The sequence below is a fragment of the Catenulispora rubra genome, assembly GCF_015356825.1.
GTDB lineage: Bacteria > Actinomycetota > Actinomycetes > Streptomycetales > Catenulisporaceae > Catenulispora > Catenulispora rubra.
The window spans coordinates 1-44920 of record NZ_JAACYW010000066.1 but is presented as its reverse complement, the minus strand read 5'-3'; the positions used below and the strand labels follow the sequence as shown (position 1 = coordinate 44920).

39 protein-coding genes and 2 pseudogenes are annotated in these 44920 nt (G+C 70.7%); 18 read left to right on the top strand and 23 right to left on the bottom strand.

The features are described 5' to 3' along the window. Nucleotides 1-1866 (top strand): thiol reductant ABC exporter subunit CydC (gene cydC / locus GWK61_RS20310; RefSeq protein WP_194910323.1); only part of this gene is annotated, 1866 nt, incomplete at its 5' end. After that, complete coding sequence (locus GWK61_RS20305; RefSeq protein ID WP_194910319.1) at nucleotides 1863-2264, top strand: thioesterase family protein; 402 nt, start codon at nucleotides 1863-1865, stop codon at nucleotides 2262-2264. The genes cydC and GWK61_RS20305, both read left to right, overlap by 4 nt. A gap of 49 nt (nucleotides 2265-2313) precedes the next feature. Here the strand turns inward: GWK61_RS20305 and GWK61_RS20300 are convergent, their stop codons facing one another. From GWK61_RS20300 to GWK61_RS20280, 5 genes are all read right to left on the bottom strand, one after another. Beyond that, nucleotides 2314-3153: a class I SAM-dependent methyltransferase gene (locus GWK61_RS20300; protein WP_194910318.1), complete on the bottom strand. Its 840-nt coding sequence runs from the start codon at nucleotides 3151-3153 to the stop codon at nucleotides 2314-2316. Nucleotides 3154-3204: 51 nt separating this feature from the next. After that, a complete protein-coding gene (locus tag GWK61_RS20295; RefSeq protein WP_194910317.1) occupies nucleotides 3205-3864 on the bottom strand; it encodes a hypothetical protein in 660 nt (219 codons plus the stop codon). Nucleotides 3865-3883: 19 nt separating this feature from the next. Continuing rightward, nucleotides 3884-5563 carry an acetolactate synthase gene (locus tag GWK61_RS20290; protein WP_194910316.1) on the bottom strand — a complete coding sequence of 560 codons (1680 nt, stop codon included), beginning with the start codon at nucleotides 5561-5563 and terminating at the stop codon, nucleotides 3884-3886. A 78-nt stretch (nucleotides 5564-5641) separates the two neighbouring features. After that, nucleotides 5642-6295, bottom strand: coding sequence for a GNAT family N-acetyltransferase (locus tag GWK61_RS20285; RefSeq protein ID WP_194910315.1), 654 nt, complete (start codon nucleotides 6293-6295; stop codon nucleotides 5642-5644). Between the two features lie 50 nt (nucleotides 6296-6345). Further along, complete coding sequence (locus GWK61_RS20280) at nucleotides 6346-7383, bottom strand: aldo/keto reductase (RefSeq protein ID WP_194910314.1); 1038 nt, start codon at nucleotides 7381-7383, stop codon at nucleotides 6346-6348. A 96-nt stretch (nucleotides 7384-7479) separates the two neighbouring features. Between GWK61_RS20280 and GWK61_RS20275 the strand changes: the two genes are divergently transcribed. Continuing rightward, entirely contained in the window at nucleotides 7480-8340 is an 861-nt protein-coding gene (locus tag GWK61_RS20275) for a helix-turn-helix transcriptional regulator (protein ID WP_194910312.1), read from the top strand. 58 nt (nucleotides 8341-8398) lie between these two features. Here GWK61_RS20275 and bioB read toward each other — a convergent pair whose 3' ends face one another. The 3 genes from bioB to GWK61_RS20260 all read right to left on the bottom strand — a co-directional run bounded on the left by bioB (nucleotide 8399) and on the right by GWK61_RS20260 (nucleotide 11058). Beyond that, nucleotides 8399-9412, bottom strand: coding sequence for a biotin synthase BioB (bioB, locus tag GWK61_RS20270; protein ID WP_194910310.1), 1014 nt, complete (start codon nucleotides 9410-9412; stop codon nucleotides 8399-8401). 3 nt (nucleotides 9413-9415) lie between these two features. Next, a complete protein-coding gene (bioD, locus tag GWK61_RS20265; protein WP_194910308.1) occupies nucleotides 9416-10144 on the bottom strand; it encodes a dethiobiotin synthase in 729 nt (242 codons plus the stop codon). 104 nt (nucleotides 10145-10248) lie between these two features. Next, nucleotides 10249-11058, bottom strand: a complete 810-nt coding sequence (locus tag GWK61_RS20260) for a GntR family transcriptional regulator (protein WP_228562622.1) — start codon at nucleotides 11056-11058, stop codon at nucleotides 10249-10251. Between the two features lie 430 nt (nucleotides 11059-11488). On the opposite strand from GWK61_RS20260, the gene GWK61_RS20255 reads away from it, so the two are divergent. The 6 genes from GWK61_RS20255 to GWK61_RS20230 all read left to right on the top strand — a co-directional run bounded on the left by GWK61_RS20255 (nucleotide 11489) and on the right by GWK61_RS20230 (nucleotide 18018). Beyond that, nucleotides 11489-12886: an extracellular solute-binding protein gene (locus tag GWK61_RS20255; protein ID WP_194910306.1), complete on the top strand. Its 1398-nt coding sequence runs from the start codon at nucleotides 11489-11491 to the stop codon at nucleotides 12884-12886. A 129-nt stretch (nucleotides 12887-13015) separates the two neighbouring features. Further along, nucleotides 13016-13984 carry a carbohydrate ABC transporter permease gene (locus GWK61_RS20250; protein ID WP_194910304.1) on the top strand — a complete coding sequence of 323 codons (969 nt, stop codon included), beginning with the start codon at nucleotides 13016-13018 and terminating at the stop codon, nucleotides 13982-13984. Continuing rightward, on the top strand, nucleotides 13984-14868 hold the full coding sequence (locus GWK61_RS20245; RefSeq protein WP_194910302.1) for a carbohydrate ABC transporter permease: 885 nt from the start codon (nucleotides 13984-13986) through the stop codon (nucleotides 14866-14868). Before GWK61_RS20250 ends, GWK61_RS20245 begins: the two co-directional genes overlap by 1 nt. A 14-nt stretch (nucleotides 14869-14882) precedes the next feature. Continuing rightward, nucleotides 14883-16628 (top strand): glycoside hydrolase family 3 protein, encoded by a 1746-nt coding sequence (locus GWK61_RS20240; protein ID WP_194910300.1) that lies wholly within the window; start codon nucleotides 14883-14885, stop codon nucleotides 16626-16628. Nucleotides 16629-16658: 30 nt separating this feature from the next. Beyond that, a complete protein-coding gene (locus GWK61_RS20235) occupies nucleotides 16659-17678 on the top strand; it encodes an SIS domain-containing protein (protein ID WP_194910328.1) in 1020 nt (339 codons plus the stop codon). A gap of 166 nt (nucleotides 17679-17844) precedes the next feature. Next, nucleotides 17845-18018, top strand: a complete 174-nt coding sequence (locus GWK61_RS20230; protein ID WP_194910298.1) for a hypothetical protein — start codon at nucleotides 17845-17847, stop codon at nucleotides 18016-18018. Nucleotides 18019-18336: 318 nt separating this feature from the next. On the opposite strand, the gene nagA is transcribed toward GWK61_RS20230, so the two are convergent. Together nagA and GWK61_RS20220 are read right to left on the bottom strand one after the other, a co-directional pair. After that, nucleotides 18337-19545 (bottom strand): N-acetylglucosamine-6-phosphate deacetylase, encoded by a 1209-nt coding sequence (gene nagA, locus GWK61_RS20225; RefSeq protein ID WP_194910296.1) that lies wholly within the window; start codon nucleotides 19543-19545, stop codon nucleotides 18337-18339. Nucleotides 19546-19580: 35 nt separating this feature from the next. Further along, nucleotides 19581-20753, bottom strand: coding sequence for an 8-amino-7-oxononanoate synthase (locus tag GWK61_RS20220; protein ID WP_323747658.1), 1173 nt, complete (start codon nucleotides 20751-20753; stop codon nucleotides 19581-19583). Between the two features lie 132 nt (nucleotides 20754-20885). Here GWK61_RS20220 and GWK61_RS20215 point away from each other — a divergent pair, with 132 nt between their 5' ends. Next, the gene (locus tag GWK61_RS20215) at nucleotides 20886-22412 is read left to right on the top strand and encodes a sensor histidine kinase (RefSeq protein ID WP_194910293.1); all 1527 of its coding nucleotides are present in this window, start codon (nucleotides 20886-20888) and stop codon (nucleotides 22410-22412) included. Nucleotides 22413-22715: 303 nt separating this feature from the next. Here the strand turns inward: GWK61_RS20215 and GWK61_RS20210 are convergent, their stop codons facing one another. Together GWK61_RS20210 and GWK61_RS20205 are read right to left on the bottom strand one after the other, a co-directional pair. Next, on the bottom strand, nucleotides 22716-22967 hold the full coding sequence (locus GWK61_RS20210; protein WP_015796260.1) for a WhiB family transcriptional regulator: 252 nt from the start codon (nucleotides 22965-22967) through the stop codon (nucleotides 22716-22718). A 663-nt stretch (nucleotides 22968-23630) separates the two neighbouring features. Beyond that, a complete protein-coding gene (locus GWK61_RS20205; RefSeq protein WP_194910291.1) occupies nucleotides 23631-24563 on the bottom strand; it encodes a diacylglycerol/lipid kinase family protein in 933 nt (310 codons plus the stop codon). A gap of 89 nt (nucleotides 24564-24652) precedes the next feature. On the opposite strand from GWK61_RS20205, the gene GWK61_RS20200 reads away from it, so the two are divergent. Then, on the top strand, nucleotides 24653-25108 hold the full coding sequence (locus tag GWK61_RS20200) for a hypothetical protein (RefSeq protein ID WP_194910290.1): 456 nt from the start codon (nucleotides 24653-24655) through the stop codon (nucleotides 25106-25108). A gap of 91 nt (nucleotides 25109-25199) precedes the next feature. Here the strand turns inward: GWK61_RS20200 and GWK61_RS59625 are convergent, their stop codons facing one another. From GWK61_RS59625 to sodN, 3 genes are all read right to left on the bottom strand, one after another. After that, nucleotides 25200-26309 (bottom strand): RNA polymerase sigma factor SigF, encoded by a 1110-nt coding sequence (locus GWK61_RS59625; RefSeq protein WP_438939773.1) that lies wholly within the window; start codon nucleotides 26307-26309, stop codon nucleotides 25200-25202. Nucleotides 26310-26329: 20 nt separating this feature from the next. After that, nucleotides 26330-26767, bottom strand: a complete 438-nt coding sequence (locus tag GWK61_RS20190) for an ATP-binding protein (protein ID WP_194910289.1) — start codon at nucleotides 26765-26767, stop codon at nucleotides 26330-26332. A 474-nt stretch (nucleotides 26768-27241) separates the two neighbouring features. Further along, nucleotides 27242-27643 (bottom strand): superoxide dismutase, Ni, encoded by a 402-nt coding sequence (sodN, locus tag GWK61_RS20185; RefSeq protein ID WP_194910288.1) that lies wholly within the window; start codon nucleotides 27641-27643, stop codon nucleotides 27242-27244. 95 nt (nucleotides 27644-27738) lie between these two features. On the opposite strand from sodN, the gene sodX reads away from it, so the two are divergent. Continuing rightward, complete coding sequence (sodX, locus tag GWK61_RS20180) at nucleotides 27739-28095, top strand: nickel-type superoxide dismutase maturation protease (RefSeq protein WP_323747656.1); 357 nt, start codon at nucleotides 27739-27741, stop codon at nucleotides 28093-28095. Nucleotides 28096-28223: 128 nt separating this feature from the next. Here the strand turns inward: sodX and GWK61_RS59620 are convergent, their stop codons facing one another. The 4 genes from GWK61_RS59620 to GWK61_RS20160 form a co-directional block, all read right to left on the bottom strand. Continuing rightward, nucleotides 28224-28853 carry a CGNR zinc finger domain-containing protein gene (locus tag GWK61_RS59620; protein WP_194910287.1) on the bottom strand — a complete coding sequence of 210 codons (630 nt, stop codon included), beginning with the start codon at nucleotides 28851-28853 and terminating at the stop codon, nucleotides 28224-28226. A 229-nt stretch (nucleotides 28854-29082) separates the two neighbouring features. Then, nucleotides 29083-29877, bottom strand: coding sequence for an amino acid ABC transporter ATP-binding protein (locus tag GWK61_RS20170; protein WP_194910286.1), 795 nt, complete (start codon nucleotides 29875-29877; stop codon nucleotides 29083-29085). Further along, a complete protein-coding gene (locus tag GWK61_RS20165) occupies nucleotides 29874-30866 on the bottom strand; it encodes an amino acid ABC transporter permease (RefSeq protein WP_323747655.1) in 993 nt (330 codons plus the stop codon). The genes GWK61_RS20170 and GWK61_RS20165 overlap by 4 nt, the downstream gene beginning before the upstream one ends. Before the next feature lie 7 nt (nucleotides 30867-30873). Beyond that, entirely contained in the window at nucleotides 30874-31842 is a 969-nt protein-coding gene (locus GWK61_RS20160; RefSeq protein WP_194910284.1) for an ABC transporter substrate-binding protein, read from the bottom strand. A 384-nt stretch (nucleotides 31843-32226) separates the two neighbouring features. Here GWK61_RS20160 and GWK61_RS20155 point away from each other — a divergent pair. From GWK61_RS20155 to GWK61_RS20145, 3 genes and pseudogenes are all read left to right on the top strand, one after another. Continuing rightward, nucleotides 32227-33369, top strand: a pseudogene (locus tag GWK61_RS20155) (NAD(P)-dependent malic enzyme); the annotation flags it as partial. Between the two features lie 242 nt (nucleotides 33370-33611). After that, nucleotides 33612-34373, top strand: coding sequence for an HAD-IIB family hydrolase (locus GWK61_RS20150; protein ID WP_194910279.1), 762 nt, complete (start codon nucleotides 33612-33614; stop codon nucleotides 34371-34373). Nucleotides 34374-34401: 28 nt separating this feature from the next. Continuing rightward, nucleotides 34402-34897, top strand: a pseudogene (locus GWK61_RS20145) (DinB family protein). Between the two features lie 165 nt (nucleotides 34898-35062). On the opposite strand, the gene GWK61_RS20140 reads toward GWK61_RS20145, so the two are convergent. From GWK61_RS20140 to GWK61_RS20130, 3 genes are all read right to left on the bottom strand, one after another. Next, nucleotides 35063-36352, bottom strand: a complete 1290-nt coding sequence (locus tag GWK61_RS20140) for a DUF4132 domain-containing protein (RefSeq protein ID WP_194910277.1) — start codon at nucleotides 36350-36352, stop codon at nucleotides 35063-35065. Between the two features lie 75 nt (nucleotides 36353-36427). Next, a complete protein-coding gene (locus GWK61_RS20135) occupies nucleotides 36428-37294 on the bottom strand; it encodes an arylamine N-acetyltransferase family protein (RefSeq protein ID WP_194910275.1) in 867 nt (288 codons plus the stop codon). Nucleotides 37295-37317: 23 nt separating this feature from the next. Continuing rightward, the gene (locus GWK61_RS20130; RefSeq protein ID WP_194910273.1) at nucleotides 37318-38229 is read right to left on the bottom strand and encodes an LLM class flavin-dependent oxidoreductase; all 912 of its coding nucleotides are present in this window, start codon (nucleotides 38227-38229) and stop codon (nucleotides 37318-37320) included. Nucleotides 38230-38316: 87 nt separating this feature from the next. On the opposite strand from GWK61_RS20130, the gene GWK61_RS20125 reads away from it, so the two are divergent. Beyond that, nucleotides 38317-39432: a hypothetical protein gene (locus GWK61_RS20125; protein WP_194910272.1), complete on the top strand. Its 1116-nt coding sequence runs from the start codon at nucleotides 38317-38319 to the stop codon at nucleotides 39430-39432. Between the two features lie 133 nt (nucleotides 39433-39565). Next, nucleotides 39566-39967, top strand: coding sequence for a DUF4389 domain-containing protein (locus GWK61_RS20120; RefSeq protein WP_194910270.1), 402 nt, complete (start codon nucleotides 39566-39568; stop codon nucleotides 39965-39967). Here GWK61_RS20120 and GWK61_RS20115 read toward each other — a convergent pair. Further along, entirely contained in the window at nucleotides 39955-41103 is a 1149-nt protein-coding gene (locus GWK61_RS20115; protein WP_194910268.1) for a phosphotransferase family protein, read from the bottom strand. The two genes, GWK61_RS20120 and GWK61_RS20115, sit on opposite strands and share 13 nt — an antisense overlap. A 115-nt stretch (nucleotides 41104-41218) precedes the next feature. On the opposite strand from GWK61_RS20115, the gene GWK61_RS20110 reads away from it, so the two are divergent. Further along, the coding region (locus GWK61_RS20110; protein ID WP_323747653.1) for a leucine-rich repeat domain-containing protein at nucleotides 41219-44920 on the top strand (3702 nt) is incomplete at its 3' end.

Sequence of the window (44920 nt, the reverse complement as noted above, 5' to 3'; positions counted from 1 at the left end):
CCGCCCACCCAGGGGGCGCACCGCCTCAATAACTACAATCTTCGCAATTCATCATGTCAAGACCCTGCCGACGAAATCCGCGCCCAGATTCGGCCAGTTGAGCGACCGGGCAGCGACCGCCACCCCACCGCGCGCCTGGCCCTCGCAGCAGCCCTCGGTGCCGCCGCGCTGGCGTCCGCGACGGGGCTGACCGCGACCTCCGCGTGGCTCATCTCGCGGGCGTCGCAGCAGCCGCCGATCTTCGACCTCATGATCGCCATCACCGCCGTGCGTGCCCTCGGCATCGGCCGCGCCGTGTTCCGCTACGCGGAGCGCCTGGTCGCGCACGACGCCGCGTACCGCATCCTCGGCAGCCTGCGCGTCCGCACTTACGAGCGCCTCACCCGGCAGGCGCCGGGGCGGCGGCGCGGGGAGTTGCTGGCGCGCTTTGTGGCCGATGTCGACGCGGTCCAGGATCGCTACCTGCGGTTCCTGCTCCCGGTGATCGCGGCGGCGACGGCCGGCACGCTCGCCGTGGCGGCGCTGGCGCAGGCGCTCCCGAGTGTCGCGGCGATCACGGCGCTCGGCCTGCTCGTCAGCGGCATCGCGATCCCCCTGGCGGCGGCCCGCGCCTCGGCCAAGGCGGACCGGCACGTGGCGCCCGCGAAGGGCCACCTCACCACCGAACTCCACGACCTCCTGCGCGGCGCTCCCGACCTGATCGCCGCTGACGCGGTCCCGCCGCGCCTCGCCCGCATCGAGGCCGCCGATCGGGATCTGGCATCGATGGAACGCCGCTCCGCCGGGGCCCGCGGCATGGGCACCGGGCTCGCCATCCTGGCTACCGGTGCGATGGTGTGGGGTGCTGCATACGCCGGGCTGGAGGCGATGCGCGGGAGAGCGGTGGCGGGCGGTGAGATCGCGACTGCTGCGGGGCAAGCGGTCGGGCAAGCCGCTTTGAGTGCAGGTCATGCCGCAGCCTTCCCCGTCACCCTCCTAGCCGTCCTCATCCTCACCCCACTAGCCCTCGCCGAAGCCACCGCCAGCCTCCCGCAAGCCCTCCAGCACCTCCGCCGCGCCCGAGCTGCCGAGCGGCGCGTTCGCGAAGTCCTGGCGGCTCCCGACGCTGTCCGCGAGCCCACAGACCCGCGTCCGCTGCCCTCCGACCACGCCATCCGCGTCCGCGACCTCAGCGTCGCCTGGCCCGGTCGTGATCAGCCCGCCCTCTGCGGCTTCGACCTCGACCTCGCGCCCGGCCGTAAGGTCGCCGTCGTCGGTCCCAGCGGCTCCGGCAAGTCCACCCTCATCAGTGCCCTGCTCCGCCTCGTCGACCCCGATACCGAGGCCTCGATCACCCTCGGCGGCATCCCCACCGCCGCCCTCCGCGCCGAAGACGTCCGCCGCGTCGTCGGCCTCTGCGCGCAGGATGCCCACGTCTTCGACAGCACCCTCCGCGAGAACCTCCGCCTCGCGCGCCCCGACGCCACGGCATCAGACCTCGAAGACGCCCTGATCCGCGCCCGTTTCGCCGACTGGGTCCGCACCCTCCCCGCCGGACTCGACACCTTCGTCGGCGAGCACGGCGCGCGCCTCTCCGGCGGCCAGCACCGGCGCCTGGTGCTGGCCCGGGCGCTGCTGGCCGACTTCCCCGTCCTGCTCCTCGACGAGCCGACCGAGCACCTGGACCCCGCCACCGCCGACGCGCTGCTGCGCGACCTGCTCGCGCTGCCGAAGACCACGCTGCTCGTCACGCACTGCCTCGCCGGGCTGGAGCACGTCGACGAGATCGTCGTCCTGGACGCCGGCCGCGTCGTCGAGCGCGGCACCTGGCCGGAGCTCATGAGCCGGCGGGGCGCCTTCCACAGTCTGTGTAGGGTCTACGCGTGACCGAAGCCCACGGAGCCCACGCCGCCGAAAGCGCCCCGCTCCAAGCGCAGACCGCCCTCCACGTCACCGACGCCGACACCGCACGCGCCGTCGGCTCCGGCGACCTCCCGGTCCTGGGCACGCCCCGCCTCATCGCCCTCGCCGAGCAGGCCACGGTCGCGGCGGCCGCAGCCCTCCTGGCCGAAGGCCAGACCACCGTCGGCACCCGCATCCGCTTCGACCACGTCTACCCCACCCCGGTCGGCGGCACCGTCACCGTCACCGCCGACCTCGCGCACCGCGACGACCGCCTCCTGCGCTTCACCGTGGCCGCCCACGACGCCGACGGCCGCCTGGTCGGCGAAGGCGAGATCACCCGCGTCATCGTCAACGCCGAACGGTTCATGGCGAAGCTGTAAGAGTCGAGGGCAGCCCAAACATCAGAGCTCTGATGTTTAGCCCAACCGCCTACCCCGCCTCAGGCTTCGAAGCCCGCAGCGAGAACATCAAAGGCACCCGAGGCCGCCCCTCCGGCAGTCGGAAAACCCCGTCCCGCCGCTCCAGCGACCGGAACCGCGCGAACAGCGTCACGTCGAACTCGTGCAGGAACTCCAGCCGCAGCCCGGCCCCGATCAGGGCACTGACGATCTCCCCGATCCCGTGGTTGAACTCCACGCTCACGTTCTGCAGCGTCTTCGCCTCGAAGTCCGCGTACGTCCCGGGCTCGTCCCACACCTGCGGCGACCGGTCGAAGTAGTCGTACGCGACCGTGCGCCCGTCCTCGTCGTCCAGCGTGTTCCCGAACGGATGGAACTCCGACACGTACAGGAACCCGCCCGGCCTCACCATCGAAGCCGCCACCCGGGCCCACCGCTCGATGTCCGGCAGCCAGCACAGCGCGCCCTTGCCCGTGTACACGACGTCGAACTGCTCCCCGCCGAGCGCCTCGGCCGCGTCGTAGAGGTTCGACGTGACCCACCGCGAGTCGGTGACGCCGATCCGCTCCGCCAGCCCCGCCGCGGCCTCCATCGCCGGCTGTGAGAAGTCCAGCCCCGTGACTACCGCGCCGTGCCGGGCCCAGCCCAGGGTCTCGATGCCGATGTGGCTCTGCAGGTGCAGCAGGCTCTTGCCGCGCACGTCGCCGACCTCGGTCAGCTCGAACGGCTCCAGCGTCTCCCGGCCCGCGGCGAACGAGTCCAGGTCGTAGAACTGGCCGTCCACGTGGATCGGCACCCGCTCGTCCCAGTTCGCGCGGTTGTACTCCAGCCACTTGTCCGGATCCGGCTGCGGCGCGGTCGTCTCAGTCATGACACCCGACGCTAGTCTGCTCACATCCCGTGATCAAAGGGATAACCCCCCTCACACAGACCAGACAGCCCGAGGATCCGGCCGGTCCAGATTCCAGTGCCGCCCGACCCCGGCGATCCAGTCCGCCAGGTTCCCGTCCTTGTCCCGGGGCCGCAGCACGAACCGGCAGATGCTGCTCTGCCCGCCCTCGTGGTCGCTGTACAGGATCTCGACGGTGAACATCCGCCGCTCCTTGATCGCCGCCTCCATCGCCGCGTACTGCGGATCGTCGGCGTCGCGGAGCGCGGCGTGCCAGTAGCCGATGTCGTGCGCCGGGATGAACAGGTCGCGGATCATCCGCCGGTAGTCCTGCGGCGCCGTGTGCCGGTCCTCGGGCCCCCGGCGCTCGTCGGAGACGGCCCAGCCCTGCAGCACCGCCAAGCCCGCGCCGGCGTTGCGCACGGAGATCGCGAAGTAGATCACCCCGTCCACGATCTCCGCGTAGCCCCGTCCGCCGCTCACCACGGCCCAGTGGTCGTCGGCCCAGAAGATCTTCTCGTCCCGGTCGGTCAGCCGCGAGTTCAACAGCACCGGCCGCAGCCCCACCAGCACCGCCCGCTCGGCGGCGGCCGCGGCGCGCGAGGCCGAGCGCACCGACTTCAGCGTGGCCGCCGCCAGGACCACCGTGGTCCCGGCGGTCGCCAGCGAGGATATGGTCACCCAGTCAGTCACGCGCTGGAGACTACAAAACTCACAGCCCCGTGGTCGATCGCGGATAGGCGATCGCCTGGTCGGTGGCGATGTTGACCAGGTATGGAACGCCCGAAGCGAACGCCCGGTCCAGGGCCGGCCCGATCTGCGCCGGGTCGGTGACGAACTCCCCGCCCCCGCCGAGCGCCTGCACCACCTTGTCGTAGCGCGCGTCCGGGTTCAGGTCGGCGGCGACGTCGTACCCGTACAACGCCTGCATCGGGTGCTTCTCCAAGCCCCAGCACGCGTTGTTGCCCATCACCATCACCACCGGCAGCCCGTGCCGCACCAGAGTGTCCACGTCCATCAGCGAGAAGCCGGCCGCGCCGTCGCCGAGCATCAGGACCACCTGCGACGCCGGCCGCGCCAGCCGCGCGGCGATCGCGTACCCGAGGCCGGTGCCCAGGCAGCCGTAGGGGCCCGGGTCCAGCCAGCAGCCCGCGCGCCCCGGCTCCACGAACCGGCCGGCGAAGGAGACGAAGTCGCCGCCGTCGCCGATCACCACCGCGTCGTCGGCCAGCCGCGGCAGCAGCTCGCCGTAGATGCGGGCCGGGTGGATGGGGTCCGACGCCGCGGTCAGCAGCTCTTGGTCGGCGGAGATGGCCGCGGATGCCTTGTCCTGCAAAGCGTTCAGCCAGTCCGCGTACCCGCCCGACTTGGCCGACCTGCGCCAGGACTCTGCGATGCCCTCGAACGTCGCGGCCAGGTCCCCGGCGGCACTCGCCGCCAGCCCGATGTGGCCGCTGACCTGCTCCGGGGAATCGACCAGGTGCACCACCGGCGCGAGCGGGTTGCCGTCCCGGCCGCCGAACAACCCGTAGCCCAGCCGGAAGTCCAGCGGAGTGCCGACGACGATCACCAGGTCCGCGCCGCCGAACGCGGCCGAGCGGGCCCGCGTCACCAGCTGGCGGTGGCCGCGCGGCAGGATGCCCCGGCCCATGCCGTTGGTGATGACCGGGACCCCGGTCTCCTCGGCGAACGCCAGCGCGGCCGTCTCGGCGCCGTCCATCCAGACGTCGGAGCCCAGCACCAGCACCGGTTTGGCGGCGCGGGCCAGCAGATCCCCGATCGCGGCCAGCGCGTCGGGGTCCGGGGCGACGGCCTCGCGGGCCCCGACCGTCGGCAGCGGCTTGGCGTCGACGTCGAACGCGGCCTCCAGCGACAGGTCGAGGAAGACCGGGCCGCGGTGCGGCGCGTCGGCGAGGGTGAAGGCGTCGTCGAGGTCCGCGGTCAGGGTCGCGGTGGTGTGCACGGTCGCCGAGCGCTTGGTCACCGGGGCCAGCAGCGGCGGGTGGTCCAGCTCCTGCAGCGCGCCCTTGCCCCAGTTGGAGTCTGCGGCCCGGCCGCCGAGCACGACCACCGGCGAGCCGTTGAAGTGCGCGGTGGTGACCGCCGAGACGCCGTTGGTGATGCCCGGGCCGGCGGTGAGGACGGCCAGGCCCGGCCTGCGCGTCAGCTTGGCGGTGGCCTCGGCGGCGAAGACGGCGGTCTGCTCGTGCCGGACGTCCAGGATCGGCATCGGGGGCTGGGCCTTCACTGCGCCGTCGTAGAGCGAGAAGACGTGTCCGCCGGAGAGCGTGAACATGGTCTCGACGCCGTGGGCTCGGGCCACCTCGACGGAGATCTGGCCGCCGTGCAGCGGTTGCGGGGTTTCGGGCTGTGCTTCGGTCACGACGGTCACCTGCGGGGCTCGGGCGGACTGGGGCGAAGTTACGAGTCAGTAGCTTTCCGCCCGCACCTGGCTTCCGCAAGGGTCACCTCACCGCTCGAAGCTGATCCGCACCGTTGAAGTCGATCCGCACCGCTTGAAGTCGATCCGCATCACCCGGCGCCGGGGCGTGGGAGCACTGACTTCCTGGAAGCCACAGGTCTCGTAGGTGCTCTTCGCCCCGACGAACAGTTCGCCCCAGACGATCTCCTTGCCGGGCTCGGTGATCAGCGCGTAGCCCTCGATGGCGGTGGCGCCGTGGTCGCGCGCGTGATCCACGGCGGCCTCGGTCAGGGCCCGGCTGATTCCGCGCCGGCGGTATCCGGTGCGGACCACGAAGCAGGTCACCGTCCAGACGCCGGGGTCGTCGCGGTCCTCGTCGCGGCCGGTCCACGGGATTCGCATCGTCCGGAGCCGCGGGTACTCCGTTCGGGGCTCGACGGCGCACCAGCCGACGGGCTTGCCGCCGAGGTAGGCGACCAGGCCGGTGGTCTCCTCGGAGTCGGGCCGGCCGCAGCGGGTCTGGTCCCGCAGCTCGGATTCACGCTCCTCCTGCGGCATGGACCGCCATTCCTTGGAGGAGAACTTGAACCACTGGCACTGGCAGCCGTGCGGCACTCCACGTTCGCCGAAGACCGTGCGCAGGTCCTCCCACGTGGCCTGGTTGGCGGGAACAACGGTGATGGTCGTCGTCGAGTCCGTCATACGCGCACGATAGACCCGGCCGGGGACACCGGCCGGGATCATCGCTCGGGTCACAGACCGATCGCCGTGGCGACTTCGGCCAGGTCCTGCGCGGTCAGCCTCACCGCGCCAGCATTCACCCAGCCGTCCACCTGCGTGCGGGTCCGGGCGCCGACGATCGCGCCGCTGACGCCGGGCCAGGCCAGCGTCCAGGCGATCGCGACCTCGGCGACGCTCACGCCGTGCCGTGCCGCGATCGGCTTGAGGGCGTCGGCGATGCGCAGGTTCGCGGCCAGGCCGGAGGTGTAGTCCGGGCTCGCGCGGCGCCAGTCGTCGGCCGGCAGGCTCGCGACCCGCTCGGCGGAGAAGGTCCCGGTGAGCAGGCCGGACTGGAGCGGCGAGTAGACGATGACGCCGGTGTCGTGCTCCTTCGCCCAGGCGATGTCCGGCGCGGCCGACCGGTTGATCGCGGAGAACGGCGGCTGGATCGCGTCGACGTGCGCGATGGACTCGGCCACGGTCAGCTGCGCGGCGTCGTGGTTGGACAGCGCGATCGCCCGGATCTTGCCCTCGGCCTTGAGGTCGGCCATGAGCTGCCAGTACTCCTCCAGCGGGGTGTGGTTCGGGGAGGCCGCGCCGTCCTCCTCGGCACCGAAGACGAAGGCTTCGCCGGTGTCCGGCCAGTGCACCTGGTAGAGGTCGACGCGCTCGACGCCGAGGCGGCGCAGCGAATCCTCGAGCTCGCGGCGGACGCTGGCGGGCTTCATGGTGCGGATCGGCGCGCCTTGCGGGTCCTCCGGGTTCCAGACCAGACCGACTTTGGTGAAGATGTAGGGGCGGTCGGCCTCGGAGTAGGCCGAGACCGCCTTGCCGACCAGTTCCTCGGAGTGGCCGAGGCCGTAGACCGCGGCGGTGTCGATCCAGTTGACGCCGGAGTCGACCGCGTGGCGGATGGCGGCGACCGACTCGGCGTCGTCGGTGGCGCCCCAGCTGTAGGTCCAGCCGCTGCCGGAGACGGCCCAGGAGCCGAAACCGACGCGGGTGATGGTCATGTCGGTGGTGCCGAGGCGGGTCGTGTCCAGTGTCGTGTTCGCGGTCTCGTTCGTCATGGCTATGACGATCCGCTCCGCGCGGCGGCTTACCCAGGACCGCGCGATGCCTAGGCACGGGATGACCAGGATGCGCCGCACGTGTTAGGCAGGAGCATGACCCTGGACAGACGTGCGGAGTTGGGCGAGTTCCTGCGATCACGGCGAGCGCGGCTGAACCCCGCCGACATCGGCCTGCGCGACTACGGCGGCCGCCGAAGGGTCCCGGGGCTGCGCCGCGAGGAGCTGGCTCTGGTGGCAGGGGTCAGCGTGGACCACTATGTGCGGCTGGAACAGGGACGCACGCTCCAGTTCTCTGAGGACGTCCTCGACGCCGTCGCCAGGGCGCTCCAGCTGGACCCGATCGAGCGCGAGCACCTGTACCGGCTCGCGCGGCCGGACCAGTCGCAGGTGTATCAGGGGACCGGCAAGCGGGAGCCGCAGGAGGTGCGGCCGGGCCTGCGGCGGCTGCTGGAGTCCACGACCGACGTGCCCGCGTACGTCGTGGGCCTGGGCACCGACGTGCTGGCCTGGAACCGGCTGGCGGCCGCGCTGCTGACCGACTTCGGGACGCTGGCGCCGCACGAGCGCAACCTCGCCTGGCTGGTCTGCCACGACGAGGCCTTCCGCGCGGTGTTCGCGGACCCGGCCAAGAAGATGGCGGACGTCGCGGCCTACGTGCGCTTCGACATCGGCCGGCACCCGGCCGACCCGGCGCTCGGCGCGCTGGTCGCCGAGCTGTGCCCGAACCCGGAGTTCGCGCAGATCTGGGCGCGGTACGACGTCCGCGACAAAACACACGGCAGCTACACGTACCGCAACGCGGTCGTCGGCGAGATCACGCTCGACTACGAGACCTTCCGCGCCCCCGACGACCCGGACCAGGCGCTGATCATGCAGACCGTGCCGGAGGGCTCGCCGGCCGAGGCGGCCCTCCAGCTGCTGGCGGCTTGGGCGCAGACGGTGCGGATCGGCTGACCGAACCGGAAAACAAACAGTCCGGGTCAGTATCCCGACCCGGACCGCGAAAGCCGCCCTACAGCGTCTTCGACAGCTCCTTGATCGGCATCTCCAGCTTCGTCAGCAGCGCCAGGTCCTCCTCGGGCGAGCGCCCCAGCGTGGTCAGGTAGTTGCCGACGATCACCGCGTTGATCCCGCCCATCAGCCCCTGCTCGGTGCCCAGGTCGCCGAGCGTGATCTCGCGGCCGCCCGCGTAGCGCAGGATGGTGCGCGGCAGTGCCAGGCGGAAGGCCGCGATCGTCCTCAGCGCCTCCTTCGAGCCCAGCGGCTCCATGTCGCCGAAGGGCGTGCCCGGGCGCGGGTTGAGGAAGTTCAGCGGGACCTCGTCCGGGGTCAGCGCGGCCAGCTGCGTCGCGAACTCGGCGCGCTGCTCCAGCGTCTCGCCCATGCCGACGATGCCGCCGCAGCAGACCTCCATGCCGGCCTCGCGGACCATCGTCAGCGTGTCCCAGCGCTCCTCCCAAGTGTGGGTGGTGACCACGTTGGGGAAGTGGGAGCGGGCGGTCTCCAGGTTGTGGTTGTAGCGGTGCACGCCCATGTCGGCCAGGTCGTCGACCTGCTCCTGGGTCAGCATGCCCAGGGACGCCGCGACCTGGATGTCGACCGCGTCCTGGATCGCCTTCACACCCTCGCGCATCTGCTTCATCAGGCGCGCGTCGGGGCCGCGGACGGCCGCCACGATGCAGAACTCCGTGGCGCCGGTGGCCGCGGTCTGCTTGGCCGCCTCGACCAGTTCGGGGATGTTGAGCCAGGCCGCGCGGACCGGGGAGGGGAACAGGCCGGACTGGGAGCAGAAGTGGCAGTCCTCGGGGCAGCCGCCGGTCTTGAGGGAGACGATGCCCTCGACCTCGACCTCCGGGCCGCACCACTTCTCGCGGACCTCGTGCGCCAGCTGCAACAGCTCCGGCAGGGCCTCGTCGGGCAGCCGCAGCACCCGCAGCACCTGCTCCTCGGTCAGCCCCACGCCCTCGTCGAGGACCTGGCGCCGGGCCTCGGCGAGGATGTCGAGGTCTTGTTCGGTGGTTGTCATGGTTCAGGCCGCCTTCCGAGGGTCCCAGGTCTGCCGAAATTCTGCCGGATCGAAGGTGCCGCCGAACGCCGGGGCCAGGGCGGCCCGGGCGGCGAGGAGGAACTCGGCCGGGTCCAGCGCGCCGGCGCCCTCCGGTAGCGCGCCGGCCAGCGGGCGGGCGCCGATCGTCTCCAGGTCGCGGATGTTGCTGCGCATCGCCAGGTCGGGGTCGGCGGGCCAGGAACCCAGCACGATGCCCGCCAGGTCCAGGCCGCGGGCGGCCATCGCCTCCAGGGTGAGCGCGGCGATGTTCAGGGTGCCCAGGTTCGGGTGTGCGACCAGCAGCACCGGCGCCTTGAGCGCGTGCGCCAGGTCGGCCAGGGTGCTGCCGTCCTCGTCGTTGCGGACCAGCAGGCCGCCGGCGCCCTCCACGAGCACCAGCCGGCGACTCTCGGCCAGCTCCCGGACGCGGCGGACGGTCTCGTCGAAGTCCAGCGGCGGCAGGCCCGAGCGGCGGGCCGCGGCGGCGGGGGAGAGCGGGTCCGGGTAGCGGGCGTACTCGTGCAGATCGGTCACGCCGGCCAGCCGCTGGACGGTCGCCAGGTCGCCCGGCCCGTCGGGCGTGACCCCGGTCTGGGCCGGCTTCACGACGGCCACGGAGGTGCCGCGGGTCGCGGCCAGGGTGGCCACGGCGGCGGTGACGACGGTCTTGCCGACGTCGGTGTTGGTTCCGGTTACTACGACGATGGACACGACGCGACTTTACGGGAGGCCGGGGCCCCGACCGTGCGATCGCGGGGTGAGTCGGGTCACGCCCCGGCCCGCGCTGCTCTACTCGTCTCTCCTCGTCGTGCCGGCTACTCGCCGTCCGGCCGCTTCAACCGCGCCACGAACTTGTACCGGTCGCCCCGGTACACCGACCGCACCCACTCCACCGGCTCCCCCTCGGTGTCGATGGAGTGCCGCGACAGCAGCAGCATCGGCAGCCCGGTGTCGGTGCCCAGCAATCCGGCCTCGGTCGGGGTGGCCAGCGCGGTCTCGATCGTCTCCTCGGCCTCGCCGAGGTGCACGCCGTACTCCTCGGCCAGCGCCGTGTACAGCGACGAGTACCGCCCGAGCAGCTTGCGCAGGTTGGGGAAGCGTTGCTGCGACAGGTGCGTGGTCTCGATCGCCATCGGCTCGCCGTTGGCCAGGCGCAGACGGCTGATGCGCAGCACCTTCGCGGAGGCCCGGATGCCCAGGCGCTCGCCGAGCTCCACGCCGGCGGAGACGTACTCCATCTCCAGCAGCCGCGAGGTCGGCTCCAGGCCCTGGGCCCGCATGTCCTCGGTGTAGGAGGTCAGCTGCAGCGACTGCGCCACCTTCGGCTTGGCCACGAAGGTGCCCTTGCCCTGGATCCGCTCCAGGCGGCCCTCCACGACCAGCTCGGCCAGCGCCTGCCGGACCGTGGTGCGCGAGGTGTCGAACTCGGTCGCGAGCAGGCGTTCCGGGGGGACCGGGGTGCCCGGGGGCATCGTCTGGGTGAGGTCCAGCAAGTGTTGCTTCAGGCGGTAGTACTTGGGAACGCGCACCGTTTCCAGTGCCGATTCCAGCCCTGATTCGAGTGCTGGTGCCGGGCCTTGCGGGCCCTGCGTCTCGAGAGCGATGTTCGCGGGTTCTGCGGTCATGAACGGCCCCTCCTCGTGGCCCAAAGTGCCATGGACCCGCGTGTGTGTCCAGCCGGGTTGATCTCGGCGCCGACTTTGTTCGGAAACCGGTGTTTACCTGGGGCGGGATTGTGTATGTCAGTGCTGGTTGCGTCTTGGTAACGGGTTGGACAACCGGGGTCGCGCTCTCTTGACGACCCCAGTGGTCTATGCCAGTCTCCGGACTGGTCTAAACCAATCGGGAAAGCCGGAGAGGCGCTTCAGGAGGCGCCCTTTCTTCGCAGGAACTCGCTCTGTAATTCCCGACAGCTCGACACCACAACCAGATCCACGAGACCGGGTACACCGATTCAACGCACACGGGACGGCATCGCTCAGGGTTGCCGTGTCGCGCGGTCGGTTTATCTCCGTTGGTCGCAGTGGGTCGTCCACACCCACCAAGGAGTACGGCATGAGGCGCAAGCTCATAGCCCTGACGTCGGCCGCTGCGGCCGTGGCGCTCATGGCCTCCGCGTGCAGCTCTTCGAAGTCCAACACCGCCAACGGCGCGCCCTCGCAGGGCGGCTCGGTCACCGCGACCAACGCCCCGGCGCTGTCCGGGCCGACGACCGGCGCCACCGGCGTGAAGCTGAACGTCTGGCTGGTCTCGGACCCCAAGGACAACCCCAAGTGGATGGCGATCATCAACACCGCGACGGCCGCCTTCAAGGCCAAGACCGGTGCTGACATCAACATCATCTGGCAGACCTGGAGCAACCACCTGACGAACCTGGACGCGACGCTCGGCGGCAACGGCGACGTCCCGGACATCGTCGAGCTGGGCAACACCGAGGCCCCCAAGTACGCGTTCAACGGCGCGCTGGCCGACGTCTCGTCGACGAAGTCGACCTTCGACAACAACGCCACCTGGCTCAACGGCCTGTCCGCGCCCTGCACCCAGGGCGGGCACCTGTACTGCATCCCGTACTACGCGGGCACCCGCACCCTGATCTACCGCACCGACCTGCTGACCGCGGCCGGGGTGACCACCCCGCCGACCACCTGGGCCGACTTCACCGCGGCCCTGGACAAGGTCAAGGCCGCCAACGCCTCCAACGCGAACTTCGTCACGTACAACGCCCCGGGCAAGGACTGGTACCAGGTCGGCTCCTTCGTCTACGGCCAGGGCGGCTCGTTCGCGGTCAAGGGCTCGGACGGCAAGTGGAAGGGCAACCTGGAGGACCCCAAGTCCATCTCCGGCCTGCAGCAGTGGTCCGACCTGGTCTCCAAGTACTCCACCGCGGCCAGCCACACCAAGGACGAGTCGGACCAGGACACCCTGTTCGAGACCAGCAACGTCTTCGCCGAGTACGACGCGGCCTGGCACCTGGGCGCCGTGCAGCAGGTGAACCAGAACCCCAACGACCCGAAGTCGCCGCTGCAGGACACCAAGGTCAAGGGCAAGGTCGCCACCATGCCGCTGCCCGGCGCCACCGCTGACAAGCCGTCGCCGGCCTTCCTCGGCGGCTCGGTCCTGGGCATCGCGCAGAAGTCGAAGTACCAGGCGCTGGCCGCGGAGTGGATCCAGGACTACACGAACTCCGCCTCCAACGCCGCCGAGGGCGCGCTGGGCAACCTGCCGAACAACCAGACCGACCTGGCCAAGGCGGTGGGCCCGGCGATCAGCCAGCAGGTGGCCGACCAGGCCGCGTCCAGCTGGTTCACCCCGGTCGCCCCGAACTGGGCCGACGTGGAGTCCAGCAACGTGCTGCAGAACATGGCGGAGAGTATCGCGACCGGCAAGTCCTCGGTCGCCGACGCGGCCAAGGCCGCGGACGACCAGATCACCTCGATCCTGAACAAGAGCTGATCCAGCGCTTCTTCAGGGGTACGGACACCGCCCTCGGCAGGGCGGTGTCCGCGACACCCGGGTGAGTTTCCGGTGGGGGCCGTGCCGCGCACTCGCGGCACGGCCTCTTCAACGAGGTGAGGTGTGCACATGACCGCGGTAGTGGGGAAGGCCGTAGGCCCCCTCGAACCGCCCCCGACGCTGGGGGACGAGCGCCCGCCAAAGCGCCGACGGTTCGAATCGACTCCGTACTTCCTGGTGATCCCGACGCTCCTGGTGATCGTCGTGACGCTGGGGATCCCGCTCTACAAGATCGTGGTGCTGGCCTTCCAGCACCAGACCAAGCGTGAGCTCTACACGAACAAGCCCGGCGACTGGGTCGGGTTCCAGAACTTCTCCGACGTCCTGGGCAGCTCGGACTTCTGGTCCGTGGTCGAGCGGACCTTCGTGGTCTGCGCGGTCCTGGTGGTCCTGTCCATGGCCATCGCGCTGCTGCTCTCGCTGATGATGAACCAGCTGTCCCGCTGGGTCCGCACGCCGCTGATGGCGCTGCTGCTGTTCGTCTGGGCGATCCCGCAGATCGTCGCGGTCGAGCTGTTCGTGTGGTTCACCGACCCGAACTTCGGCGTCATCAACTACATGCTGGACAAACTGGGCTTCCACGGGTTCAAGACGCACGACTGGTTCGTGGACCCGGTGCAGGGCTGGATCGTCATCATCGCGCTGGTGGTCTGGCAGGCGCTGCCGTTCCTGACGGTGACGCTGACGGCCGGCATGTCGATGGTGCCCAAGGAGCTCGGCGAGGCCGCGCGCATGGACGGGGCCAACCCGCTCCAGGTGTTCCGCACGGTCACCTACCCGACCATCAAGCCCCTGCTGATCATCGCCACCTCGCTGTCGGTGATCTGGGACTTCCAGCTGTTCAACCAGGTGTTCGTGATCCGGCAGACCAAGCCGGAGCCGGACTACCAGGTGCTCAGCGTCTTCTCCTACACCCAGGCGTTCGGGCACAGCGACTACGGCCTGGGAGCCGCGATCTCGATCCTGACCATCCTGGCGATGCTCGGGATGATGATCTTCTACGTGCGGCAGATGCTGCGGATCGGAGACGCTGACTGATGAGCGTCGAGACTGGCGGCCGTCGCCGCGCCGTCGCCCCGCGCCCCGGCGCGGGCCGCAAGAAGGCCAAGAAGGCCGCCTGGAACACCCTGGGCATCCTGGTCTTCGTGGTCATGGGCTTCCCGGTGTACTGGATGCTCAACACCTCGTTGAAGCGGCTCAACGAATGGCAGAACTACACGCCGCACTTCATCCCCGAGCACCCCACGCTGAAGAACTTCAGCGGGGCCTTCCAGGCCTCGAACTTCGGCATCGACCTGTGGAACAGCGTCGTGATCACGCTCGGCGCGGTGGTGGTCTCGCTGATCGTCGGGTTCTTCGGCGCGCTGGCCATCGCCCGCTTCCACTTCGCCGGCAAGAAGGTGATCATCTTCACCGTCCTGCTGGTGCAGATGGTCCCGCTGATCGTGCTGGTCATCCCGGTGACGCAGACCCTGCAGAACCTGAACATGACCGACACGCTCTACGGCATCATCCTCACCTACCTGGTGTTCTCGGTGCCCTACACGGTGTGGACGCTGCGCGGCTTCATCACCAACATCCCGCGCGAGCTGGACGAGGCGGCGATGGTCGACGGCTGCAGCCGCTGGCAGACCTTCTTCCGCGTCATCCTGCCGCTGACCGGCCCCGGCCTGGTCGCGACCTCGGTCTACGGCTTCATCCAGGCCTGGAACGAGTTCATCCTGATCACCACCATCAACCACGACCCCCGCAAGCAGAACATGATGGCCTGGCTGGTCCAGACCGCCACCGGCTCGCGCGGCACCGACTGGGGCGTGCTGATGGCCGGCGCCACGATCACCTCGATCCCCGTGGTCATCCTGTTCCTGGCCATCCAGAAGAACATCGCGACCGGTCTGACCGCCGGCGCGGTGAAGGGGTAGGGGGAACGGCGCGCGTGGGAGAACAACTGCTGCGCGACGCCGCCGCCGTCCTCCAGCCGGGGTTCGTCAACGACGACTCCGGCCGGGTTCCCGACTGGGTGCGTCGCGCCCTGACGGAGGACGGCCTGGGCGGGGTCGCCTACTACGGACGGAACATAGCCGCGACGCCGGAACGCACCGGCGAGCTGTCGGCGGCGCTGCGGGCCGAGAACCCGCACGTGCTGGTCGCGGTGGACGAGGAAGGGGGCGACGTCACCCGGCTGGACGTCGCCACCGGGTCGGCGTTCCCGGGCAACTACGCCCTGGGGTACGTGGACGACCCGGAGCTGACCGAGACGGTCGCCCGGCAGATCGGGCGCTCGCTGTGGCGCGCCGGCATCAACCTGAACTACGCGCCGGACGCGGACCTGAACACGAACCCCGACAACCCGGTCATCGGGACCCGGTCCTTCGGGTCCGACCCGGGCGTGGCGGCGCGGAACGTCGCGGCGTATGTCAGGGGCCTGCAGGGGGCCGGCGTGGCCGGGTGCGCCAAGCACTTCCCCGGCCACGGCGACACCGCCGTGGACTCGCACCACGGGCTGCCGCTGGTGCAGCACTCCGAACAGGAGTGGGCCAAGCACCTGGCGCCGTTCCGGGCCGCGATCGAGGCCGGGGTGAAGTCGGTGATGACCGCACACATCCTGGCGCCGCGCTACGACCCGGAGTTCCCGTCGACCATGAGCCGCAAGGTCCTGGTGGACCTGCTGCGCGGCGAGCTCGGCTTCACCGGGCTGGTGGTCACCGACGGCATCGAGATGGCCGCCATCGCCGACACCTTCGGGATCGCCGAGGGGACGGTCCTGGCGCTGGCCGCGGGCGTCGACGCGGTCTGCGTCGGCGGCGGGCTGCGCGACGAGTGCGACTACCTGATGCTGCGGGACGCGCTGGTCGACGCGGTGCGCGAGGGCCGGCTGCCCGCCGAGCGGCTGCACGAGGCCGCGACGCGGGTGCGGGAACTGGGGGCGTGGGCCGCCGCGCAGCGTGCGACCGTGGAGGGGACGCACGCTGCCGGGGGTGACGCCGGCGCCGGCGGCTCCTCGGTGTCGGCGTCGGCATCGGTGTCAGGATCGGTGTCGGGATCAGCGTCGGCATCGGTGTCGTCGAACGGCGTGCCGGCTTCGGTGGCGGCGGCTTCGTCGGCTGCGTCGGCATCGGCCGACTCCGACGACGCCGAGCAGATCGGCCTGAACGCCGCTCTGCGCGCGGTCACGGTCTCCGGTGCGCCGCTCGTCCCGCTGACCGGTCCGGTCTCGATCCTGGAGTTCGTGCCGCTGGCCAACAACGCGGCCGGCAACGCGGTGCCCTGGGGCCTGAGCCCGGTGCTGTCCGAACTCCCGGCCGGCTCGGTGGCCGCGCGGTTCGTGGAGCCCGGCTCCGCGACCAGCTTCGCCGGCGACGACGACACCGCCGCGGCGCTGGCCGCGGTGCGTCCCCGGCTCGCCGCCCTCCCGTACACCCCGGCCGGGGTGTCGGAGGCCGTGGCCGCCGCCGCGGGCCGTCCGCTGGTGCTGGTGGTGCGCGACGCGCACCGGCACGCCTGGATGGCTTCCGCCGTGGCCGCCGTGACCACCGTCCGGCCCGACGCGATCGTGGTCGAGATGGGGATCGCGTACGGTCGGGGCGAGAAGTCCGGCGGGGCGACGCTGATCGCCACGCACGGCGCGGCGCTGGTGTCCGGGCTCGCCGTCGCCCGGCTCCTGACGGAGGGAACGGTCTAGGTGAGTGACGACGCCAAGCCCGGCGAAATTATGGCAAGGGAGATCGCCGAGCAGCCGGCGGTCCTCGAACGGATCCTCACCGAGGGACTGCCGCACATCCGCGAGGCGGCCGAGGCCGTGTTGGCGGCCCGGCCGCGCTTCGCGCTGCTCACCGCCCGCGGTACCAGCGACAACGCGGCGTACTACGCCAAGTACCTCATGGAGATCGCGCTCGGGCTGCCGGTCGGGCTGACGTCGATGTCGACCACGACGGCCTACCGGGCCGAGCCGGACCTGCGGGACGTGCTGTGCGTGACGGTCTCGCAGTCCGGCGGCTCGCCGGACCTGGTGGCGTACACCGAGATGGCCGAGGCGCGCGGCGGGCTGACGCTGGCCGTCACCAACGTCGCCGGCTCCCCGGTGAACCAGGCCTCTGAGCTGTCTCTGGACGTCCTGGCGGGTCCGGAGCTGGCTCTTCCGGCGACCAAGACGTACACCGCGGAGCTGCTGACGCTGTGGCTCCTGGTGGACGCGCTGCGCGGCGGCGACGGTTCGGCGGCCCGAGGGCTGCCGGAGCTGGCCGCCGCGGTACTGGACCGGGAGTCCGAGGTGGTCGATCTGGCGCAGCGCTACCGCTTCGCCTCCCGGCTGGTGCTGACCGCGCGCGGGTACTCGTACCCGACCGTGCGTGAGGCGGCGTTGAAGATCATGGAAACCAGCTACCTGCCGGCCCACGCCTTCTCCGGCGCGGACCTGCTGCACGGCCCGCTGGCCATGGTCGACAACGTCAGCCCGGTGGTCGCGGTGGCGGCCGAGGGCGCCGGCGGCACGGCGCTGGAACCGGTGCTGGAGCGGCTGCGCGAGCGCGGCGCCGACCTGGTCGTGGTCGGCTCGGCCGAGCACGTCGCCGGGGCTACGGCAGGCTTCGTGCTCCCCTCGGGAGTCCCGGAGGAGCTGGCGCCGATCCTGGAGATCCTGCCGTTGCAGCAGCTGGCCTACCACGTGACGATGAGCCGGGGCCTGAACCCGGACGCGCCGCGGGCGTTGGCGAAGGTGACGCAGACGCACTGAGCTGCGTCTGCATTCAGTGGCCCCGGGTTTTTCTCCGGCCCACTGAGGCTTTCTGAAGTTTCTTCGCTCCGGAGGGAACCCGCGACGGCGCCGGGGCGTGTCCGATCGGTGGCGCCGATCGCCACCCTCGGCGACTTGGGGCGGGATCTGATGAGTGTCGTGGGAGGTGAACCAGCAGGACGGCGGCGTGGACCATCTGCCGGCTGTGGCCCACCAGTACCTGGTGCAGTCCGGTGACCGGGTCGCGCTGCTGCGGGTGTCGCAGTTCGGCTCCGACTTCAAGTCCACCGCGGGTGACGCGAAGGTGTTCGCGGACCTGCAGCAGGCTCTGGAGAAGTAGCGCCGGCACGATGACACCGACACGATGACACCAGCACGACGAAGGCCCGCCGACGTGATCGGCGGGCCTTCGCCATGGGGGCGTCTCATGGGGCGCGAGACGCCCCGGCCGCACTTTCCCATGGCTCGCGACGGGTTCGGTGGCCTTCCGGCCCCGGGCCCGCGGCGGTTTCGGCCCCTCAACCTCCACCGCCGCGCTAGCCCGCGGCCTTCTTGGTTCGCCGCCGTCCCGGCCGTCCGGCGAGGCGTGCGGAGCCTCGTCGTGCGTTGCCGCCGGGTGGCGGCCTGGTCGGAAACACCCGTCCCGCGCCTGTCAGGGCTAGGCGGGCTGGCGTTCCCTCGCCAGTCTGTGGGGCCCGTCCGACGCCTGGGCGTCGGAACCGGCCTCGAATACGCTACGCCCTGCGACCCAGGTGTGCAGCGGGTGGTACCCGTCGTCGAACCACACCAGGTCGGCGCGGGCGCCGGGGGCGATGCGGCCCAGATCGGTCCGGCCCAGCGCGTCGGCGGGCACCCGGGTGGCCGCCACCAGCACGGACGCCTCGTCCAGGCCGATGCCGACCAGGTTGCGGACCGCGCGGTCCAGGGTCAGCGCCGAGCCGCCGATGACGCCGGCCGCGTCGCGCGGCACGCCGTCCTCGCCGAGGTGGACCTTGATCCCGGACAACTCGTACTCGCCGGGCGGCATTCCGGCCGCCGCTATGGCGTCCGTCACCAGCGCCACCCGGCCGCCGGCCGCGCGCCAGACCAGCGTGCAGATCTCCGGGGCCACGTGGTGCAGGTCGGCGATCAGCCCGCAGGTGAACCGGGAGTCGTACAGCGCGGCGCCGGGGACCCCGGGCTCGCGGTGGTTCAGCGGGCGCTGGGCGTTGAAGATGTGCGTGACCAGGGTCGCGCCGGCGTCCGCCGCGGCGAGCACCTGCGCGGCCAGCGCGTCGGTGTGCCCCAGCGAGACCCGCACCCCGGCCTCGGACAGCCGGCGCACCGCCTCCGGGGCGCCGTCGAGCTCCGGGGCCAGGGTCACCATCGTGACCACGCCGCGGGTGCCCTCGGCGGCCCGGGCCGCCAGGATCGAGCCGACGCGTTCCGGCGTCGGCTCGACCAGGTACCGGGGGTCGTGCACCCCCGGGCGCAGCGGCGACAGGAACGGTCCCTCCAGGTGGACCCCCATCGCCTGCGCGCCCCGCAGGGAGCCGAAGACCGCACCGGCCCGCTCCACCCCCGTGAGCAGGGTGTCCAGCGGCGCGGTGATGTACGTGGGCTGGAACGCCGTCACTCCGGTGCCCGGCAGCCGGTCGGAGACCAGCCGCCAGTCGTCGTCGGAGGCGCTGATGAAGTCCACGCCGAAGCAGCCGTTGGTCTGGATGTCCACCAGACCCGGCGCGAGGATGCCTGAATCCAGGACTATGTCAGCGTCGGCCGAAGCGCCGTCCAGCACCTCGGCCACGACGCCGTCGTCGACGACGACGGTGGCGGGTCCCGCCAGGCGTCCGTCCAGGAGGACGCGCGGAGCAGAGATGCTGGTCACGAGAAAAGATTGTGGACTAGACCATTTGTGGATGTCTAGACCTGTGCGGGATTCTCCGCGAGTTCGCTCAAGACCGAACGAATGCGGTCCGCCTCAAGGTCGGACAAATCTGCACGTGCCGTCACTCGCAGGCGTGACTTCCCGTCCGGTACGGACGGTGGCCGAAAACAGCCGACGTGCAGACCGCGCTCCAGGCAGAAGTCCCGCGCGGCCACCGCCGCCTCGGACGCGCCCATGATGATCGAGGTCACCGCGCCGCTCGGGGGAGTGGCCTCCAGCCCGAGGGCCAGCGCCAGCTCGTAGATCTCCCACGACCGCTTCCGCACCAGCTCCGGCAGTCCCGGATCGCGCCGGATCACCCGCAGCGCGGCCAGCGCCGCCCCGGCCGCGGCCGGGGCCAGCCCGGTGTCGAAGATCATCGACCGGGCCGCGTCCACCAGGTGCGCGACCAGCTCCGCCGAGCCCAGGATCGCCCCGCCCTGCGAGGCCAGCGCCTTGGACAGGGTGGCGGCCACGATCACGTCAGGCGCTCCGGCGAGCCCCGCGTCGAAAACGGCTCCACGGCCCTCAGGACCGGCCACACCGAACCCGTGCGCCTCATCCACCACAAGGACCGCGCCGTGCGCTCTACAGGCCTCGTGGAGCTCGCTGAGGGGTGCTGTGTCCCCGTCCACCGAGAACAAGGATTCGACGACGACCAGAGCCCGCTCCTCGGACCGGTCCGCCAGCACCCGGGAGACGGCCTCCACATCGCTGTGCGGCGTGACCGCGACCCGGGCCCGCGACAGCCGCGCGGCGTCGATGATCGAGGCGTGGTTGAGGCTGTCCGAGACGATCAGGTCGCCGCGCCCGGCCAGCGCCGTGATGACGCCCAGGTTCGCCAGGTAGCCGGAGGAGAACACCAGGCCGGCCTCCATGCCGGCGTGCGCGGCCAGCTCGGCCTCCAGCTCCGCGTGCAGCTCCGTGGTCCCGGTCACCAGCCGCGAGCCGGTGGAGCCGGTGCCCCAGCGCCGCACCGCCTCGACCGCGCCCTCGACGACCTCCGGATGGCGCGTCAGGCCGAGGTAGTCGTTGCCCGCGAGGTCGATCAGCGGGGAGTCGGCGCCGCGCGGGACCAGGGTCCGGCGCAGTCCGGCGGCGCGGCGCTCGTCCGCGCGGCCGGCGAGCCAGGACAGCGGGTGCTGGGAAGGCTGGTCGAAGGTGCTCACGAAGCCAAGAGGCTACCCGCCCGCCCGAGGCTCCGGACCTGCCGGAACTTCCAAAACGATCGTGGGGGGCCCTGGCCGGACCGGCAATCAGTTCGCGGGCGCCGGCTTGTGATACCAAGAAGCATGCCGTCCATGAACGACCTGATCCACACGCGGACCGACCTCGACGCGGCCGATCTGGACTGGCTGCACCTGCTGATCGCGGACTGGCAGCTGCTCGCCGACCTGTCGTTCGCCGACCTGGTGCTGTGGGCCCCGCTCAAGGCCGAGGGCGGCACCGACGCCGAGGCCGCCCCGCTGGGCGGTCCCGGCTACGTCGCGGTGGCCCAGATGCGCCCGAACACCGGCCCCACCTGCTACACCGCCGACCTGGTCGGCTCCACGCTGCGGCGCGGCGAGCGGCCGATGCTGGACCTGGCCATCGACTCCGGGCGGATCCGGCGCGAGGGCGACCCGGAGTGGCGCGCGGACGTGCCGGTCCGGGTCGAGGCGATCCCGGTGCGGCGCGGGGACCGGATCATCGCGGTGATCTCCCGCAACACCAACCTGCTCGCCGCCCGCACCCCGAGCCGGCTGGAGCTGACCTATCTGCAGACCGCGGCGGACCTCTCGCGGATGATCTCCGAGGGGATATTCCCCTACCCGGAGTCCCGCGACCAGCAGGACAACTCCCCGCGGGTCGGCGACGGCGTGATCCGGCTGGACGCCGAGGGGGCCGTCGTCTACGCCAGCCCGAACGCGCTGTCCGCCTACCACCGGCTCGGCTACGCCGCCGACATGGTCGGGGAGCACCTCGGCGACCTGACCGCGACCCTGGCCCCGGTCCAGGGCGCGATGGAGGAGGCGCTGCAGGTCGTGGCCTCCGGCCGCAAACCGCGCGAGGCCGAGGTCGAGGGCAACGGCACCGTGGTCCAGCTCCGGGCCATCCCGCTGCGGCCGCAGGGGGAGCGCACCGGCGCGCTGGTCCTGGTGCACGACGTCACCGAGCTGCGCCGCCGCGAGCGCGAGCTGATCAGCAAGGACGCCACGATCCGGGAGATCCACCACCGGGTGAAGAACAACCTCCAGACCGTGGCCGCGCTGCTGCGCCTGCAGGCCCGCCGCATCGACGACGGCACCGGCCGCGCCGCGCTGGAGGAGGCGGTCCGCCGGGTCGGCTCGATCGCGCTGGTCCACGAGACGCTGTCGCAGACCCTGGACGAGCAGGTCGACTTCGACGAGATCGCCGACCGGGTGCTGGAGATGGTGGTGGACGTCGGCGCCGGCGGTCCTGGCGGCCCCGGCGGGGTGAGCGTGCGCTCGCGCCGCGTCGGCCGCTTCGGCATCCTGCCCGCGCAGATAGCCACCCCGCTGTCCATGGTGCTGACCGAGGTCCTGCAGAACTCGCTGGAGCACGGCCTGGCCGACCGCGGGGGATCGCTCGAAGTTGAGGCGCAGCGCTCGGGGCCCCGGCTGAGCGTGATCGTCACCGACGACGGAAACGGGCTGCCGGCGGGTTTCGACGCCGCCACGGCCGGGAACCTCGGACTTCAGATCGTCAGAACACTTGTCCACGGCGATCTGAAGGGGACCTTCGATCTCCGTCCGGCCCCCGGCGGCCGAGGCGCGGTGGCGGTGCTGGACCTGGAGGTCGGCGAGGTCCCTCAGACGAAGAGCTGAGGGGCGTCTCAACCGAAGAGCTGAGATTGGGCGAGAGGGGCTACCCGGGGGCGCAACAGAGTGGTAACAGGATTCCGCTACGCTATGAGCGGAAGCCCCGGAGAAAGACCCCGGGAAAACCAACAGAGCGGCCCTTTGGGACCGCTCAGTCTCGGCGTCCGTACTGCGGTCCAAGACCGCCGCAGTACGGAGATACGTAAGTACGTAGATGCTGTGTTGAATTAGGTGCTGTGTCGCGCGGTCGTGCGAGAGCTTGCCGGGGGCAGGAAGCGCCGGGCTTGACTGAAGGCTTGAAGGGCCTGGTCAGGCCATCCGGCTGCGGGCCCGCGCGGCGCGACGCTTCAGCGCGCGACGCTCGTCCTCGCTCATCCCACCCCAGACGCCGGCGTCCTGGCCGCTCTCCAGAGCCCACTGCAGGCACTGGTCGACCACGTCGCAACGGCGGCATACGGCCTTGGCATCTTCGATCTGCAGCAACGCGGGCCCGGTGTTCCCGATGGGGAAGAAGAGCTCTGGGTCCTCGTCACGGCAGGCAGCGCGGTGGCGCCAGTCCATGGGGTCCACTCCTTCGGTTCAGTCGTGTACGTGTGTTCGGTTCCGCCGGCACGGAAGCGGTGACTCGACCAGGTCCCCCACGGCCCTGGCGGGTCCGGTCGCGTCCGGTGTGCCGGTTACTACAGCCACAACGCCGGACGCGGGTGTCCGGTCACTGTGGGTCCTGCTGTTGTACGTCTTCTGTACGGCTCTACCTGTGTGGCGGCGGGCCCGCCACTGGACGACCGCCGCGCGGGTTCCCCGGTCCGACGTCCACCTTGTGAATGTGAACGCTTTCACTAGTAACCCCGGCGACCGGCGACCACTCGAACTACTGGGCAGTTGGCCTTGGTGGAGATCGCTGGCGCGCTCCACAGACGAAGGCATGACGCAAAGGGAGAACCGCGACCCGGACAAGATCCGTGCCGCTTTTCCCTCGCGCCCAACCGCACCGGGCCGGGTGATCCTCCGACAGGTGCCTTCACAAAGGGTGTCAGGGGATCCGGCCGGTGCACAAGAGGTTGGTCTGATGTTTTTGGATTCCAGGGTGTCTCCTCGCTCACACCTTGCCTTCCAAGGGGGTAACGAGGTGCCGATGACTAGTCCAAAGGCACTAGAGCGAGCTAGTACCTGAGAATCCTCGGCTACGTCAGGGTCCCGGCAACCGGCTGTGACTCCATGTCATCACATCGCGACGCGCAGCGCGTCGCGAATCGCGCGGAACGTCACACTTTCGCGTAGCCCCAAGTGGTCCCCGTCGACCTGGAAGTCGGTCGGGACCTCGGCGGTGAGCGTGAATTCCGTCAGGTCGTGCTGCAGGCTGACATTCTTCCCGCGGACCAGCTTGTCAGTGGACGTGAACATCTGCCGCACTATCCTCAACGCCGACCGGCCGGACATCCTGGTGACGCCGAACAAGTCCAGGCCGTCCTCGAACGAGGATTCCGGCGTGATCACGATCGGCTTGTTCCCGAGATAGGTCCAGGGCGAGGTGTTCGTGACGATCGCCATGAACAGTCGCGGTATCTCGGTGCCGTCGGCCATCTTCATGCCGATCGGCGGATTCCGGCGGTCCAGGCCGTGCCAGTAATGGCGCAGGGCCGAACGGATGTACAGCGAGCCGGTCGACTTGTGCCCGGCGCTGCGGCGCTCCTCCACTATCCCGACCACCGCGGCGTCGAAGCCGTACCCGGCGGTGAAGGTGAAGTAGCGGTCGTCGGCCAGGCCCATGGAGACCGGCCGGCGCCGGTTCTCGTGGATCGCGTCCAGCAGGACGCCGGTGGCCTCGACCGGATCGTTCGGCAGCCCGAGCGCGCGGGCGAAGACGTTCGTCGACCCGCCGGGGACCACGCCGAGGTCGGGCAGCCGGCCGCCCTGCGGGATCCGCGCGGTCAGTATGCCGTTCACGACCTCGTTGACGGTGCCGTCGCCGCCGAGCGCGACGATCAGGTCGACCCCGTCCTCGGCGGCGGTCCGCGCCAGCTCCACGGCGTGCCCGCGGTAGGCGGTCTCGCCGATCTCGGTGTCGAGTTCCCCGGCCAGGGCGTGGGCCAGTACTTCGCGCGTGCGTGCGGAGGTACTGGTCGCCTTGGGGTTCATGACCAGGAGCGCGCGCATGGGCACACGTTACTGGTTCGTATTACGACTGCGGTATGCGACCCGCCCGCACGCGGCCGGTGCGGCGCCGGGAGGTACCCTCGGTGTCTATGCCGAGCAATCCGACCCCGCAGGCCGCGCCAGCCGTTCCCGGTGTCCGGGAGCAGATCCCGCGCCCGCTCCTCGGCGCCGCCGCGGTGACGGCGGTGGAGAGTCTGGTCGCCCTGGTGTACGTGCTCTGGCTGCTGGTCGAGGCCTTCGTCGGCACGCCCCGGGAGCGGGGGCAGGCGATCGCGGTCGCCGTCACGTTCCTGATCTTCGCCGTCCCGCTGCCGCTGGTGCCGCGCGGCCTGGCGCGGGCGAGCATGCGGGCCCGGACCCCGGCCGTGATGATGCAGCTGCTGGCGCTGTGGGTCGCCTACTTCATGGTCCAGGCGCACTTCTGGATCGGCGCGGTGCCGACGGTGGCCGCCGCGGTCGTCGGACTGGTGTGCATCTTCGCTCCGGCCTCCACGGCGGCACTGACCCGGCACTGGCGCGAGGACGAGACCCCCGAGGGGACCTGAGACGGCGGTCCCGAGCGGACACGAGAAGAGCGGCGGCCCGGTCGGGCCGCCGCTCTTTGTGGTTCTGGCGTCTAACCGATCAATCGAGAGTTCACTCGTCGACCAGCAGTTGGGCCCGGAGCTGCTCCAGGGTCCGCGCGAGCAGGCGGGAGACGTGCATCTGCGAGATCCCGATCTCCTCGGCGATCTGGGACTGCGTCATGTTGCCGAAGAACCGCAGCAGCAGGATCTTCTTCTCGCGCGGCGGCAGCTGCTCCAGCAGCGGCTTGAGCGACTCGCGGTACTCCACGCCCTCCAGCGCCTCGTCCTCGCTGCCGAGCGAGTCCGCGACGGCCGGCGAGTCCTCGTCGCCGCCCTCGGAGACGTCCAGGGACAGGGTCGAGTAGGCGTTCGCCGACTCCAGCCCCTCCAGGACCTCCTCCTCGGAGATCTTGAGGTACTCGGCGAGCTCGGCCACCGTGGGGGAGCGCCGGTTGCGCTGCGAGAGCTCGGAGGTGGCGCTGGTCAGCGACAGCCGGAGCTCCTGCAGGCGGCGCGGGACCCGGACCGCCCAGCCCTTGTCCCGGAAGTGGCGCTTGATCTCGCCGATCACGGTCGGCGTGGCGTAGGTCGAGAACTCCACGCCGCGCTCGGTGTCGAAGCGGTCCACCGACTTGATCAGGCCGATGGTCGCCACCTGGGTCAGGTCGTCCAGCGGCTCGCCGCGGTTGCGGAAGCGCCGGGCCAGGTGCTCCACCAGCGGCAGGTGCATCTGGACCAGCTCGTCGCGGATCTGCTTGCGCTCGGTGGAGCCCTCGGGGAGCTCGTTGAGCCGGGCGAACAGCTCGCGGGCGCGGGCGTGCGCCTCGGCGTGCGGGCCGCCCTGCCGCGGCGTCCGGCGCAGCGGGAAGGAGGCGACGACCGGGGCGACGGTCTCGGCTTCGGCGTCGGGGTCCTCGGGCTCCACCAGGTCGCCGCCGAGGTCGTCCAGCTCCAGGACCGGCTCGTCGAAGTCGGCGTCCTCGGTGTCGGTGTCCGGCTCGTCGGGCTCGTGCGGCTCGTGCTGCTCCTGCTGCTCGTGCGGGGTGTCCGGGGTGTCCGGGGTGTCCGGGGCGTCGTCGTCCCCGGCCGCGCCGACGGCGGCCGCGGGCGTGCCCCGCTGCCCCTCGCCGTACCCGGCCCGGCGGGCGGCCGGGATCTCGTCGGGCTCGAAGGCGCGCACTGGGATCTCCTCGGCGGCGCTCACGGAGCTCCCACGCCGCGCTGCTTGAGCATGCTGATGGTGACGATCTGCCCGATGCCGTTCCCGGCCTGGCCGTCGGGCCCCTCCGCGTCCGAGACCTTCGCGTCGACCTGGCCGGCCAGGGCCGCCAGCACGGTCCAGGCGAAGGTGTCCCGGGCCGGCGGCCGGCCGTCCAGCGTGGGCACCGAGACGTCCACCGCGAGCGCGCCGTCGCGCAGCTCGAAGCGGCACGTCAGCCCGGAGCCGGGCACCGCCTTGGTGAGCAGGATCGCGCACGCCTCGTCCACGGCGATGCGCAGGTCCTCGATCTCGTCCAAGGTGAAGTCCAGCCGGGCCGCCAGGCCCGCCGTCGCTGTGCGCAGCACCGACAGGTACGCTCCCTCGGCCGGGATGCGAACCTCGACGAAGTCCTGCGGGGCACCGTTTTGTTGTCCCATTCCGCTTCCTGCGCTCGTTGAGGCGATTGTGGGGACGGCTGTCCGCTGGGCAGAGTGCTGATGCACGACACCTCCGCTGCTGGAGTGAATCATTCTGCTGCGGATCGTACGCCGAACGCGTGCCCGGGCGTGGCCCGGACGCACCCTCAGTGCTCGTCCCTCACACTCAACGTACCCCGAACGGGGGACAGACGAGCCGTCCCGCGCCGGGGAAAATCCGGCGCGGGACGGCTCGCGGGAGGCGCACTGATCGCTTAAGGGCCGATCAAAGCCGATCAAGAGGTGATCAGAGGGCGGGTTGTGACGATTCGCGGGATGCGGAGCCGCAGCTGGCCTCGAAAACTAGCGAAACGGTCTAGGAGCAAGCATGGCTAGACAGACGGCCCGCCGCATCCTGGTTGGCTGCAAGGGCCGTCTGGCGACGCCAGGCGCCGCTCATAGAGCGTTTCGCCCCGCTAACCGGCGCAACCCGCCCTAAGCCTGCTTGGTCTCCCAGAAGATCTTCGAGATCTCCTCGATCTTCGCCAGCAGCTGCTCGGCCACGGCCGGGTCCATGCTGCCCTTGGTGCCGCCCGCGCCGGCCAGCTTGGTGGCCTCGTTGAACAGGGTGTTCAGCTGCGGGTACTTCTCGAAGTGCGGAGCCTTGAAGTAGTCGGTCCACAGCACCCACAGGTGGTGCTTGACCAGCTCGGAGCGCTGCTCCTTGATGACGATGGCACGGGTCCGGAAGGCCTCGTCGGAGCTGTCGGCGTACTTCTTGGTGATGGCCAGGACCGATTCGGCCTCGATCCGGGCCTGCGCCGGGTCGTAGACGCCGCACGGCAGGTCGCAGTGCGCGTGGACAGCGGTGGTGCGGGAGAAGATCCGCGAGAACATGTCAGGTTCCCCTATCTTGTTTGCCGGATTGCCGGACAACGTGATGCCACGACCCTACTGCCCCCCTGGGGGCGGCGCGTGACAAGGTGGCGTCCGTGAGATCGTCGTCCGGCCCCGGCACCGCGCGGTGGTCCGTGCTGCGGGTGAGCGGCCCCTCGATGGCCCCGGCGCTGCGCGGCGGCGACTTCGTCCTGGTGCGCAGAACGCGTCCGGGACGGATCCGAACCGGTGACGTGGTGGTCGCGCGGCATCCGGCGCGGCAGGACGGACTGCTCGTCGTCAAGCGCGTGGCCCGGCGCGAGGGCGCGGGCTGGTGGCTCTTGAGCGACAACGAGTTCGTGACGTCGGACTCCCGCGAGTTCGGCGCGGTGCCGGACGCCTCGGTACTGGCCCGCGCCGTGCTGCGGCTCCGGGATCCGTGCCGGATCGCGCGGATCCCGAAGAAGCGCTGACAGCGCCGAAAACACTGCCCGCGCTTGTGGATGGAGCCTGCGAATCGGCCCGTGCGGCCGGTGAGGGCCGCTGAGCCGATCGCAGGCGCCCGGTGCGCCGGCGAGCTCCCAGTGGGGCTGGGAACTCGTCAGCGGCCGGTTGCGGCGCTTCCGGCGGCGGCCATCACCTTGCCGGTGGCGCCTCCGGCGGCTTCGGCCTCGCCGGCCGCCGCGGCGGCCCGCGCCTGCTCCTTGCGCCGGGCCCGGTAGGCGGCCACGTTCGCGCGGGTGGCGCAGCGGTCCGAGCAGTAGCGGCGCGAGCGGTTCGTCGAGGTGTCGATGAACACCTCGCGGCACGGCGCGGCCTGGCAGACGCCGAGCCGGTCGAAGCCGAGCTCGGTGGCCTGCACGGCCAGCCCCATCGCGGCCTTGGCGCCGTACACCGCCGCGATGGTCGGCGCGCCCTCGGCCAGGTGCAGGTGCCACGAGGCGCCGTCGTGGTCGGTGACCACGGGGCGGATCGGGTACTGCTTCATCAGGGAGTTGAGGACCTGGACGGCGCGCGGCACCCGGCCGGACTCGGCGGCGTCGAAGACCTCGCGGAGCCGGTCGCGGATCGCGCGCAGCTCCGCCACGTCGGCATTGGTGACGCGGCACCTGCCCTCCGGCGCCAGCAGCTCCTTGGCCTGCTCACACGTGGTGAGGGTGTCCCGGTGCCGGTAGGGGTCGGCGGTGTTCACCAGCGACACCGCCCGATCTGCGTAGGATGCGAGTTCCACGGCCTTCGTCCTTGTTCGCCTTTAGTTAGCGCCAGGCGTCCGATGCCCGACGTTCTGCTCGTTTAGTAGCCCTGACGGTACGCCGTTCGGGGTCGCAACGCGAGGGTCAAATCATCGTCGTTTCAACAACCGAGTCGTCCGACCTTTGTGGAGAACATCCAAAGGGACGGCCGCGGAACGTTCTTGGAAACAGTCCGCGGCCGACTCGATGCAGCAGCTCGGCCGGGTGTCAGCGCACCTTCGCCAGGAACGCCTGCGTCCGCGCGTGCTGTGGCTCGGCGATGACCTGCCGGGCGTCGCCGTGCTCCACGATCACGCCGCCGTCCATGAACGCCACGGTGTCGCCGACGTCCCGGGCGAAGCCCATCTCGTGGGTCACGACGATCATCGTCATCCCGGACTCGGCCAGCTGGCGCATCACCGCCAGCACGTCTCCGACCAGCTCCGGGTCCAGCGCCGAGGTGGGCTCGTCGAACAGCATGAGCGCGGGCTGCATGGCCAGCGCCCGGGCGATCGCCACCCGCTGCTGCTGGCCGCCGGACAGCTGGGTCGGGTAGTTGTCCGCCTTGTCGGACAAGCCGACCTTCTCCAGGTGCTCGCGGGCCTCGGCGACGGCCGTGGCCCGGTTCTTGCCGAGCACCTGGATCGGGGCCTCGATGATGTTCTCGATGGCGGTCTTGTGCGGGAACAGGTTGAACCGCTGGAACACCATGCCGATCGTGCGCCGCTGCTTGGCGACGTCCCGGTCGTGCATCTCGTGCAGCCGCTGGTTCTTCTCGTGGTAGCCGACGAGCTGGCCGTGCACGCTGATCCGTCCGGCGTCGATCTTCTCCAGATGGTTCACGCAGCGCAGCAGCGTCGACTTGCCCGAACCGGAGGGGCCGATGAGACAGGCCACCTCGCCCTCGCGGACCGTCATGGAGACGCCCTGGAGGACCGGCACGCGGCCGAAGGCCTTGTACACCGTGTCGATCTCGACGGCCACCTGGGTGCGGGAGGCCTCGGGAACGCTGTCGGCGGTCATCGCAGCGCCTCCCTGACTTCCGTGAAGGGGCTTTTCCGCCGGCGGAACGACAGGTTGGCCCGCATCAGCTTCTGGAACGGCGTCGGCGGCAGGTTCCGGCTGGAACCGCGCGCGTAGTACCGCTCGACGTAGTACTGGCCGATGGACAGCACCGTGGTGAAGAACAGGTACCACAGCGAGGCCACGACGTAGAACGGGATCGCCTTGAAGTACAGGTGGATCGCCGACTCGCTGGCGTCCGTCAGCTCCACCACGCCGATCACCGAGGCCAGCGACGAGGTCTTCAGCATGCTGATGGTCTCGTTGCCGGTCGGCGGGATGATCACCCGCATCGCCTGCGGCAGCACGATCCGGCTCATGATCTTCGCGCGCCGCATGCCCAGCGACGCCGCGGCCTCGGTCTGCCCCTCGTCCACCGACAGGATGCCGGCCCGGACGATCTCGGACATGTAGGCCGCCTCGTTCAGGCCCAGGGCCAGGACTGCCGCGGTGAACGCGGTGATCGTGGAGTTGGTGTTCAGGTGGAAGTACTGCGGCCCGAACGGGATGCCGAAGCCGACCTGCTGGCCGACCAGGGCCGCGATGTTGTTCCAGAACAGCAGCTGGACCAGGACCGGGGTGCCGCGGAAGAACCATGTGTAGGCCCACGCGGCGCTGGAGGACACCGGATTGCTCGACAGCCGCATCACCGCCAGCAGCACGCCGCCGACGATCCCGATGACCATCGCGTAGACGGTCAGCTCCAGGGTGACCACCACGGCCTGGACGATGGTGTGCCAGAACAGCCACTGCCGGACCAGGTCCCAGCCGAAGTTCTTGTTGAACACCAGCATGTGGAAGAACATCAGCACGAACACCAGCAGGATGGCCGCGCTGATCCACCGCCCCGGTCGCCTCACCGGCACCGCACGGATCGCGGCGGGCACGAAGAGCGAACTTGGCGCGGCGGGCACGTCGTCCGTACCCGCCGCCGGATTGGTTTCAGTCACGCGCAGCTCAGCTCGTCGCCTGGTTCAAGCCCGGGGTCGTGTAGTCGCCGGCCTGGATCCCGTACTTGGTGGTGAGCTGGTGGTAGGTGCCGTCGGCCACCAGGTCCTTCAGAGCGGCCAGGAACGCCTGCGACAGCCCGCTGTTGCCCTTGGCGATCGCGATGCCGTAGGGCGCGCCGGAGTAGATGTCGCCGACCGACTGGAAGTTGCCGCTCTTGGCGTAGTAGTCGACGACCGGGGAGTCGGCGAGCACCGCGTCGCAGCGGCCGGACTGGAGCGACTCGTTGATCTGGTCCTGGGTGTCCTGGGACAGCGCCTTGACGGCCGGCTTGCCGGCGGCCTGGCAGGCCTTGCTGCGGTTCGGGATGTCCGGGCTCTCCTGGATCGTCCCCTTCTCCACGCCGATCGTCAGACCGCACAGCGACAGGTCGGTGGGGGAGGTGTCCGTGAGGTTCTTCGGGTTGCCCTTGACGACCATCAGCTTGGTGCCGGCGTTGAAGTAGGTGACGAAGTCGTCGACGCCCTCGCGGGTCTTGTTGTCCGTGATGGAGGACATGCCGGCGTCGTACTTGCCGGTCTGGATGCCGGTGACGATGTTGTCGAAGGTCACTTCCTGGAAGTTGGCCTTCAGGCCCAGCTTCGCCGCGATGGCGTTGCCCATGTCCACGTCCCAGCCGATGATCTTGCCGTTCTGGTCCTTGGACTCGTTCGGCGGGTAGCTGGGGTCGGTCGCGATGCTGATCTCGCCCTTGCCCTTGATCGTCGCCGGCACCAGGGCCGCGGCCGCGGCGTCGACCGAGCCCGACCCCGAGGAGGCGGTGGAAGACGACCCGGAGCCCGTCGATGCGGTGGTCGAGCCGCCGGTCGAGGACGAGCTCCCCGGCTTGCTGCCGCTTCCGCAACCCGCGGCGGTGAGGACCAGCGCGATCCCCGCGGCCCCGACTATGACAGCCCTGGAAGTTCTCCCGGCTCGCATCTGTTCTCCTCCTGGTGGGTGATCCATTACCCGCTCAAGCAACGTTCATGGGGTACGGTGCTGGAATCCTTGCACCGGTAATTGGCCGTTGAACATAGGCAGCCATGTAAAAATCGCATCACGGGCGAACCCCGCGTCGTCGATGCGACAGCGTCGAACGGACCGAACGGTGCTCGTGGAACGCGGTACGGACCACCATCCGACGGCAGCGAAGCGGGCTCGGCGAACCTCCCCCTCATCCCTCAACAGGTTCACGGTCCGCCCCTTTTCCGTTCCCTCAACACGCCGCTCGCGGCAGCTAAGGGGTAAGCCATGTCAGGGCAGCTCATCCCGACCCAGTCCATCGACAGTGACACCGCCGGAGGTCCCGCCGTGGGCGAGTCGCCGGTCTTCGACCTGCACCGCGGCGGCAAGATGGAGGTGCGCGCCACCGTCCCGCTGCGGGACCGCGCGGACCTCTCGCTGGCCTACACGCCGGGTGTCGCAGAGGTCTGCACCGCCATCGCCGAGCGCCCGGAGCTCGCGATGGACTACACCTGGAAGGCCAACACGGTCGCGGTGGTCACCGACGGCACCGCCGTGCTCGGGCTCGGCGACATCGGGCCGCTGGCCGCGCTGCCGGTGATGGAGGGCAAGGCGGTCCTGTTCAAGCAGTTCGGCGGCGTGGACGCGGTCCCGGTGTGCCTGGACTGCACCGACGTGGACGAGCTGGTCGAGACCGTGGTCCGGCTGGCCCCGGCCTTCGGCGGCATCAACCTGGAGGACATCTCGGCCCCGCGCTGCTTCGAGGTGGAGCGCCGGCTCCAGGAGCGGCTGGACATCCCGGTCTTCCACGACGACCAGCACGGCACCGCGATCGTGCTGCTGGCCGCGCTGCGCAACGCCGCCAAGGTCGTGGACCGGCCGCTGGCGGACCTGCGCGCGGTGATCTCCGGCGCCGGCGCGGCGGGCGTCGCGATCGCCAAGATCCTGGTGGACGCCGGCATCGGCGACCTGACCGTGGTGGACTCCCGGGGGATCGTCTCCGCCGACCGGGCCGACCTGACCTCGGTGAAGACCGAACTGGCGGCGATCACCAACCGCGCGGGCCTGTCCGGCGGGCTGGCCGAGGCGATGCGCGGCGCCGACGTCTTCATCGGCGTCTCCAGCGGCCGCGTCCCGGAGGAGTACGTCGCCACGATGGCCCCGAACGCGATCATCGCCGCGATGGCCAACCCCAACCCGGAGATCCACCCCGACGTCGCGCACAAGTACGCCGCCGTGGTGGCCACCGGCCGCTCCGACTTCCCCAACCAGATCAACAACGTCCTGGCCTTCCCGGGCGTCTTCGCCGGGGCGCTGTCGGTCCGCGCCTCGCGGATCACCGAGGGTATGAAGCTGGCCGCCGCCGAGGCCCTGGCGGCCGTGGTCGCCGGCGAGCTCTCGGCCGACAAGGTGATCCCCAGCCCCTTCGACGAGCGGGTCGCCCCGGCGGTCACCGCGGCCGTGGCGGACGCCGCCCGCCGTGACGGGGTCGCGCGACTGTAGTCGAGGGGAGTATTAATGCTCACGGGACACCGGATTTCCGGCAGCTGCTCAGGAGCTGCCGGGGGCCGGTGTCCCGTGTCTTTTCCGCCGCGTCTTTTCTTTTGTCTTGCGTTCTGATGTCCCCCTATCTTCTGTCTCGTTCGCGCCGGAACGCCCGGTCGGCGGGGCGTTTTCCGCCAAAGCTCAGTTCGCGGGCCCCGGACCGCATGGCGCCCTCGCCGTCCATGCGGTGAAGTGGAGCCATGAGCTCTCACGATCCTGATGCCTCCGTCATGGCCTTCGACCTGGACGGGACCCTCGCCGAGTCCAAGTCCGCCATCACCGCGCGCATGGCCGGACTCCTGGTCCGGCTGCTGGACGAGGTCCAGGTCTGCATCATCTCCGGCGGCGCCTTCCCTCAGTTCCAGACACAGGTCCTGGACCACCTGGACGCCACCCCGCAGCAGCTCGCCAAACTGAACCTGATGCCCACCAACGGGACCCGCTACTACCTCTTCCGCGACGGCACCTGGCGCGAGATCTACTCCGAGGACCTGCCCGACGCCGCCAAGCGCCAGGTCATCGACGTGCTGACCGAGGGCGCGAAGAACCTGGGCCTGTGGGAGGACAAGACCTGGGGCGACATCATCGAGGACCGCGGCAGCCAGATCACCTTCTCCGCCCTGGGCCAGCAGGCCCCGGTAGCGGCCAAGACCGAGTGGGACCCGGACGGCTCGAAGAAGGAACGCCTGCGTGCCTGGGCCGCCGAGCGCCTGCCGGACCTGGAGGTCCGCAGCGGCGGCAGCACCTCGATCGACGTCACCGCGCAGGGCATCGACAAGGCCTACGGGATGCGCAAGCTGATGGCCGAACTGCACGTCGGCATGGAGGACATCGTCTTCGTCGGCGACCGCCTCGACCCGCAGGGCAACGACCATCCGGTGGAGGCGATGGGCATCCGCTCGGTGTCGGTGAAGAACTGGCAGGACACCGCCGACTTCGTGGATCAGTGGCTGGAGAGTTAGTCGGCGGCGGCTCGCTACAGTGCGTCCCATGGCCGAGACCCAGCGCCGCCCGGTACCCCGCAACGACGCCGGCGAACGCGATACCGCGTTGGCCTTCCTGGCCTTCGCCAGGGGAATGCGTGGTGAAGAAGACCGACGGGCTGACCGAGGAGCAGCTGCGCCGGGTCCTGGTGGAATCGGGGACGACGCTCCTGGGCCTGGTCCACCACCTCACTCTCGCCGAGCGGCTCTGGTTCGGCCATTGCGTGGCCGGCCGCGAGGGCGACGACCCCGGGGACGTCGACATGTTGGTGCCCGCGGGCCACAGCGCGGAGCGCGTGCTCGCCGACTACCAGGCGGCGATCGCGGCCAGCGACGCCGCGATCCGCGCCGTCGACGACCTCGGCGCGCCGGTCGCGATCCCGGTGGGGGACACGCGCCAATCGGTGCGGTGGGTGATCGCCCACATGACCAGCGAGACCGTCCGGCACGCCGGCCACGCGGACATCCTGCGGGAGCAGATCGACGGGACCACCGGGCGCTGAGCTGGCGGCGGTTCGGCGAGGGCCTGGCGATGGTGTAGCGACGGTCCGGCGGCGGCTCGGCGAGCGATCCAGCGACGGTCCAGCGACAGCCCGGCGGTGGCTCGGCGACGGTCCGGCGGCGATCCAGCGATGGCGCCGGGTCTGTCTCAGCCCGAGCCCCGGGCCTCAGCCCCGCTGGATCTGCGTCAGCGCCGGCTCGATCTTCGCCTTGGCCAGCAAGCGTTCCCAGGCCCGGGCCCGCGCCGCCGGCAGCCGCATCGGCGCGGCGACCCGCAGCACGTCGCCGTCCCCGAGGATGATGCGCTCGGTGGTCTCCGTGACCAGTCCCCAGCGCCCCTCGATCTGCCGGGGCAGACCCATACGCCACGCGGCCTGGGCGTCGGCGTCGCCGTCCCGCGTCTCCCACAACAGCGTCCTGGCGAGCGTGCCGGTCACCGGATGCGTGATGTAGTGCTCGATCCAGTCCTCTGCGGGGATCTCACGATGTTCCTTCTGCGCGGACTCCAGGCGCGTCCGGGCCGCGCGTACCGCGGTCCGTAGCTTCGCGGCCAACTCCGCGACGTCCCGCATCGCGTCCTGGTCGACCGTCGAGGCGGTCGGCTTCCCGGCCAGGGCCCGTCCGTCGGCCGAGGCGCGGCCGTGGCTTTCGTGGTAGCCGATCTTCACCCGCCCGCCGAGCTCGATCCGCACCACCGCGACGTGGTCCGGCCCCACCGTCGTCCGCAGCCGGCTGTCGCCGTCCAGCCCGAAGGTGTCGACGGTCCACTCCGGCGCGTCGGAGAGCGTGCGCAGGCGGCGCTTCAGCTCCGCGTAGGCCGCCTTCCGCAACGCCGCCAACGGCGACTCCGAAGCCAGCCGGTGCAAAGCCGGCGGCACCAGCTCCCCGGGCACCGCGGCGAGCGCCCGGATCGCGGCCCGCGCCGACGGCATCGACCCGGCCGTGAGCCCGGACTCCTGCGCCGCCAGCCGGACCAGCAGCGGCACCGCCTCCTCGGCGGGCAGCAATGCCAGGACCCTGATCACCCCGCCGACGAACTCGGCGGACTCCGGCCCGGCGGCCTGCTCCCTGCCGACCAGCCGGCCCAATGCCTCCCCGGCCTGCGGCGCTTGCCCGACAAGGCTTTTCGCGGTGCCGGACGGCCCCTGCGAGCCCAGCTCGCAGTGGTCCAGAAGCGCGCCGACGCCACCGTCGTCCGCGAGCGGACCGAGCAGCCGCGGGTACACGCCGCCGTCGAGGTGGCGCCACGGGATGCGGTCCGAGACCGGGCCCGGGGCCCCAGCCGCGGCGGCCGGCTCCTCGCCGAAGTCAGAGCGCTCCGTTTCCGGGCGCGCGGCAGCCGACGCCTGTCGAACGCCCGCCGCCTCCGTTGCTATACGGTTCGCCGCCGCCCGGCCGGGAGCCTCCGCGGCCGGCTCCCCGCCGCGCCGCTTCCGCCGCCCCCGAAACCACCCCATCGGGTCCGTCCCCTCGATTCGTCAGCCGCCGGCCGCCATGAGCGGCCGCCGCCCTCGGGCCATCTTCAGCCACCCTCAGCCCTGCCGCGCCGCCCAAGCCGCGTGGTGCTCCCACACCCGCTTCCACAGCCGCTCCTGCGCGACGTCCCCGACCCCCGGCAGCCGCAGTCCGAACACGTCGGCCAGCGCGTCGAACCACTCCTCGGAGTCGGTGATCTCGCGCTTGGACACGGTGGTCCCGTCCGAGCGGGTCAGCACGCAGCCGCGCAGGTGGTCCACGCCGGTGGCGTCGCGCCGGTACACGTCGAGGTTCTTCACGAACCCGGACTCCGGGTTCGTCTCCATCCACTCGTGCCGGGCCAGGAAGTCCGACGGCGACGCGATCCGCTCCTCGAACACCATGCCGGTGAACGAGTCCGCCTTCGGGTCGTGGGTGAAGCTCCAGCCGGACGCGCCGTTCTCGAACCGGGTCCGCTCCAGCTTGTACGTGTACGGGCCCTGCGTCGTCTCGCCGGGCACGCACAGCACCGGCTCGTGCAGCCCGTCGCCGAGTCCGGCGTCGCAGTAGTAGAGCGTGCTCTCGGCCTCCACGAGAAGCACCACGTGGTTCGGTTCGTCGGTGATCGGCCCGAGCCCGCGGCCCTCCGGCGCCGCGCGCCAGACCCGGCCGCGGTGCGTCGTCACGTCATAGCCCAGCGTTTCGAGCAGCGCGCCGAACGCGCCGTTGAGGTGGTAGCAGTACCCGGACTCGCCGGCCACGATGCGGGCCGCGGAGTCGTACGGGTCCGGCGTCGTGCGCTGGCCGAGATGGAGCTGCAAGGAGGTGTACGCGACACGTTCCACGTGCGCGCGGTGCAGCGCGAAGAGCCCCTCGATCGTGGGCTTTCCGGGATGCTCCGTGCCCAGGCGGCGAAGATACCCCTGGACGTCTATGTTCGCCATGGTGACATAGGGTAAAGCAGTCGTCAGGCGTTGGCGGGCGCGATCTCGTCAAGGACGTGCGCGGGGGTGGCGTAAGCCCCTGATTCCCGCGGATAGTGGACCACGAAATCGGTGAAGCCGAGCGCTTCCACCCGCCCGGCCACGTCGTCGAACCGGGCCTTGGACTCCATGGTCCGCAACGGCGAGAGCCCGGTCAGCAGCAGCCGCGGCAGCGAGGCCGGGTCGCGGCCCTCCTTCTCGCAGACGTCGTCGAGCTTCCTGCTCACCTTCTCCAGCGCGGCCCAGGTGTCGGCCGCGGTCGGGCCCTCCCCGTCGCGGCCGGCGAGCGTGTCGTCGGCGATCCACATCTGCGCGTGCTTCACGACGGTGCGCAGGCCCAGCGGCCCGGTCGCGGCCAGACCGAACGGCACCCGCGGCTGCTGCACGCAGCCCGGTTCCATCCGGGCGTCGACCGCGTCGTAGTACGTACCGCGGTAGGTGCTGCGCGTCCGGCCCTCGGCACCCCCGCGCAGCAGCAGGTCCAGGATCTCCACCGACTCCCGGTAGCGCTCGCCGCGCTCCTTGGCCGACCAGCCCGCGCCCTCCGGGCCGTAGCCGAGCACCTTGGCGTCCGGGCCGAAGGAGCCGGCCCCGTAGCCGAGGACGAAGCGGCCCTGCGAGGCGTCGTCCAGCGACATGATCTCCTGGGCGAACGGGACTGGATGGCGGTAGTTCGCGGACGCGACCAGCGTTCCAAGCTTGATCCGTTCGGTCACCGCGGCCGCCGAGGCCAGCGTGGTGACCGCGTCGTACCAGGGGCCGTCGGGGATGCCGCTGAAGGTGATGTGGTCGTACGTCCACGCGTGTTCGAAGCCGAGTTCCTCGGCCCGGCGCCAGCGTGCGGCGGCCTCACGGAAGGGACGGTCGGGCAGGACGCAGACGCCGAGACGCAACATGCCTCCGAGCCTATTACGATCACCCCAGGAAGGAGCAGGGCAGGCCGCGGTTCAAACGCAGTATCGACGATCAACGGAGCTGGCGCTGTGCGGACGATCTGGGGCGTGGCCGGGGGTCTGATCGTGCTGGGCACGTTCATGTCGGAGGTGCGGACCCTGGTGGTCCCGCGCGTCTTCCGCCCCGGGATGTCGAACATGCTGGGGCGCGCCGTGTACGTGTCGTTCCAGTTCCTCGCCAACCGCTTCGAGCGGTACGAGACCAAGGACCGGATCCTGGCCTACGCCGGGCCGCTGTCGGTGGTCGCCAAGCTGGTGGGCTGGCTCGGGTCCTTCCTGGCCGGCTACTCCATGCTCAACTTCTCGCTGGGCGCCCTGGACCTGCGGGCCTCGATCCGCGAGGCTGGCTCCTCGCTGTTCACCCTGGGCTTCGCCTCGGCCGACAAGTCCCGGCTGAACGCCGTCGACTTCTGCGCCGCGGTCACCGGACCGGTCTCCATCGGCCTGCTGGTCGGGTACCTGCCGGCGCTCTACGCCGCCTACGCCCGGCGCGAGACCGAGGTGACGATGCTGGAGGCGCGCGCCGGGGGACCGGCCTGGGGCCCGGAGATCCTGGCCCGCTACGCGATGGTCAATCTGAACGACCAGCTCCCCGACCTCTACCGGGGGTGGGAGCGGTGGACGGCCGACGTCTCGGAGAGCCACACAAGCTATCCGGTTCTCATCTATTTCCGTTCCCCGCGTGCCCAGCGCAACTGGCTCATCGCCCTATTGGCCGTCCTGGACGCCGCCGCGCTTCATGTGTCGTTCAATCCGTCGCAGAACGTCGGGGAGATCCGGATGGCGTTGCGGAGCGGATATGTGACTCTGCGGGAGATCGCGCGTACGGAACGCGTTCCCTATAACCCGGACCCTTCTCCGGACGATCCGATCGTGCTCACCAAGGAGGAGTTCCTTTACGGCGTCCAACGGATGCGGGCTCAGGGATACGAGTTCGAACGCACGCCCGATGAGGCCTGGCCGCATTTCCAGGGATGGCGGGTGAATTACGAAGCGGTCGCCTATGCGCTGGCCTACCGGATCGACGCCGTCCCGGCCCGTTGGTCGGGCCCCCGGCGCAGCTCGGAGGCCCAGATCGACGTGATCACCCCGGTGGACCGGCAGCCCGGGAAGCCGCAGAAGGTCGCCGACGAGGTACGGGGTTGACGGTTTACGGGGAGATGATCGCGGTGAAGACTGCTGATGATCGAGGTCTTCCACCTAATGGATTCCCTATCCGCAGGCCATGATCACACAGTAGGTTCCCTACGCTACTCAGTCGACTTTCGGAGGGGATCACATGTCTTCAGATCAGTACGGACCCGGTTACGGTCAGGGCGGCCCGGGGTACGGCCCCGGCGGACCTGTGGGTCCCGGCCCCGGGCCGAACCCCTACGGCCAGCCGCCGCAGGCTGCCGGCTACCCGGTGCGAGTGCAGTTCCAGTACCCGGAGAAGCTGAGCCGCGGGCTCATCTTCGTGAAGTGGCTGCTGGTCATCCCGCACCTGATCGTGCTGTACATCCTGTTCGCGTGCCTGGGCATCGTGTCCTTCATCGCGTGGTTCGCGATCCTGTTCACCGGCCGCTACCCGCGCGGGATGTGGGACTTCACCACCGGCGTGATCCGCTGGCAGACGCGCGTGGTGAGCTACATGTACCTGCAGCACGACGCCTACCCGCCGTTCTCCCTTCAGGACGAGTAACCCTCCTCGATCATGCGCTCGAGGGTGGCCGCGTGGTTCACCAGCCCATCCGGTTCGTCGGGAGCTTCCTGCTCCCCGAACCGGATGCGGCGCTGGTTCACCCGCCCCATCACGATCCCGTGCCGCAGCGCCGCGTAGACCTCGTAGAACTCCTGATCGCGGACCCGGTATCCGGTCAGCGCGGTGTACTCGGCGGCGACGTCGCCGAACGCCAGGAAGCCCGGCAGGCCCGGCAGCTCGAAGAACTCTGCGAGGTCCTGGAAGAAGCGGTGCAGGAAGACCAGCCAGCCGAGGTCCACCTCGCGCGGCGCTATCCCGGCCATCTCCCAGTCCAGGACCGCGACCGGGGCGAAGTCCCGGTACATGATGTTGCCGATGCGGGCGTCGCCCCAACTCAGGACCGGGGCGTCGATCGAGGCCGGCCAGTGCGCGTCCAGCCAGGCGAACGTCTTCTCCAGGACGGGGATCGGGTGGTCGCCGTGGGCCCACGTGTAATAGGAGCGCCAGCCGTCGACGTGCGCGCGCAGCGCCGTGTCGCCGTCGGCGCCGAGGTCGCCCAGAAAGGTGACTTCCTCAGCCGTCGCGGGGATGGCGTGGATGCGCGCGAGGGTGGCGACTGTGGCGTCCTGGAGACGCCGGCGTTGGCCGTCGGTGGCCTGCGAGAGCCAGTTGTCGCCGAACGTGTAGGGCAGGATGTCCGGTGGCACCAGGCCCTCGACGCGCTCCATGACGAAGAACTCCGCACCGAGGATTTCCGGGTCGGATTCGTACCAAAGTGTGCGCGGGACCGGGACGGCCGTGCGTTCGCCGACCAACGCCATGACAGTGAACTGATCCCACATCCGGTATTCCGGGAAGATGGGCATAGCGTCGGCAGACGGCGCGAGTCGCGCCACGCATTGGTTTAACTGCGCTTGGTTGTCAGGGTCTGTCCATCGGGCGTCGAACAACAACGTCTCCGAGGACATCCCGTTGGTTTGGGGTGTTCGGACATCGGATATCCGGACATCGGTGCCGCCGGTCCGGCTGGCCAGCCAGGGTTCGAGGGCGGCCCGCAGCGCTTCGGGGTCGCGAGTGCTGGTCCGGGGGCGGGTGGCGTCCGGTGCTGCTTCGGCGTTCCTCTTCGGTTCGCTCACGGCGCGGACTATAAGCAAGGTAGCGTCAATGCGACATACACCTGTCGGGGATGGCAGTCTGTGATCGCCGATCGCAATGCGGATGCCACTTCAGAACGACGCAGGGGGACGGACTGTGAATCCGGACATCGACCACATCAGAAGGCTCATCAGTGACCGTCTCACCACCGAGGACAACGGTGAGGTCGGCCTGGACCTGTCCAATCTGGGTCTGACCGGGCTGCCCGCGGAGTTCGGCCGCCTGCCCGAGCTCGCGCCGGTCACCTTCCTGAACCTGTCGGGCAACCGGCTCCGGGCGCTGCCCGAGACGCTCGGCGAACTGTCGGGGCTGCGTCGGCTGTGGCTGGACAACAACGAGTGCGAGGAGCTGCCGCCGCAGACCTCCCTGCTGATCGGCCTGGTCGAGCTGAGCCTGACCGGCAACGGCCTGTCCACGCTCCCTGACGACTTCGGCCAGCTGGAGCGGCTGGTCAGCCTGTGGCTCGACGAGAACGCGTTCGCGGACCTGCCCGACGTGATCGGCCGGCTGACCAACCTCACGCACCTGTACCTGCAGAAGAACCAGCTTCCCGGGCTGCCGAACTCGCTGGGCGCGCCGAGCCTGCGCTCGCTGGTCGTGGACGGCAACCGGCTCACCGAGCTGCCGGACTGGATCGGCGACACCCAGACCCTGGTGACCCTGTCCGCCGACGACAACGTGCTGACCGAGCTGCCGCCGAGCATCGGGGCCCTGATCCGGCTGCAGGAGCTGAGCCTGACCGGCAACCGGCTGCGCAAGCTGCCGACGTCGATCGGGGACATGGCCTCGCTGACCAAGCTGTACCTGCAGAAGAACCAGCTGCAGACGCTGCCGGCGTCCATCGGCAACCTCAGCGAACTGCAGACGCTCGCGCTCAGCGGCAACCACCTGGAGGAGCTGCCGGCCTCGGTGGCGGACCTGAGCCGGCTGACCGACCTGAACCTGGCCGACAACTGGCTGACCCACGTCCCGGAGGCGATCGGACGGCTGGCGTCGCTGGACAAGCTGAGCCTGACGTACAACCGGCTCACCGAGCTGCCGCCGTCGCTAGGGGCGCTGCGGGTGCTGACGTCGCTGGACGTCTCCCGCAACAGCCTGCGCGATCTGCCGGACAGCTTCGACGGCCTGGCGAACCTGGACACCCTGAACCTGGCGCAGAACCCGTTGACGTCGCTGCCGGCTTCCGTCGGCGCGCTGAAGCGGCTGACGTGGCTGTCGCTGGCGTACTGCGACCTGGAGACGCTGCCGGCCGGACTCGGCGGGCTGCACCGCCTGGAGACCTTGGACCTGGTCGGCAACAACCTGCGGGAGCTGCCCTTCCAGCTGTCCGGCCTCGGCGCGCTGACGACGCTGAACCTGGCCTCGAACCAGCTGGCGTGGGTGCCCCGGACGCTGGGCCTGCTGCGCAACCTGGTGAACCTGGACCTGGCGGACAACGAGCTGTCGTCGCTGCCGCGGGCGCTCGGCGGGCTGGAGTCGTTGCGCAAACTGGACGTCGCCGAGAACCAGCTGACGTGGGTGCCGCGCTCGGTGTGCGACCTGCCGAAGCTGGAGTCGCTGGTCCTGCGCGGCAACCGGCTCTCGGACCTGCCGGCGAGCAACTGGCAGAAGCTGACGCTTAAGGAGCTCGACCTCAGCGACAACCCGCTGCTGGCCACCGTCCCGGAGAACTGGGACGTCGCCACCATGGCGCTGGCCGCGGACAAGGCCCTGTTCGGCGCCCTCGGCGACCGCGTCCCGGCCGACAAGCGCGACGCGGTCGCGCAGGCCGGCGTCGAGGAGGCCGAACGCGCCCGCCGGCACGAGGCCGACGCCATCGCCGGCATCGTCGGCGGCGTGGTGCACGCCGAAGCCGAGCTGATGGCCCAGGCGGCGGGCGCCGTCGGCCAGGCCGCGGCAGAGGCGGCGGTGGAAGCGGCGGTCGAGGAGGCCTTCGCCGAAGCAGCCGCCGCGGCCGCCACCCCGGAGACGGAATCCGAGCCGGACACGATGGCCACGGTCGAGGCGGTCCTCGCGGACGCCGCCGCGGCCGACGCGCTCGCCTCGGCCTCCGCCCTGACGCAGGCGGCCACGGCCCAGGCGATGGCGCAGGCGATCGTGTCGGAGTCGATCGACTCCGAACTCGCCGAGGTCCTGAACGCCGGCGGCGTCCTCGACACGGCGGTCGCCTCGGCCGAAGCCCAAGTCCTGGCCGCACTGCACGCGGCGGACGAGAACGCGCTGCGGGCGCTGGCGCGCGCGGTGCTGGAGGCCGCGGCGGAGGACGTGCGGCGGGCGCTGGGGGCGGAGGTGATCGTCGGCGGGGCGGTTGCGGTTGCGGTTGAGGCCGAGCCTGACGCCGCGACTGAGGCTGATGCCGAGGTCGAGGCGGTCGATGGCGGTGAGCCGGCCGCCGAGGTGATGGAAGCCGAAGCCGAAGCCGAAGCCGAGGATGCGGCCGACTACGCGACCGAGGATGCGACCGAGGAAGGCGCCCCGGAGCTGGCGGCCGAAATCGCCGACGCGGCCGCGGAATTCGTGGACGACAAGGCGGTGGCGCTCGCGGCCCAGGCCGTGGCCGCGGCCGAAGCGGGCGACGAGGAAGCGGCACTCGCCGCCGCGAACGAGGCGGCGGCGGCCGAGGAGGCCGCGCTGCTGGCGGAGCTGGTGGCCGCGGCGAACCGTGCGGATGAGGCGGAGGCTGCTGCGGCCGCTGCGGCTGCGGAAAATGCGGCGGCTGAGGCGGCGGTGGTCGAGGCTGCGCCGGCCGAGCAGCAGGACCTTCGCGGTGCACACGCGGCCGAAGGCGGTTCGGCGGCACCGTATGGCTTCAACGGCGTGGCCGGCGAGCAGCAGGCTGATATAAGGGCGGCCGGCCCGTTCGCGGCAGCTCCGGTTGAGCAGGACTTGCCTGGCGCACAGACTGGGGCCGGCTCGCATGCCGCTTTCGGCGGCACCGAAGTCGCCGGCGAGCAGCAGACTGATGCACCATTCAACCCGTTTGCGTCGGCCCCAGGTAGCAACAGCTCGGCGCCCGCGCAGGCCGATATGGCAGGACCCGGCTCATATCCGGCGCCCCTGGATGCCAACCGCGCGGCGACGCCGGCGGCCATGCCCGCCGAGCAGCAAGCCGCAAGTGCCCTCCAGGCCGATGCCGCGTCGCAGCATGCTGCCACCGACCAGCCGTACACCCGCGCGCCCCAGCCCGATGCTGTTGCCCCTGTCGAGCCGGAGCCCCAGCCTGATCTCGCCGACAGCGTCCAGCAGGTGGAAACCCTCTCCTTCGAAGAGCGCCGCGCCCGGGCCGACCGCCGCGCAGCCGCCGTCGCCGGCGAGCCGCTGCCTCCCGTCGGTATCGGCGTGCCGTTGCAGCGCGTGCCCGAGGACCGTGGCGGTATCGAGGCGTTCGCGGCCGCGCAGCGCGAGGCCGAGGCTCTGGCCGCCGCCGCGCATGTCGAGGTCTCCGACGTCCTGGCCGCGCGGACCGCTGCGGAGCACGACGCGGAGCTTCAGGCGATGGCGCGCTCCATGGGCTTCGCCGAGGGCGAGAGCTTCATCCTGCGCGGGCCCGACGGCGCCGTTCTCGGCGAGGGGGTCGTGCGGGCTGAGGAGGACATCGTCGTGGAGACGCGCGAGGGGGAGCGGCTACTGAACACCGGGACCAGTGACGTCGTGGTGGTCGAGGAGCCCGTCGCGGTCGTGGAGGAGCCGTCGCTGGTGTTCCAGCCGGTGGCGGACCAGCCGACCGTCGTCTACGACGGCCCCGCCGTGGTGGTGGACGAGGCGGTGGTCGACATCGTGGAGGGCCCGGACGCCTTC

Coding starts and splice junctions, on each gene's coding strand:
- GWK61_RS20255 (WP_194910306.1), top strand. CDS start 11,489: ATGAGGCGCAAGCTCATAGCCCTGACGTCGGCCGCTGCGGCCGTGGCG.
- GWK61_RS20250 (WP_194910304.1), top strand. CDS start 13,016: ATGACCGCGGTAGTGGGGAAGGCCGTAGGCCCCCTCGAACCGCCCCCG.
- GWK61_RS20170 (WP_194910286.1), bottom strand. CDS start 29,877: ATGACCGCCGACAGCGTTCCCGAGGCCTCCCGCACCCAGGTGGCCGTC.
- GWK61_RS20300 (WP_194910318.1), bottom strand. CDS start 3,153: ATGACTGAGACGACCGCGCCGCAGCCGGATCCGGACAAGTGGCTGGAG.
- GWK61_RS20215 (WP_194910293.1), top strand. CDS start 20,886: ATGAACGACCTGATCCACACGCGGACCGACCTCGACGCGGCCGATCTG.
- GWK61_RS20235 (WP_194910328.1), top strand. CDS start 16,659: ATGGCAAGGGAGATCGCCGAGCAGCCGGCGGTCCTCGAACGGATCCTC.
- GWK61_RS20285 (WP_194910315.1), bottom strand. CDS start 6,295: ATGACGGACTCGACGACGACCATCACCGTTGTTCCCGCCAACCAGGCC.
- GWK61_RS20120 (WP_194910270.1), top strand. CDS start 39,566: ATGTCTTCAGATCAGTACGGACCCGGTTACGGTCAGGGCGGCCCGGGG.
- GWK61_RS20130 (WP_194910273.1), bottom strand. CDS start 38,229: ATGTTGCGTCTCGGCGTCTGCGTCCTGCCCGACCGTCCCTTCCGTGAG.
- GWK61_RS20200 (WP_194910290.1), top strand. CDS start 24,653: ATGCCGAGCAATCCGACCCCGCAGGCCGCGCCAGCCGTTCCCGGTGTC.
- GWK61_RS20150 (WP_194910279.1), top strand. CDS start 33,612: ATGAGCTCTCACGATCCTGATGCCTCCGTCATGGCCTTCGACCTGGAC.
- GWK61_RS20275 (WP_194910312.1), top strand. CDS start 7,480: ATGACCCTGGACAGACGTGCGGAGTTGGGCGAGTTCCTGCGATCACGG.
- GWK61_RS20245 (WP_194910302.1), top strand. CDS start 13,984: ATGAGCGTCGAGACTGGCGGCCGTCGCCGCGCCGTCGCCCCGCGCCCC.
- GWK61_RS20210 (WP_015796260.1), bottom strand. CDS start 22,967: ATGGACTGGCGCCACCGCGCTGCCTGCCGTGACGAGGACCCAGAGCTC.
- sodN (WP_194910288.1), bottom strand. CDS start 27,643: ATGTTCTCGCGGATCTTCTCCCGCACCACCGCTGTCCACGCGCACTGC.
- GWK61_RS20205 (WP_194910291.1), bottom strand. CDS start 24,563: ATGCGCGCGCTCCTGGTCATGAACCCCAAGGCGACCAGTACCTCCGCA.
- GWK61_RS20160 (WP_194910284.1), bottom strand. CDS start 31,842: ATGCGAGCCGGGAGAACTTCCAGGGCTGTCATAGTCGGGGCCGCGGGG.
- bioB (WP_194910310.1), bottom strand. CDS start 9,412: ATGACAACCACCGAACAAGACCTCGACATCCTCGCCGAGGCCCGGCGC.
- GWK61_RS20135 (WP_194910275.1), bottom strand. CDS start 37,294: ATGGCGAACATAGACGTCCAGGGGTATCTTCGCCGCCTGGGCACGGAG.
- GWK61_RS20140 (WP_194910277.1), bottom strand. CDS start 36,352: ATGGGGTGGTTTCGGGGGCGGCGGAAGCGGCGCGGCGGGGAGCCGGCC.
- GWK61_RS20280 (WP_194910314.1), bottom strand. CDS start 7,383: ATGACGAACGAGACCGCGAACACGACACTGGACACGACCCGCCTCGGC.
- GWK61_RS20190 (WP_194910289.1), bottom strand. CDS start 26,767: ATGGGACAACAAAACGGTGCCCCGCAGGACTTCGTCGAGGTTCGCATC.
- GWK61_RS20260 (WP_228562622.1), bottom strand. CDS start 11,058: ATGACCGCAGAACCCGCGAACATCGCTCTCGAGACGCAGGGCCCGCAA.